Annotated in this window: 60 protein-coding genes; 9 read left to right on the forward strand and 51 right to left on the reverse strand. The window is 34.9% G+C overall.

Annotation, left to right across the window (positions count from 1 at the left end):
* The 12 genes from IJL02_RS01605 to IJL02_RS01660 all read right to left on the reverse strand — a co-directional run.
* Positions 1–5,206 (reverse strand): right-handed parallel beta-helix repeat-containing protein (locus IJL02_RS01605; RefSeq protein WP_292808330.1); only part of this gene is annotated, 5,206 nt, incomplete at its 3' end.
* A 284-nt stretch (positions 5,207–5,490) separates the two neighbouring features.
* Entirely contained in the window at positions 5,491–6,471 is a 981-nt protein-coding gene (gene bsh, locus IJL02_RS01610) for a choloylglycine hydrolase (protein ID WP_292808332.1), read from the reverse strand.
* Between the two features lie 8 nt (positions 6,472–6,479).
* Positions 6,480–7,889: a nicotinate phosphoribosyltransferase gene (locus IJL02_RS01615; RefSeq protein ID WP_292808334.1), complete on the reverse strand. Its 1,410-nt coding sequence runs from the start codon at positions 7,887–7,889 to the stop codon at positions 6,480–6,482.
* 73 nt (positions 7,890–7,962) lie between these two features.
* Entirely contained in the window at positions 7,963–8,508 is a 546-nt protein-coding gene (gene rbr, locus IJL02_RS01620) for a rubrerythrin (protein ID WP_292808336.1), read from the reverse strand.
* A gap of 96 nt (positions 8,509–8,604) precedes the next feature.
* Positions 8,605–9,150, reverse strand: coding sequence for a rubrerythrin (gene rbr, locus IJL02_RS01625; RefSeq protein ID WP_292808338.1), 546 nt, complete (start codon positions 9,148–9,150; stop codon positions 8,605–8,607).
* 100 nt (positions 9,151–9,250) lie between these two features.
* Positions 9,251–10,081: a DUF4013 domain-containing protein gene (locus tag IJL02_RS01630; RefSeq protein WP_292808340.1), complete on the reverse strand. Its 831-nt coding sequence runs from the start codon at positions 10,079–10,081 to the stop codon at positions 9,251–9,253.
* A 136-nt stretch (positions 10,082–10,217) separates the two neighbouring features.
* Complete coding sequence (mch, locus tag IJL02_RS01635) at positions 10,218–11,189, reverse strand: methenyltetrahydromethanopterin cyclohydrolase (protein ID WP_292808342.1); 972 nt, start codon at positions 11,187–11,189, stop codon at positions 10,218–10,220.
* A 137-nt stretch (positions 11,190–11,326) separates the two neighbouring features.
* Positions 11,327–13,603, reverse strand: a complete 2,277-nt coding sequence (locus IJL02_RS01640; RefSeq protein WP_292808344.1) for a BspA family leucine-rich repeat surface protein — start codon at positions 13,601–13,603, stop codon at positions 11,327–11,329.
* A 106-nt stretch (positions 13,604–13,709) separates the two neighbouring features.
* Positions 13,710–15,665: a HEAT repeat domain-containing protein gene (locus tag IJL02_RS01645; protein ID WP_292808346.1), complete on the reverse strand. Its 1,956-nt coding sequence runs from the start codon at positions 15,663–15,665 to the stop codon at positions 13,710–13,712.
* 13 nt (positions 15,666–15,678) lie between these two features.
* Complete coding sequence (locus IJL02_RS01650) at positions 15,679–16,179, reverse strand: nitroreductase family protein (RefSeq protein ID WP_292808348.1); 501 nt, start codon at positions 16,177–16,179, stop codon at positions 15,679–15,681.
* Positions 16,180–17,736, reverse strand: a complete 1,557-nt coding sequence (locus IJL02_RS01655) for a ClC family H(+)/Cl(-) exchange transporter (RefSeq protein WP_292808350.1) — start codon at positions 17,734–17,736, stop codon at positions 16,180–16,182.
* Between the two features lie 11 nt (positions 17,737–17,747).
* A complete protein-coding gene (locus IJL02_RS01660; protein WP_292808352.1) occupies positions 17,748–18,218 on the reverse strand; it encodes an MGMT family protein in 471 nt (156 codons plus the stop codon).
* Positions 18,219–18,332: 114 nt separating this feature from the next.
* On the opposite strand from IJL02_RS01660, the gene IJL02_RS01665 reads away from it, so the two are divergent.
* Together IJL02_RS01665 and IJL02_RS01670 are read left to right on the forward strand one after the other, a co-directional pair.
* Positions 18,333–19,391, forward strand: coding sequence for a LytS/YhcK type 5TM receptor domain-containing protein (locus IJL02_RS01665; RefSeq protein ID WP_292808355.1), 1,059 nt, complete (start codon positions 18,333–18,335; stop codon positions 19,389–19,391).
* 177 nt (positions 19,392–19,568) lie between these two features.
* Positions 19,569–20,096, forward strand: coding sequence for a hypothetical protein (locus tag IJL02_RS01670; protein WP_292808357.1), 528 nt, complete (start codon positions 19,569–19,571; stop codon positions 20,094–20,096).
* 98 nt (positions 20,097–20,194) lie between these two features.
* Here IJL02_RS01670 and IJL02_RS01675 read toward each other — a convergent pair whose 3' ends face one another.
* From IJL02_RS01675 to IJL02_RS01715, 9 genes are all read right to left on the reverse strand, one after another.
* The gene (locus tag IJL02_RS01675; RefSeq protein WP_292808359.1) at positions 20,195–20,332 is read right to left on the reverse strand and encodes a hypothetical protein; all 138 of its coding nucleotides are present in this window, start codon (positions 20,330–20,332) and stop codon (positions 20,195–20,197) included.
* A gap of 56 nt (positions 20,333–20,388) precedes the next feature.
* On the reverse strand, positions 20,389–20,925 hold the full coding sequence (locus IJL02_RS01680) for a hypothetical protein (RefSeq protein ID WP_292808361.1): 537 nt from the start codon (positions 20,923–20,925) through the stop codon (positions 20,389–20,391).
* Positions 20,926–21,342: 417 nt separating this feature from the next.
* Positions 21,343–21,699, reverse strand: coding sequence for a zinc ribbon domain-containing protein (locus tag IJL02_RS01685; RefSeq protein ID WP_292808363.1), 357 nt, complete (start codon positions 21,697–21,699; stop codon positions 21,343–21,345).
* Between the two features lie 189 nt (positions 21,700–21,888).
* A complete protein-coding gene (locus IJL02_RS01690) occupies positions 21,889–22,206 on the reverse strand; it encodes a transcription factor S (RefSeq protein WP_292808365.1) in 318 nt (105 codons plus the stop codon).
* A gap of 70 nt (positions 22,207–22,276) precedes the next feature.
* The gene (locus tag IJL02_RS01695) at positions 22,277–22,669 is read right to left on the reverse strand and encodes a hypothetical protein (protein ID WP_292808367.1); all 393 of its coding nucleotides are present in this window, start codon (positions 22,667–22,669) and stop codon (positions 22,277–22,279) included.
* Entirely contained in the window at positions 22,670–23,107 is a 438-nt protein-coding gene (locus IJL02_RS01700) for a hypothetical protein (protein WP_292808368.1), read from the reverse strand.
* A 109-nt stretch (positions 23,108–23,216) separates the two neighbouring features.
* Entirely contained in the window at positions 23,217–23,540 is a 324-nt protein-coding gene (locus tag IJL02_RS01705; RefSeq protein ID WP_292808369.1) for a DUF2149 domain-containing protein, read from the reverse strand.
* A gap of 7 nt (positions 23,541–23,547) precedes the next feature.
* Positions 23,548–24,192 carry a MotA/TolQ/ExbB proton channel family protein gene (locus IJL02_RS01710; RefSeq protein WP_292808371.1) on the reverse strand — a complete coding sequence of 215 codons (645 nt, stop codon included), beginning with the start codon at positions 24,190–24,192 and terminating at the stop codon, positions 23,548–23,550.
* 13 nt (positions 24,193–24,205) lie between these two features.
* Positions 24,206–24,913 (reverse strand): DUF2162 domain-containing protein, encoded by a 708-nt coding sequence (locus IJL02_RS01715; protein ID WP_292808373.1) that lies wholly within the window; start codon positions 24,911–24,913, stop codon positions 24,206–24,208.
* A gap of 212 nt (positions 24,914–25,125) precedes the next feature.
* Here IJL02_RS01715 and IJL02_RS01720 point away from each other — a divergent pair, with 212 nt between their 5' ends.
* Positions 25,126–26,427 carry a phenylacetate--CoA ligase family protein gene (locus tag IJL02_RS01720; protein WP_292808375.1) on the forward strand — a complete coding sequence of 434 codons (1,302 nt, stop codon included), beginning with the start codon at positions 25,126–25,128 and terminating at the stop codon, positions 26,425–26,427.
* A gap of 8 nt (positions 26,428–26,435) precedes the next feature.
* Positions 26,436–26,867 carry an acetolactate synthase gene (locus IJL02_RS01725; RefSeq protein ID WP_292808377.1) on the forward strand — a complete coding sequence of 144 codons (432 nt, stop codon included), beginning with the start codon at positions 26,436–26,438 and terminating at the stop codon, positions 26,865–26,867.
* Positions 26,868–26,894: 27 nt separating this feature from the next.
* Here the strand turns inward: IJL02_RS01725 and IJL02_RS01730 are convergent, their stop codons facing one another.
* The 4 genes from IJL02_RS01730 to IJL02_RS01745 form a co-directional block, all read right to left on the reverse strand.
* Complete coding sequence (locus IJL02_RS01730) at positions 26,895–27,599, reverse strand: alpha/beta hydrolase (RefSeq protein ID WP_292808379.1); 705 nt, start codon at positions 27,597–27,599, stop codon at positions 26,895–26,897.
* A gap of 120 nt (positions 27,600–27,719) precedes the next feature.
* Positions 27,720–28,703: a beta-ribofuranosylaminobenzene 5'-phosphate synthase gene (locus IJL02_RS01735; RefSeq protein WP_292808381.1), complete on the reverse strand. Its 984-nt coding sequence runs from the start codon at positions 28,701–28,703 to the stop codon at positions 27,720–27,722.
* 94 nt (positions 28,704–28,797) lie between these two features.
* Positions 28,798–29,451 (reverse strand): adhesin, encoded by a 654-nt coding sequence (locus tag IJL02_RS01740; protein WP_292808383.1) that lies wholly within the window; start codon positions 29,449–29,451, stop codon positions 28,798–28,800.
* 39 nt (positions 29,452–29,490) lie between these two features.
* Positions 29,491–29,991 carry a ferritin gene (locus tag IJL02_RS01745; RefSeq protein WP_292808385.1) on the reverse strand — a complete coding sequence of 167 codons (501 nt, stop codon included), beginning with the start codon at positions 29,989–29,991 and terminating at the stop codon, positions 29,491–29,493.
* A gap of 83 nt (positions 29,992–30,074) precedes the next feature.
* On the opposite strand from IJL02_RS01745, the gene nudC reads away from it, so the two are divergent.
* Positions 30,075–30,866, forward strand: a complete 792-nt coding sequence (gene nudC / locus IJL02_RS01750) for an NAD(+) diphosphatase (RefSeq protein WP_292808387.1) — start codon at positions 30,075–30,077, stop codon at positions 30,864–30,866.
* On the opposite strand, the gene IJL02_RS01755 is transcribed toward nudC, so the two are convergent.
* Both IJL02_RS01755 and IJL02_RS01760 read right to left on the reverse strand, forming a co-directional pair.
* Positions 30,837–32,015, reverse strand: coding sequence for a MalY/PatB family protein (locus IJL02_RS01755; RefSeq protein ID WP_292808389.1), 1,179 nt, complete (start codon positions 32,013–32,015; stop codon positions 30,837–30,839). The two genes, nudC and IJL02_RS01755, sit on opposite strands and share 30 nt — an antisense overlap.
* Positions 32,002–32,517, reverse strand: a complete 516-nt coding sequence (locus IJL02_RS01760) for a nitroreductase family protein (protein WP_292808391.1) — start codon at positions 32,515–32,517, stop codon at positions 32,002–32,004. Before IJL02_RS01760 ends, IJL02_RS01755 begins: the two co-directional genes overlap by 14 nt.
* Before the next feature lie 93 nt (positions 32,518–32,610).
* Between IJL02_RS01760 and IJL02_RS01765 the strand changes: the two genes are divergently transcribed.
* A complete protein-coding gene (locus IJL02_RS01765; RefSeq protein ID WP_292808393.1) occupies positions 32,611–33,093 on the forward strand; it encodes a DUF308 domain-containing protein in 483 nt (160 codons plus the stop codon).
* Positions 33,094–33,423: 330 nt separating this feature from the next.
* Here IJL02_RS01765 and IJL02_RS01770 read toward each other — a convergent pair whose 3' ends face one another.
* From IJL02_RS01770 to IJL02_RS01795, 6 genes are all read right to left on the reverse strand, one after another.
* Complete coding sequence (locus IJL02_RS01770; RefSeq protein WP_292808395.1) at positions 33,424–34,218, reverse strand: hypothetical protein; 795 nt, start codon at positions 34,216–34,218, stop codon at positions 33,424–33,426.
* A 131-nt stretch (positions 34,219–34,349) separates the two neighbouring features.
* On the reverse strand, positions 34,350–34,964 hold the full coding sequence (locus IJL02_RS01775; RefSeq protein ID WP_292808397.1) for an NAD(P)H-dependent oxidoreductase: 615 nt from the start codon (positions 34,962–34,964) through the stop codon (positions 34,350–34,352).
* Between the two features lie 4 nt (positions 34,965–34,968).
* On the reverse strand, positions 34,969–35,604 hold the full coding sequence (locus IJL02_RS01780; protein WP_292808399.1) for a flavodoxin family protein: 636 nt from the start codon (positions 35,602–35,604) through the stop codon (positions 34,969–34,971).
* 48 nt (positions 35,605–35,652) lie between these two features.
* On the reverse strand, positions 35,653–36,039 hold the full coding sequence (locus tag IJL02_RS01785; protein WP_292808401.1) for a hypothetical protein: 387 nt from the start codon (positions 36,037–36,039) through the stop codon (positions 35,653–35,655).
* A 170-nt stretch (positions 36,040–36,209) separates the two neighbouring features.
* The gene (gene serS, locus IJL02_RS01790; protein WP_292808403.1) at positions 36,210–37,487 is read right to left on the reverse strand and encodes a serine--tRNA ligase; all 1,278 of its coding nucleotides are present in this window, start codon (positions 37,485–37,487) and stop codon (positions 36,210–36,212) included.
* Between the two features lie 133 nt (positions 37,488–37,620).
* On the reverse strand, positions 37,621–37,992 hold the full coding sequence (locus IJL02_RS01795) for a helix-turn-helix domain-containing protein (protein ID WP_292808405.1): 372 nt from the start codon (positions 37,990–37,992) through the stop codon (positions 37,621–37,623).
* 552 nt (positions 37,993–38,544) lie between these two features.
* Between IJL02_RS01795 and IJL02_RS01800 the strand changes: the two genes are divergently transcribed.
* Entirely contained in the window at positions 38,545–38,871 is a 327-nt protein-coding gene (locus IJL02_RS01800) for a hypothetical protein (protein WP_292808407.1), read from the forward strand.
* 53 nt (positions 38,872–38,924) lie between these two features.
* Here IJL02_RS01800 and IJL02_RS01805 read toward each other — a convergent pair whose 3' ends face one another.
* Genes IJL02_RS01805 through IJL02_RS01825 form a run of 5 tightly spaced genes read right to left on the reverse strand, consistent with a single transcriptional unit; the run spans position 38,925 to position 42,373 of the window.
* Entirely contained in the window at positions 38,925–39,575 is a 651-nt protein-coding gene (locus tag IJL02_RS01805; protein WP_292808409.1) for a HEAT repeat domain-containing protein, read from the reverse strand.
* Between the two features lie 22 nt (positions 39,576–39,597).
* Positions 39,598–39,948: an arsenate reductase family protein gene (locus IJL02_RS01810; protein ID WP_292808411.1), complete on the reverse strand. Its 351-nt coding sequence runs from the start codon at positions 39,946–39,948 to the stop codon at positions 39,598–39,600.
* Positions 39,949–39,979: 31 nt separating this feature from the next.
* Positions 39,980–40,489, reverse strand: a complete 510-nt coding sequence (locus IJL02_RS01815) for a YgjV family protein (RefSeq protein ID WP_292808413.1) — start codon at positions 40,487–40,489, stop codon at positions 39,980–39,982.
* A 36-nt stretch (positions 40,490–40,525) separates the two neighbouring features.
* The gene (locus IJL02_RS01820; protein WP_292808416.1) at positions 40,526–41,173 is read right to left on the reverse strand and encodes an HAD family hydrolase; all 648 of its coding nucleotides are present in this window, start codon (positions 41,171–41,173) and stop codon (positions 40,526–40,528) included.
* Positions 41,174–41,194: 21 nt separating this feature from the next.
* On the reverse strand, positions 41,195–42,373 hold the full coding sequence (locus tag IJL02_RS01825) for an MFS transporter (protein ID WP_292808418.1): 1,179 nt from the start codon (positions 42,371–42,373) through the stop codon (positions 41,195–41,197).
* A gap of 112 nt (positions 42,374–42,485) precedes the next feature.
* Between IJL02_RS01825 and IJL02_RS01830 the strand changes: the two genes are divergently transcribed.
* A complete protein-coding gene (locus IJL02_RS01830) occupies positions 42,486–42,893 on the forward strand; it encodes a pyridoxamine 5'-phosphate oxidase family protein (protein WP_292808420.1) in 408 nt (135 codons plus the stop codon).
* Between the two features lie 152 nt (positions 42,894–43,045).
* On the opposite strand, the gene IJL02_RS01835 is transcribed toward IJL02_RS01830, so the two are convergent.
* From IJL02_RS01835 to IJL02_RS01880, 10 genes are all read right to left on the reverse strand, one after another.
* On the reverse strand, positions 43,046–43,540 hold the full coding sequence (locus IJL02_RS01835; protein ID WP_292808422.1) for a methylated-DNA--[protein]-cysteine S-methyltransferase: 495 nt from the start codon (positions 43,538–43,540) through the stop codon (positions 43,046–43,048).
* Between the two features lie 6 nt (positions 43,541–43,546).
* Entirely contained in the window at positions 43,547–44,341 is a 795-nt protein-coding gene (gene cfbC, locus IJL02_RS01840; RefSeq protein ID WP_292808424.1) for a Ni-sirohydrochlorin a,c-diamide reductive cyclase ATP-dependent reductase subunit, read from the reverse strand.
* Positions 44,334–45,581 (reverse strand): U32 family peptidase, encoded by a 1,248-nt coding sequence (locus IJL02_RS01845; RefSeq protein WP_292808426.1) that lies wholly within the window; start codon positions 45,579–45,581, stop codon positions 44,334–44,336. The genes cfbC and IJL02_RS01845 overlap by 8 nt, the downstream gene beginning before the upstream one ends.
* Positions 45,582–45,587: 6 nt before the next feature.
* Positions 45,588–47,009 (reverse strand): amidophosphoribosyltransferase, encoded by a 1,422-nt coding sequence (gene purF, locus IJL02_RS01850; protein WP_292808428.1) that lies wholly within the window; start codon positions 47,007–47,009, stop codon positions 45,588–45,590.
* Between the two features lie 73 nt (positions 47,010–47,082).
* Complete coding sequence (locus IJL02_RS01855) at positions 47,083–47,979, reverse strand: hypothetical protein (protein WP_292808430.1); 897 nt, start codon at positions 47,977–47,979, stop codon at positions 47,083–47,085.
* Between the two features lie 9 nt (positions 47,980–47,988).
* A complete protein-coding gene (gene galE / locus IJL02_RS01860) occupies positions 47,989–48,957 on the reverse strand; it encodes a UDP-glucose 4-epimerase GalE (protein WP_292808432.1) in 969 nt (322 codons plus the stop codon).
* A 9-nt stretch (positions 48,958–48,966) separates the two neighbouring features.
* Entirely contained in the window at positions 48,967–50,145 is a 1,179-nt protein-coding gene (locus IJL02_RS01865) for an NAD(P)/FAD-dependent oxidoreductase (protein ID WP_292808434.1), read from the reverse strand.
* 4 nt (positions 50,146–50,149) lie between these two features.
* A complete protein-coding gene (locus tag IJL02_RS01870) occupies positions 50,150–50,317 on the reverse strand; it encodes a 4Fe-4S binding protein (RefSeq protein ID WP_292609466.1) in 168 nt (55 codons plus the stop codon).
* A 122-nt stretch (positions 50,318–50,439) separates the two neighbouring features.
* Entirely contained in the window at positions 50,440–50,865 is a 426-nt protein-coding gene (locus IJL02_RS01875) for a universal stress protein (RefSeq protein ID WP_292808436.1), read from the reverse strand.
* On the reverse strand, positions 50,865–52,571 hold the full coding sequence (locus IJL02_RS01880; protein ID WP_292808438.1) for an ATP-binding cassette domain-containing protein: 1,707 nt from the start codon (positions 52,569–52,571) through the stop codon (positions 50,865–50,867). The genes IJL02_RS01875 and IJL02_RS01880 overlap by 1 nt, the downstream gene beginning before the upstream one ends.
* 86 nt (positions 52,572–52,657) lie before the next feature.
* Between IJL02_RS01880 and IJL02_RS01885 the strand changes: the two genes are divergently transcribed.
* Entirely contained in the window at positions 52,658–52,951 is a 294-nt protein-coding gene (locus tag IJL02_RS01885; protein WP_292808440.1) for a hypothetical protein, read from the forward strand.
* Here the strand turns inward: IJL02_RS01885 and IJL02_RS01890 are convergent.
* The 3 genes from IJL02_RS01890 to IJL02_RS01900 form a co-directional block, all read right to left on the reverse strand.
* Complete coding sequence (locus tag IJL02_RS01890; RefSeq protein WP_292808442.1) at positions 52,948–53,487, reverse strand: zinc ribbon domain-containing protein; 540 nt, start codon at positions 53,485–53,487, stop codon at positions 52,948–52,950. The two genes, IJL02_RS01885 and IJL02_RS01890, sit on opposite strands and share 4 nt — an antisense overlap.
* Before the next feature lie 100 nt (positions 53,488–53,587).
* The gene (uvrC, locus tag IJL02_RS01895; RefSeq protein ID WP_292808444.1) at positions 53,588–55,339 is read right to left on the reverse strand and encodes an excinuclease ABC subunit UvrC; all 1,752 of its coding nucleotides are present in this window, start codon (positions 55,337–55,339) and stop codon (positions 53,588–53,590) included.
* 8 nt (positions 55,340–55,347) lie between these two features.
* Positions 55,348–57,322: DUF3320 domain-containing protein (locus IJL02_RS01900; protein WP_292808446.1), on the reverse strand; the 1,975-nt coding region annotated here is incomplete at its 5' end.

A 57,322-nucleotide genomic window follows, 5' to 3' on the forward strand; every position in this document is an offset into this window, starting at 1 on the left:
CTAAATAAACAGCACCACCATTATTGAAAGCAGTGTTGTTTATGAAGTTACAATCATCAACAATACCATTGGAACCAGTCCAAATAACAGCACCACCTTCACCAGAACGACCATAAGTACCAGTTTCAGTACCTAAAGCACAATTATTAGTGAAATTGGAACCTTCAATAGTACCATTAGTACCATACCAGAACACAGCACCACCATTAGCCTTAGCAGAGTTATTTTCAAATGTAGAATTCAAAATAGCCCCATTAGTAGCACCTTCATGCCAGTCAATAGCACCACCATTAACACCAGCAGTATTATTCTCAAAGTGAGAATTACTAAATGTAGTATTATCACAGTTACCGGCAGTTATACAATCTAAATAAACAGCACCACCGTTATTTTTAGCAGAATTATTGATAAAGTTACAATCATCAACAATACCATTGGAACCAGTCCAAATAACAGCACCACCTTCACCAGAACGACCATAAGTACTAGTTTCAGTACCTAAAGCACGATTATTAGTGAAATTGGAACCTTCAATAGTACCATTAGTACCATACCAGAACACAGCACCACCATTAGCTAAAGCAGAGTTATTTTCAAATGTAGAATTCAAAATAGCCCCATTAGTAGCACCTTCATGCCAATCGATAGCACCACCATTAACACCAGCAGTATTATTCTCAAAGTGAGAATTACTGAAAGTAGTATTATCACAACCGTTGGCAGTCAAATTACGTAAAAAAACAGCACCACCGTTTGCGGCAGCAGTATTATTCACAAAGATACAATCATCAACAATACCATTGGAACCAGTCCAAATAACAGCACCACCTTCACCAGAACGACCATAAGTACCAGTTTCAGTACCTAAAGCACAATTATTAGTAAAGTTAGATCCTTCAATAGTACCATTAGTACCATACCAGAACACAGCACCACCATTAGCTTTTGCAGTGTTATTCTCAAATGTAGTGTTTTCAATTTTACCATTGGTTGCACCATTTTCCCATGTGATTGCACCACCGTTAACACCAGCAGAGTTATTCTCAAAGTGGCTGTTTATAAATGAATTGTTATTACAATCTGCACGTCCTGGGACACCACGTAAGTATATTGCACCACCATTGTCAGTACATGTATTGTCTATAAATTCACAATCATCTATTACACCATTTGAACCTGTCCACATGATAGCTCCTCCGTCTCCAGAGTTGCCCATCATACAAGCAACAGTTCCGTTAGCTGTATTGTTTGTGAAATTGGAACCTTTTATGATACCTCCAGTACCAAACCAGAACACAGCACCACCATTAGCACCTGCAGTGTTGTTGGTAAATGTACAATCCAAGATTTGACCGTCAGTTGCACCTTCATGCCAATCGATAGCACCACCGTTTATGGAAGCTGAGTTGTTTTCGAAATTACATCGAGTGAAATCACTGTCATGTGAACTTTCCAAGTATACCGCTCCTCCGAAACCTTCCATAACTGTGAAATTGGTTACGGAATTACGTGTGAAATTACTGTCATATATCATGGTTACATTACCTGTGACATATACCGCACCACCTTTCAAAGCGGTGTTTTCTTCAAACTTGGAATCTGTAATGTTAACCTTGTTTCCTTCAATGTAAAATGCACCACCACCTATGCTGCTTGTTTGATTTTCAGCATTGGCAGAGTTATGTGTGAAATTACTTGAAGTCACGTTAACGTCACGACCTATGATGTAAACCGCTCCACCAGCAGTGGCTGAATTCTTCAATGCATCTGATAGATTGAATTTCAAGTCATGGGTTGCGTTATTGTCTTCAAAGAGAGAATTTTTAATAACACTGTTTTTCCCGTCAATATAACCTGATCCGCCTTTTATTGCATAATTGTATGTGAAATTGGATTCCTCAATTACGGTGGATCCGCCTTCAAGGTAGAAAGCACCACCTTTGATAGCTTCATTATCTTCAAATAATGAATTATATATCCAAATGTCTGTACCGTTTACAGCAACTGCACCACCCAATCCACCGTCTTCATATATTCCGACAGCAGCATTGTTAGTGAAAGTGGAATTGATTATGTTAACGTCATTTCCCTGAATTGCAATACCTCCACCAATGGATGTAAGCTTATTCAATTCATCATTGACTGCAAATCTTAAGTCATGAGTTGCTGTATTGTTGTCAAAGTCACAACCTAAAATTGTAGTATTGAATGCAGTAATGAACACTGCTCCACCGCGAATTGCACTGTTTGATGTGAAATTTGTATAGTTAAGAGCATTTAAAGTACCATTAACATATATTGCACCACCTTCGATAGCTTGATTTGCATCGAAAGTGACATCTACAATTATTGTATCGTAACCGTTTACTGCAACTGCACCTCCATGACCACCATCAGGATTAACCCCAATAGCATTGTTTTCAGAGAATAATAAATTATCCAATAAGGTGTTGTTACCTACAATATCAATAGCACCACCTTCAGTAGGTACACTATCAAATATAGGATTTAAGTTGTAAGTTAGGTTATGTGTAGCATTATTGTACATGAATTGTGAATTTTCAACAGTTGTGTTAATACCCTTAATATAAGCTGCACCACCTTTAATAGCTCTATTATATGTAAAGTTAGTATTGTAAATAGTGGTATTAGTACCAGTTACATATAGTGCACCACCCATGATAGCTTCATTATCATCAAATATATTATCAGTAATATTTGTGTGATAACCATCAACAGCAATAGCACCACCAAGACCATCATTAGTATTAACACCTATAGCAGCATTATATGTAAAGTTATTATTAGTTATAGTAGAATAATCACCACTAACAGAAATAGCACCACCTATAGTAGGTAAGCTAATTACTGAACTAGCATTAAAAGATAAATTATGTGTTGCATTATTATCATAGAATGTATTACCAGTAATGTTAGTATTAGCACCGTTAATGAATATTGAACCGCCTTGAACAGCATTGTTTGTTGTGAAGTGCATATCCTTTACAGTAGCATTAGCACCATCAATATATATAGCACCACCACTAACTGCTTCATTCAAAGTAAATTGGCCATCATCAATTGTAGTATTATCACCTTCTACAGCAATAGCACCACCAAGACCACCATTAATATAAAAACCTGAAGCAATATTTCTTCTGAAAGTATTATTACCTGCCACTGCTACATTATTACCATCGATATAGATAGCGCCACCCATAGTCAAAAGGGTTTCAGCACCAGGTTTAATTGAATCAATATCACGAGTAACAAGGTTGTTCTCGAATGTTGAATTAGCCACCTCAGTGTTGTGACCTTGAATATAAACAGCACCACCTTGAATAGCCTTGTTTTCTTTTGCAGTGATCTTATCAAGAGTTATATCATTACCATCAATATAAACAGCACCACCTTGAACAGCAGTGTTATTGTACAAGTTTATGTTTGAAGCGTCGATATTTCTACCCTCAATATAAACACCAGCACCAAATGTAGCATCGTTTTGTGTGAAATTAACATTGTCAAAATTTGGATTTTGACCTATGAGGTATAAACCTCCACCCAAACCAGTATTTACAGAATAATTACCTTCAGCAACATTACTTTCAAATGAAGTGTCTTTAATGGATACATCATTACTTTGAATAAACATAGCCCCACCGGAAGTAACTTTAGAAGGATCATCAACAATTCCACTTCCCAAATTATGAGTTGCAGTGTTATTTGCAAATGTTGAATTGCATACAGTTGCAGCATTACCATCAATATAAACAGCACCACCTTGAATAGCACCATTTTCAACGAATTTTGAATCAAAGATGCTCGCATTGGAACCTACAATTTGTATTGCTCCTCCAATAGGTGCGAAATTATTCGTAAGGTTGCAGTTTGTAATGTTTGCAAAGTCACCTTGAATAAATATAGCTCCACCGTAGTCACTTTCAGCAAAGTTATTTTCAAATCTAGAGTCTACAACTACAGTGTTATCAGCCCTTTCCGTACCAACTGTATGAATATCCATCGCTCCACCAAATTTTTCAGCACTGTTATTGATGAATGTACAATTTTCAATGTAGTTATTTGGTCCAATAAAAGCAATAGCACCACCACCCCCACTTCTAGCAGGGTTCATGACATTAGGTCCATAAGCTTGATTGCCTATGAAAGTTGTGTTATAAACTTTCATTGTACCCTTGTGACATTCAATACCTGCACCATATGATGCGGAGTTATTTTCAATGTGATTGTTGGATATAATAACATTTTCGGCATTTACACAATAAGCTGCACCGTGTACTGCATTTGTGTTATTGATAAATGTATTATTGTCAAAAACAGCACCCTCAGACTGAACTTTAAAACATAATCCTAAAGAATTTGTATTAGCTTTTGGGTCAAGACTAATAGTTCCCTTATTGTTTTTGAATAAATTATTATTAGCTTTGAAATTAGTGTTTGTGTTTGCAATATTTACTATAAGTGAAGCAGTATTATTGTAGAATTCGCAATTGTCAATAATAGCTCCGCTTCCACTACCATCATATTGTATAATACATGACTTCTGATAAACAGTGTTGTTTTCAAAAGTACAATTATAAAATGAAACAGCTCCATTACAAGTAATCAAATGCCCCCTTCCAGGTGGACTCCCAGTAGTTACAGGAGACTCAAAATAATGATTTGCAAAATTAACTCCAGTAATTTTAGTATTAGTACCAAATGTAATTCTAGTCTTAGTAGGATGAGTTATAATTCCAGAAAAGTCAAGTGTAGCCTTTGCAGTATCAGTAGTAGAGCTACCTCCATAAATATTAATACCCTGACATACAGTAAAGTAAACAAAATCACCAGAATATGTCCAACCATTTAGGAAAACATTATCTCCCGGCTTTAGATTTGTATTAATGAGTAGACTTCTCAACGCGCTCATAGTATTAGTAGATGGAGTCCAATCCCTACCTAAAATATCATCCTCATTGGAAACACCTAAAACATTACTTTTAGAGCTTACGCTAACACTATCAGTAATATTATCTGAACTAACTGAGAGTTCATTTTCTACATCATCAATTTGAACATTAACAGTATTAACATGATTTGTTTGCGTTAAATTAAAGTCATTATCAGATTCAAGCGCGCATGACGCCTGAATAGTAAATATAAGAATAACTATAGCCATTATCACGATTAACTTTTTGCCTTTCATTTTGCGTTTTCACCCCCTGGTCCAGTCAATTAAAGAAAATAAATAACCTTACGGCAAATATAAGATTATTCTTTATTATTTATATTATTGAAAATATATAAACATTACCAATTCACCAATATTATTACAAAAATTTATTAAAATAAAAGTAAATTATTTAGTTTTTTACAAACAAAAAGCAATATTAAAACAGATTTATTAAACAAAATTTAGTTGGTAAAAATAAAAACTATTCAAAAAATATTATCAATATTATAATATTAGAAAAAATAAGAAAAAAAGAATTAATTGATGAACTTAATCTGTTCATCATTAACCAAGAGATAATTAATCAAATCTGTTGAATCCAAATCCTCATTAGACAAAGTGACTGCAGAAATCTGAAAATTATTATATGTATTATAATATAAGACGCCGTCCTGAGTATTATAGCATGATGTATAAATGGTATACTCATACAGGTCAGGATCATCAATAAATGTGCATCCGTTCTGCTGTTCTACTGATTTTAATATATGGAAAAACTGACCGACACTGCTTGACTCATCAGAGCCGCTGAATGAGTTTGCACGTGTGAATGCAACCTTTGCAAATCTTGAAGCTGATGACAAGTCGCCCGGAAGGCCTATACCACCCATTCCTCTTGAATATTCATCCAAATCAATATCTGCTCCAAATGTGTTTTCAGGATTTTTATTGGACAGGTTTCTGTAATTGTTGAGATAGAACAGCTGTTTGTCAAAAGGAGGATTGTTTGTCAAAACTCCAACAGGATTATCGTATATTTTAAGTCCGCCAGCCAATGGCTCAATTACAATAGCTTCACCTGAATTATCTGACATCATCCAGTGAAGAGGTGATAACGGCAGCTCATCAGCAAAGTTAATGTTTACAAGATTGATTTGCTCAAGCAGTTTTCTTGCCTCACTTACGCTGGATGCAACGCCCAGTATATATGGGATAAACTCAAAAGGAGTAATATTAATCATGTCTTCATTTACTTCATTATAGACTGCATTTCCTGCAAAGTTAAGGCCGGCCATTGCCAATCCTTTTTCATTGCATGCATCATAATAAAGAGGGTATGAATCAATACCTGCTGCAATTCCTATCATTGCATAATGGGTTTTCATATCATCAATTTTTCTGAATTTGAATTCATAGTTTCTCGGAGTGATTGTCACCCTTTCATTGTATGAAATTTCATAGTCAAAATTACGTCCGAAATAGTGTTTGTCTGTAATATAATTGCTTGCAGTGCACATATTATCACCTATAAGAAATTTGAATAGTTTAAAGCTCTTGTTTTAATATCACTGAATTTATCATCAACTAAAAGTTCACCATTTCTGAATACTGTCCTAAGATAGTCTTCACCATCTTCTTCAATTGAAACTGTTTTAAATGAATTGTCCTGAGTGACCAGTTTGAATCGTCCAGTTTTGGATTTTTTACTTGGGTCAAGGGGATTTTTGAATATGTCATGCCATTTTCCATCACGAAGCTGTGCTGAACATTTAAATGCGTTTCTTTGGGTGTCCCTGTTGACTGCGGTGTGGAGTCCGCCACCCATACCGAAGATAATGTTTTCGGCAGCCCATCCATTGGATTTCATTGCAAATAAAATGTCACGAATCTTTTGATAGTTTAGACCGTCTCCCCACAAAAGACCGATATTCAAGTCAAAAACCTTATACCCTTCATCAGTTAAATGAGAACCGAAACCGTCTGAAAGCAGATTCAAACAGTCTATTGTTGTGGATACAGGTTCTCCGCTGTCAGGTCTGAATACAATCTTATTTGTCTCACCATCCAAAAAGTTCAGGATAGCTTCATTAAGCTCACCACCGGACCTTCCGGCTTCAATTAAAAAGTTTCTGTAATCATATGAATCAATGACTATAGATAAAATGCCTTCTTTAGCCTTTTCAATAACATTCAATATTTGTTCGAGTTCACCTTCAGGTCCTAAGGATGTCATTACGCTGTGTTCTGTTGCCTGAACTGAAAAACCGTATAACTGTGAGTCATTGTAGTAGTTTTCAGGAATTGTTAATGCAGGAATTGTATCGGTTCCTGAAAAACTAAGCAGATGTGCAGAACCTGAAAGCATTGATGATTCTGTTGAAGATGCTCCTCGATATCCGAAATCATGCAGCATAAAGTCAAGATTGTCCTTTTGAGATCCTGTCACTTCCAGATAAAAATTGGCAAGTTTTCTTACCTCAGCAGACAATGTTGCAACTGTTGACGGATACCAGACCTGTAAAAGTAAAGACTCCAGATAATTTGGAAGCCAATATGATTTGTCATCTGTATTTTCAACAGTCATTAAAACGTTACTTACATCAACGGGAGTTCCTTCAGCAACTGCTTTTATTTCAATAGGGAGTTTTCCGTCGTGTTCATCTAAAATATACTCCCATCCTTCTCTGTTGAATATCCCTTCGCCGATGTGATTGGCTATTAAATCATCAGCCTGGTTTATTTTTTCTTCAGTCACTACTTGGCCTTCGAGATACTTTTTAATTATGTATTGTAGCCCATAAAAAATAGTTTTGTTAAACTCAGCACCAACTCTACTCTCCAAATAAGAATAAATTTTTTCAGTGCCTTTTGGATAGAAATAGTGATGAGTTACCTTATAACTATCAGTTAAAAGACAAATATTATTTTCAATCATAGTACCACTTACTATATAGTTAGTAAGTTGATACTAATAAAAATTATCAAAAAAAGAAAATGAAAAAAAGAATTTAGATATAACTTTCATCTTTTTTTCTGAAATGTGCTTGCGGGTGGTCACATAATGGACATACTTCAGGAGCGTCTGTTCCATAGTGGATGTAACCGCAGTTATTGCATTTCCATGCAATTTCTTCATCTTTCTTAAAGACTTTTCCAGCATTGATTTTGTCAGTCAATGCATTATATCTGTCTTCGTGTGCTTTTTCAGTAGCACCAGCAGCATCGAATAATTCTGCAATATCATCGAAACCTTCTTCACGTGCAGTTTCAGCAAATTCTTTGTACATTGAAGTCCATTCTTCATGTTCACCTGCTGCAGCGTCTGCAAGATTGGTTAATGTGTCAGGTACTTTACCACCATTTAAAAGTTTGAACCAAATTTTTGCATGTTCTTTTTCATTGTCTGATGATTCCTGGAAAATATCCTTAATTTCCACATAACCATCTTTTTTAGCCTGAGATGCGTAGAATTCATATTTTACACGAGCTTGGGATTCGCCAGCAAGTGCTGCTTTTAAGTTTTCTTCTGTTTTTGTGCCTTTTAAATCAGCCATAATATCAACCTCTAAAGTTAAATTGAATTAATATGATATTTAAATATTTGGTGAATAGTCAGTAACTGTAAAAAAAAAAGAAAAGAAAAATAGAGCTTATTTAAAGTTAGTAGCTCTTTCTTCGAAGTGTGCTTTTGGAAGTCCGCATACAGGACATTTTTCAGGTGCGTTAGGACCTGAGAATACAAATCCGCAGTTTTCACATTTCCATTCAATGTCTGCTTCTTTGTTAAATACAGCATCATTTTCAACATTTGCAAGTAATGTTCTGTATCTTTCTTCGTGTTCTTTTTCGATTGCACCCACTTTTTCAAACAGGAATGCAATCATTGGGAAACCTTCTTCTTTAGCGGTTTCTGCGAATTCCTTATACATTGAAGTCCATTCTTCGTTTTCACCGTCTGCTGCTGCATTAAGGTTAGCTATTGTGTCTGGAATATCCTCATCGTGTAAAAGTTTAAACCAGATTTTAGCGTGTTCTCTTTCGTTTTTGGAAGTTTCCATGAAAATATCATGGATTTGAACATAGCCTTCTTCTTTTGCTTTTGCAGCAAAGTATTGGTATTTAGTATGTGCCTGGGACTCACCAGCAAAAGCTGCTTGTAAGTTTGCTTCAGTTTTTGTACCTTTCAAATCAGTCATAATATACATCTCCAATATTTATATATTTAATATTATTCAATAAAAAGTTTGTTAAAAATTTTTGAAAAATGATAAAAAAAGAAAAAAAATATAGCTTCATTTAAGCTACATCTGAATATAACAATCCGGTTGCCCTTGCAGCGAAGAAAGCCAAGTATGGAGATATTATAATGGAAAGAATACTGATTCCATTAATAAAATTATTCAATCCTGACAAAACCAAATTGATAACCACAATAATTATGAATACCAAAAGTATAACTGCAATAACTTTTCCATAACCTATTCTTCCGATATCCTTAAACGCTTCAATGATGTTTAATGAATCGCCAAGGCTGTCAGTATTTGCAAGTCTTGACTGACCCATAGTTTGGATAATAGAAAAGATTACAAACAGTACAAATGCAATAATACATGTAAACATCAAAGCAGTTCCGAAACTAACAATTAATGACCGTGGAACAACATCAGTAACAATTACAGTGGTGTTTGCTGGAGCACTGGCTGAAGCAATCATCATTCTGTTAACCATATTTAGAGCCATACCGAATACGTTAGTAGCCCATCCAACAATTAAGACTATTATTGTCGGAATAATGAAGTAAACAATATTTAAAACCAAATATTTGATACCGGTTATTAGGTTTCCTTTCCAATCAAATTCCGGTGCGCTTTCAGCATGATCAATTCCGGACTTAATAACAGTAACATGATAGCCCATAACGATAAATCCTACAGCCAAACCGACAATGAATAAAATTATACCCAAAATAAGCCATAAAAATTCCCTGGCAAATCCCAAGGACATAAATGCCATACCAATACCTGCCACAAATATAGCAACAACTGTCAATACGATATAGATTGCAAGTTTTGCCAGATCATTTGAAGGAAATACAATAGCTTCCTTAATAATTTCCATAATTTCCATATTATCACCATGTTAATTAATACACTCAATTGAGTAAGTGAATATTTTTAAAAATCTTAGTATATTAATGTTTTTGAAAATATAAGCAAAAAAAATAATTTTATAAAAAAAGAAAAGAAAAGGAATAGATTAAAATCTATTCATCTACACCAAAGGATTTTTTAAGTAACTCTGCGTTTACAAATCCTTCTTTGTAAATTTTACCAGTAGTTAAATCATTGATTACTACTTCTGCAGGAGCAAACATTCCTTTGTCGATTTGGTAGAAGTCAAATCCTGCTTCTTTAAATACATCGAAGAATGGTTTACCGTATCCGTCAGCAGCTGAAGATGGTAATTGAGCTGCTACATTAGCGATGTCATCGTCTTCTTCAGATTCTACATAGTAGTAGGTTCTTCCACCGAATAATACTGCATCGTTGGTTTTACCCATAGCTTTAAGGCCATCCGGGTCAACAGGTGCGATAGGTGCAATACCTGCAGCATGTTTAACTTTGGTTACGTCAAATTTAATGAATTCTAACATTTTGTAGGTTCCGTTTTCAACAACCCTTCCGGAAATTTGAATAGATCCGACAAGGGATGAAGTAGGAGCTACAAGTAAGTATACGTTTTCAACATCAACGTCACATTCATCAGCAATGTATTGAGCTACATCTTCGCCAGGCAATACATCAGCTTCCAATGTTAAAATTGCCAAATCAGCTTCAGTGTCTTTATAATCAATTTCTTCATAAGTTTCAGCTGGTTTTAAAGCAATAGCTCTAGCAGGTCCTGAACCTAATGCAAAGAAGTCGCCTACAGATACAGACCAACCTGCTTTTTGAGAACCTAATGTTGAAATAGAAGGTGAATCAGTTTTAATCTTTACTGAAGGAAGTGCGAATTTTTCAGATAAATCTCCAGGAATGGAAATTCCCACATCAGCAAGCCCACCAAGACAAACTTTAGTATAAAGTTCTCCTGCTTTAAAACTTCCATCTACGTTTACACCACAATCTAAAACAGTAGCACCATTTTCTAAAGTTTCTACAGCGATGTTTAATTCATCTGCTTTTTCAATCATTACATCTACGGTTTTTTTAGCTTCTATGTTTACACTTACCATAGTTTAACCTCATATATAATTCTAACTTATAACTTTTAAGTTACTGGTTAAAAATTTATATTTTGTATTATTTAAAATTGTCTAAATGAATTCAAATTTGTACTATGTTTAATATGAAAAAATAATTGAAAAATAAGTTATGCATACCAGCTTGGCGGATAATTTAGAGAGTCACAATCCTTAAATATATATTCCATATGCTTTACGCCTGACACATCCCATGAACTCAGATAGGAAGCATCGATTAGGCTGATGCATTTTTCAAACATTCCTGCCAAAACAGTAACGTTGGCAATATTCCAATTTTTCAGGGAAGCTATATCAACCAAAGATACGCATCCCAAAAACATTGCATTCATATTTTCCACATTGGAAACATTCCAGTTATGCAAGAATGCTCCAACAAGAGAACTGCAGTTCCAGAACATTCCCCTTAGAGATTTTACATTGCCCACATTCCAGTTATCCAAAGGAGAGATATCAACCAATGACTCGCAGCCAAAAAACATCCCGGCCATATCATCTACATTAGATACATCCCAGTCTTTCATGACATTTAAATCCTTTATGGATTTGCATTCATGGAATGTGAATTTCATTTTGGAAACATTTGACACATCCATGGATTTTAATGTGGAAATTTCAACAAGAGAATGGCATTTAGAAAACATTCCATTCATGTTTTCTATCTGGTTTGCTCCGGATAGAATAATAGCTTTAAGGGAAGTCAGACCGGCGTATTTTTCGCTTAAATCAACAGTGTCAGATAAATCTTCACTTACATATATTACATCCTGCCTGTTTTTCACATCATCCCAGCTGGTCAGGTTAGTTCCATCTTTTAGAATGATTAATACCTTAAAATCGCCTAAATTATTAATGCTTTCAGTTGTTTTGTTCAGTCTGTCGAATTCGTGCAGATAAAGGTTTCCTGCAGTTACATGACCATTGCGGTACCACATTGGATATTCAGCTAAAGCTTCGCAGTTTTCAAAGACGTTTTCGTCCTGCTCCACTTTAATGAAAACCCATACATTAAGTTCATTTAGACTTTCAAGGGCTTTGCAGTCCTTAAACATGCAGTTAATGTTTTCCGCATTTTCAATTTTCCAGTCCTTCAAATCGTTTATGCTGGTAATTAAGCAGCATCCTTCAAACAAAGACGCCATGTTTGAAACGTTTTTTACATTCCACTTTTTCAGGGCTGATAACGAATCCAGATTCAGACATCTGCCGAATGAAAACTCCAAAGAAGACACTTTACCGACATCCCAATTCGCTATAGCTGAAATATCAGACAATGCCTCACAGCTTCCAAAGATTCCATCCATTTTTTCCACATTGCTTACGTCCCAGTTTTCCAATGCTGAAATATTTTCCAATGACTCACAGCCGTTAAAAAGCTCAGTCATTGATTTGACGTTGGAAACATCCCAATTTTTCAAAGCGGATACATTTACAAGAGAACTACATCCTTCAAAAAGGCTGTCGATTCTTGATATGTTTGACAGATTCCATGATTTTAAAGGAGAAATATCCGAAAGTGAGCTGCAGTCAGCAAAAAATGACAATAATCCTGAATTATGAGTCATTTTTGACAGGTCCCATTTTTTCAATGGTGAAATGTTTTTTAAGGACTCACATCCTCTAAACATTGCAGTAATATTGAATACGTTTGACAAGTCCCAGTTTGAGAGCCCTGATATGTTTTCAAGAGAAGAACAGAAATCGAATATGCATCCCATATCCCCTACATTTCCGACATCCCATTTTTTTAGAGCTGAAACATTTTTTAGGTTAATACAGTCTGAAAAAATATAGTGCATGTCCTTTACACTGCTTACATCCCATTTAGACAGTCCGGAAATGTCTTCAAGTGAAGCGCAACCCCAAAACATTTCAGAAATGTCCCGGACATTAGAAACATTCCAATCAGAAAGGTCAGATAAATCCTCAATGAGGCCACAGCCGCAAAACATCATATTCATATAAGCGACATTGCTAACGTCCCATGATTGCAATGCGGAAATGTCTGATAATGATTCACATCCATAAAACATGGAACTCATATTATAAACATTACTGACATCCCATTTGCTTAGGGAAGATATGTCCACTAATGATTCGCATCCGCAAAACATCTTCTCCATGTTTTCAACATCACCAAATCCTCCTGCAACGATAGCTCTGAGATTTGTCAGACCTTCATATCTTCCGGCGATGTCTGTTTTACCGAATAAGTCTTCACTGACGTAGATGATTTCTTCTTTGTCTTGTACTTCGCGCCAGCTAGTTAAATTAGATCCGTTTTCGAGAATTATCAGAACGTCCAGTTCATCCAATTCATAAATACTTTGGGTGGTAGTATTCAATAGTTCAAATTCCCTTAACTGCTTGCTAATCATGATTCTCATTTCCGAATTTAGATATTAATAATATATTTAATTCAATATATAAAATTTATATCAAAAACTGTCTTTTTTAATCCAATTGAAACTTTTCAGTGCCAAAATGCATTTTTTAGAAATCATCACCGAGTAATGTGAATGCCTGATTGACAATACCAATGTCCATATCATTATTGTAAATGAAGCGTAAAAATTCCTTATCAGTTATATTGTCTACAATCGCTCTTCTGACATGTCCTTCTGGAGTGTCACGATAGAGCTTTTGTAAAAATTCCTCATTATGTATTTTTTCAATTACTTTTACTCTTAGTTCATATAAATCCTTGTCATATGCAAGCATTCTTAAAAGCTTTTCATCAACAATATCGTCAACGTAGATTGAACGTTCAAATTCCGAGAGAGTATTGTCGGTTATCTTTCTGTATAATTCGTTTTGACGGGCTTGTTCAATGTCAATTTCATCCAGTTGCGCTTCGATGTCACTTCGAACGTTACTATCCCCTATTCTGCTTGCAGCCTGGTGGCGAACCCAAGGATGAGAATCGTTTTTTGCAATGTCTTTCAATAATTCCTCATTATCAATCCTTTTAACTGCTTCAAGACGTACATAATAATTTTTATCTTCAACAGCGGCAGTTTCCAATAGTTTGTCATCATCTATGTTTTTGAGAGCTTCAAGGCGAACCCAAGGGTCCCTGTCATATAGAAGAATATCCTCCAAAACTGCATTGTTAGTGACACCGCCAACAGCACCTTCCCTTATCCAGGAATCGTCTGAATCCTGTGCGATGTCCATCAGCAGATCTTCACGGTTGATTCTTTCTTCGGCTTCAAAGCGAACATTGAAGTTTTCATCGTTTTTTGCAATTTCCGATAGAATTATTTCATCATCAATACGTTTTACAGCGTCCCACCGTACAAAATAATTCTTATCCTGGCGTGCAACATCCTCAATTATAATTTCATTTTTGATGCCTTTTAAGGCTTCACGGCGAACCCATGCGTCTCTATCGTTATTAACAATATCTACTAAAACGCTTTCATTTTCAACTGCTTTTGCTGCTTCAACACGGACCCATGAATCAATGGAGAGCAATGCAATGTCCTCAAGCAGATTCTTATCGCTGACACGTTTTACAGCCTCCATGCGAACATATTCATCTTCACCGTCTTTAGCGATTTCAGCCAGGAGATTTTCATCGCTTACCCTCATAAGTGCCTCTTCACGCACAAATGTATCGTCGTCTGTTTTTGCAATATCTGCCAGAAATGTTTCATCTGTGACTTTTTTAACAGCTTCAAGGCGCACCCATGAGTCTTCGTCATTTTCTACAATACTCTTTAAAACAGATTCATCTGAGATTTTTTCAACCGCTTTAAGACGAATCATATAATCATTTGCATTTTTTCCAATGTCTTCAATAAACTTAATATTATTTACTTTTTTCAGGGCTTCAAATCTTACCTTTTCATTTGTGTCTGCTTTTGCAACATAAGCCAAAACATCCTCATCACTTAAACCATAAACGGCTTCCAGACGAACAGCTGCATTTTCATCATTTTTAACAATTTCAGACAATACCTCATTATCGGTTATTCCCTTTACGGATTCCAGACGGATTCTTGCATTGTCATCATTTCTTGCAACATCACTCAACAAGACCAAATCACCGGTTGTTTCGACATCTTTAAGTCTGTCTGCGGATAATTCATCAGTTATTGAAAATTCAGCAAGCATCAATTCGTTGGTAATGTTGTTTACTGCTTTTTGAGATACATCCCCATCAGAATCATTGCTTTTTGCAATTCTGGCTAAAGCATCATTATCTGTAATTCGCTCAATAGCTGCAAAGCGCACATCAATATCAGAAGTGCTTTTAACAATCTCTTCTAAAGTCTTATCATTTCTAATTCGCTTTACTGCCTGCAAACGTACTTCACCATCCAAATCGTTGATGGCAATATCGGACAAAATATTCTGATCATCTAACTTTTTTACGGCCTGAAGCCTTACTTTCGGATCTTTATGTTTGTATTTCGGTTTAAAAATTCTATCAATAATCCCCATTTATAATCACCCATCAGAATCTGTCAAAATGAACTTTAGACTCATCATATCTAAGCTTGATTTCACTTTCCTGTGCAGGATATCCGACACATATCACAGAAAACGGAATGCAATAATCCGGAATTTCAAGATACTCCTTTAGCTTTAGTGTTCTGTCCTCAATCGGGTGAAAGCCCATCCACACTGCACCGAGACCTTCATGAGTTGCCTGAAGAAGAATATTTTCATTGCATGCTCCAAGGTCCTGCTCAATCATCCCTATAACCTTTGCACGATTCAGATTTCCCAATGTCACTATAAGATGAGATGCACCTGCTGCTGGTTTTGCGAATTTGTGCATTTGAGAAATAGCTTTCTTATCTTCACCACTGGAGACAACAATAAATTCCCACGGCTGTGCATTGCAGGAAGAAGGCGCCTGCATGCCCGCTTTAAGTAAATTTTCTATCATCTCATCACTTACCTTTTCATCTCTAAATTTACGCACTGAATGTCTTTTGAAAATAATGCTCATTTAACCACCAAATAGATCTTCGATTTCCTGTCTGACAAAGGGATAATCATTAACATCGGTTAAAATATTGATCTGGTCTGAATACTGGATGTTAAAGTCTTCAGTCGGAATGATATATTTGCCGTTTCTGATTACTGATACGACAATAGCATTTTTTGGAAATGGAATATCCTTTATTTTGAAATTAATGTAATTGCAGTCTAGAGGTACAACATATTCACTTAAAACATGCTTTGAAGGCTTTTTAACATATTCCCTGTTTTTGGTTAAAAGCAATCTGTCGTATAATGATTCATAAATCGGTTCGTTTCCTAAAAGTGTAGGCACCACATAAGCTATTAATGACACTATAATCATTGCCACAAGGGATTCAGTTGAACCTGACATCTCAGCAAGCAACACTACACCTGTAATAGGTGACCTGACAGTTGCTGCAAAAAATCCCGCCATTGAAATTATTATAAACTTATAAATCAGAGCCTGCTCAAGGCCCAATGCAGGAACAAAAACGCTTCCAAATACTGCGCCGATATATGCTCCAAGAACTAAAATAGGAAGGAATATGCCTCCCGGAGCTCCTGATGAGAATGAAAACATTGAAAAGAGATACTTTAAAACCAGCAATAGCACCAATACGCCCAAAGACGGAATAGCTACATCCAGCATGTCCATCATGAAGTGTCCTCCGTCACTGATTTCAGGAATGGTTAATGCCACAACACCTGATACCATGAAAACCAATACGAATTTAAGCCATGAAGGCATTTTAAGCTTTGAGACAAAATCAGATGATTTTATCATACCTATATTGTAGACATATCCTAAAATACCGATAAATATTCCCAGAACAATTAAAATCCAGTATGATTCAAGGGGAATATTCAAAACAGGGAAATTCAATATTGTGGACTGGCCGAATATGACCTTTGATATGAAATCAGACACGATTGCAGATACCAGTGCAATGAAAACCAATGTTTTGTCAAATCCATGGTTTATTTCTTCAAAAACAAATATTACTCCTGCCAACGGTGCATTGAATGCTGCAGTTATACCTACTGCTGAGCCCACCAGAATCAGTCTCAGCTCATCGGTTTTGGATCCTTTGAAAAGTTTTGCAATACCTTTTCCTGCCATACCACCAATCTGAACTGAAGGACCTTCAGGACCTAATGATAAACCGCCCAAAGCTGTTAGAACTCCGGCAACGATTTTTGAAAATAAAACTTTAGCCCAATTGGCTTCCATGTGCCCTTTAACCTCGGCATATACCTGAGGTATTCCGCTCCCGGCAGAGTCAACTTCCCATTTGGTTAAAAAGTCTATTAAAAAACCCATAACAGCCAAGGCTATAAAAAACAGAATAATATAAAGGAAATTCCCTTTAATAACAGTCAAATAATCTCTTAAAACATGTTCTGAGCCATATAGCAGAAATCTGTATAAACAGACCATCAGTCCTGCAAATATACCAACCATAACTCCCTGAACGGTGAGTTTAAAAATATATTTTGGATTTTCAGCCACAGACTTTAATGTTTTTTCAAGATTTTTCATTAATTACTATTTTATTTTAAATCATATAATAAATTTTCATAGTTTTCAACGAAATATCTGATATTTTTTCTCCCCTTAGTTACAAAAGTATGGCCTTCACAAGCCAATTTCTCTTTTTGATATCCGATACCGCCGGGATATTTCGGATTCAATTCACCATCCTTTTTAAGAGTTCTCCAAAAGGGAATTCTCTCATCATCCCTTTCACAGCTAGCCTGAGCTGAAAGGGAAATGAATATTCCTGCTGTCATCGGACAGGTAAACTCGGCATCGTATTTTTGAGCTAGAAACTGTCTAATTTCACTGACAGTAATTACCTTACCTTCAGGAATTTGAGCCATGATGCCATTATACTCCAATGGAGGAGCTATCAGCATCTGAGAGCCACCATATCTTTTTATTGACTTTTCATCTGCAATTTCAATAATCTTAGGCATGTCTTTTGAATCGTTTAACTTTTCATTGAAGGATTTTCTTGCCATAGTATCACTTTAAATTAATTACAATCCATCCTATAAATAGATTTTCATTACCTAAAAGATTAATATAACTTAAAAAAATAAATTATACATACCAAAAAAAATAATGTGAAAAAAATGCTAAAAAAAGATAAGATAATTGCCAAACATGACAATGTGAAAATTAACATCATTTTCCTATTGCTAATATTTGCAAACTTAATCTTATTTGGCTATCTAATCAAATATCTGATATTCAATCCACACCCTATTCAAATAGAATTTGAAACCGTCAATTCCATCTTTACAATCATATCCGGAATTATAATTCTTGGTTTTATTTCTACAAGACTGCCTCAGTTTAGGAAATTGGGCGACAGCGCAATTTATGAAATAGGATATCTCGTCATTCTTGGAATTTTCAGTATACTGCTTTCATACTTTAACGAAAGTACACATTCCAAACCAATAATAGCTCCATTTTTGGACATGTTCAAAGTTTTATCAGTCATTCTGATTTTCACAATTATTGCAACCAGAACAAGACCATTTAAAGAAATGATAAAGGGTAAAATTACTAAAAAAAATATTTTCATTTGTTTTTGTGTATTTACAATTTTAGGAATTCTCGCCACACATTACCATGTATATATCATGGACACTCCTGCAAACGTCAGAAACCTGATAATTATGATCGGCGGTTTGTTTGGAGGACCATATGTAGGAATTCCTTCAGCAATAATATCAGGAGTCTATAGATTTTTACAGGGAGGCCCTACCGCAACCCCATGCAGCATTTCGACAGTCATCAGCGGAGTCGTCGGAAGTTTAATATATTTATGGAACGGCAAAAAATTCCCAAGAACAATACCTGTAATTCTTTTGATGGTTTTATATACTGGATTTGACATGCTGTTAATTCTCGTATTAACACCTGAGAGAATATCTATCCCTTATGTTGCACATATATATCCATTAGTGCTGTTTGCATCAGTTATTGGAATAATATTATTTAAAATGATTATTAAGGAAACCCATAAGGAAAGCAACCCTAAAGAAATAAGTTACGAAGAGCTGAAAATCAGGGAACTTGAAAATATTATTGATGAACATGATGAAAAAATCGAAGAGCTGGAAAATAAACTCAAAGAGCTGAAAAAAGAGAAAAGCAATTATGAATCTCAAGAGGAAGAATAGTTTCTAATAAAACATATAATGCAAAATGTTAAATATAACCTGAATCTATTTGTAATCTATGACCATCATTAGAAAAATTGAAAAGAAATGTTCTGTCTGTGGCCAAACAAGCCTACAGCCAGTTATGACAAGTACAAACACTTGTGACTACCCCGATCTTGACTTGAGACTGCTGAAATGCAGAGAAGCACCATGTTTGCGTGGCTTCAGGAATGTCCTCATTGCGGATACGTGGCAAGCAAACTTGAAAATGAGCTTGAAGTGCCTGCAGACCTTTTAAAGACTGACGAATATCTGACCTGTGAAGGCAATGATTTTAAATCTGAATTATCCAAAAGATTTTACAGGCATTACATGATATCCAAAGCAGAAAAGGATTACGGCTCAGAATTTCTATCACTATTGCATTGCGCCTGGACATGTGATAATTCAGACGATGAGCTCGCAGTTAAAATGAGAAAAATGGCCTTACCTCCATTGGATAAAATTGTTCCTCAAAGTGATGAAGAAAAGAATTCTTTACTACTTATTAAAGTAGATTTGCTGAGGAGATCACTGCAGTTTAATAATGTAATCAGCGAATTTAAGGATGTTATTCTGGAAGACAAGATTCAAAATGACATTATCACCTTCCAAATCGAATTGGCTTTAAAAAAAGACAGTGACTGTCACACCATCCGTGAAGTTGTCAACAAACAGCAATGAAAAGAATTAATGGTTAATCTAAAAATCTCCAGCTTCTTTAAGCTGGAGAGGTCAATCTCCTTGAAATATTCTTTACCCCACTTCAATTAATGACCCAATCATTTCTTTCGTATGTCAACAAGCTTTGGCCTGTCACCGGACTTGTCCCAGTACTTTACCAGTTCAAGTCCGCAGTTGATGCACCGTGTGGCACTGTCTTTGTTTGGATAGCTGCAAAAAAAGCATTGTTTTGTCATATTAACACCTAATTATTATATCTTTATCTCAACGTATAATTCATTCACATGAAAAATTAATACAAATCAGAGTTGTCAACAATAAGGCTTTTGTCTTTAATGCTTTTGATAACAGTATCTTTATATTTTATTTCAACAGCTATTAAAGTGGCACCTTTTGTTTTTGGAAGAAATGTGATTGAATACCTATTTAAAATAATCCATTGCATATCAGTGAAGTTTAATCTGAACTGTTCATCTCCAATGTGCATTTCAACATAATCATCTTCGATTATCAGTTTTTTATCCGAATTATTGTTTTTAAGCCTTGAAATCCTTCTGCGGATTAGAATAATATATATTATGCCCAAAAACAGTGCAACCAGAAATATGATAATAACATATAAGAATGAAGTATAATTTGGGTCTAACAGATACAGAGCTGTGAAAATCATTAAAAACACCGCTGCAATACCTGTCAATGCAATAGCCTGAAAGTTCAATCCCCTTATTTTACGTTTTGGGTTTTCTGCAAGCTTTTGATAATTAGACATTACAGCCAGAACTTCTCCGAAATAATTATTAGATTCAGTTTTGTCAATTTCTATTTCCATGGATAATAATTTAATAATAATATACTATAAATTTAATGAACTGAAAAATAAATCAAAAATTATTTTTATAACTCCATTAATCTTGTGCTGCACTTTTTTCTTGGAAAAATTGTTTTAGCGAGAAATAATACCTTTAGTCCTTAAATAGTCGATTCATTAAATTGTGTTTAAAATTAGTCTTTGATATGTACATGTCAGCAGGAATACCCCGCGAAACCTTTTAACATCACTATTTTGGCCTGAAGTAGGAGTATTTGTGGTAGAGAGTTGTATGGCTGATGGTGCATATTATAATTTTACTTTGTTGGCCGGAGGAGATTAAAAACTAATTGGAAAGAAAATCAAAAGATTAAAAAAAATATGATATTAATTTATTTATTCATTTTTTCAATTGTGAAAAACTAGTTGAAGACACCATTAGCTATCAAAAAAATTGTATACCTTGATAAATACCACAGCAATAATTATCAGCATGACAAATGGCAAAAAATTATCAATTACAAGAGAAACAATGTCCCAGTGATACAAATCAAGAGACACAAAAACACCAACTACTATAACACCCAATAATAATAAACCCACAATCATATCTAAAGCATCATCTCCTGAATTTTCTGGAGATTTAATGTGTTCTCCATGAATATATGGTTTATTTGAAGATCTATAACCTCCATAGTTCCAGTTTCCCATGTCAAAATCTGGATCAAAACCACAATTCTCACAGTAAGGTTCATTATCAGCAAGTATTGAACCGCAATTCGGGCAAGTTTTCATAAGCATCCTCCAATTTCATTAATCATTTCTTCCAGTTATCAAGCAAACCCATATCAATCAATTATAATGTATGTTTCACAAAGATAATATAAATTGTGTTTAAAATTAGTGTTTGATATAAATCAATTTAATAGAATAAAGCTCAATTCAATCCAATTAACTATTAATCAAAAAATCGACATTACACAGTTAATTGGAACTTCTCCATGTGTTTCCGCATTTTGCACAGCGAATAAAATTGGTCGGTGCCTCATCGGCTGATCTGGTCTGCACTGTCCACCAGTAACCTTTTGTCCCGCCGCATTTATAGCATGTGATGGTAGTGGTCGGCAGGGCAACATTGTTTCTGTCAGTTACGATTACCTTGGCCTCGGGATTTTTTTCACCCTCAAATGAGTATTGCTCTTCAATATCTTCATCCGTTAAGGATTTTTCATAACCGCATCTACATTTAATCTTGCCATTTTTAGGCATTAACATCTTACCGCAATCAGGACAGAATTCCATATTATTAAACACCATTAAAAATTAGTAAGTATTATTTTAATCAAACATGTTTATAAAATAATCGATTGAATTATTTGTAGTCAAAGTAGTTCAACACCAAAACGATTACCCCACAGATTGCCAAAATCAATTTGGTATCCAAAACTATGCTTGAACTTAACTCAAGGCCAGCCGGGAAAACGCCCGCACCGAAAATCACAGGCATCACATATAAAAAAGCGACAGCATAAATTATGATGCAGAAAATAGCCAAAATAAATCGGGAATAATCATTTGGAATTATTTCATCATCAATTATGCGGTCAACTCCAAAGCAGGCAAAAATATACATTCCGACCAACGCCGCAAGATATGGAAGGTATTCATTTCCCATCGTACCTATAAAAAACCACAGCATTACAGTTACAATGAATGCCCCTACAAGATTTAAAATCATTGATTTAATCAGACCGCCGACATTCATCTAATCACGCACGTAATTTTTGTATTTTCTGTAAATTAGGAAATTGAATATCAGCATCACTACTGCAAAAAGAGCCAGATAGAATTCCTTACTTAAAGCAATGTTGAATAAAGCGCCACTATAGTTCATGGCCAAATATTCTGTTGGTGGAAATGCATTCGGACCGAATAAAAACGGTATGATTAAAACAAATGCAATATCGAAAAGTAAGATATATAATATTGCAACAATAAATCTGAGATAATTGTTTGGAAGCTTATGGGCTTCAACAAGGTTGTTTACGCCATAAACAACTAAAAAGTATAATCCGAAGAGATTACCCAAATACATTCCTCCTTTAAGATGAAACGCATTCAGGATATCTGAAGTAACAATAGCAATTATCAGTGAGGATATAAAATTCAATATCAGTACTCTAATCAAATTACCATGTTCCACGATTATCACCAAAAAAATTATTCGAAATAAAATCAGTTAATATGTTTGTATCTTAAAACATATAAATTTTTAAAAAAAAATAGTTGAAAAAAAGTTTGACGTGAAAGGATTAACCTTCCACCATTATCAGCTTACCCGTCGCAGGGTCTTTGTAAACCTTACCCATTTCGGTATAGCCCTGACCGGAACTGTTTGAAGTGTCCGGAGTCTCGTTTAACTGTTGGCCCTGGTCTACTTCAGTCATTTTCTGCTGCTGCATCTGCTCCTGAATGTTGTTGTCCGGGTCAATCATAGCCTGCATGTTCCAGCTTATGATAACGAAAACCAAAAAACCGACAGCAATAACAAGCATCGCATCCACAAGGTTGGATGTACCTGCCATCGGATCTTCTTCAACACGTTTAGACCTTCGTCTTCCACCTTTTCTTACCATAAAATCACTATTTACCCATCTTATCAAGAACAGCGTCAATTAAAGCATCCAAATCAGATAAATATCTGTCATACCACGCAGATCTGACTTTACCGATAACATAACATAATGCACCGGAACCGATACCTACAATAGTAGTGTTGAATGCAACTGTAAGAGAACTTGCAAGGGTGTTAATGTCACCTGCACCTAATGCGGCAAGTCCAGGACCCATTGGGATTAAAGTACCCATCAGACCTAATGTCGGTCCGATTTTGGTAATTATATCGGTTTTCTGTAAAGTAGATTCTGTCTTTTCTTCTTCAAATTCAAATAATTTACGAGCCAATGCTTCTCTTGAAGAGTCACCTAAACTTTCAGAAGATGCAATTTCATCTAAAACTTTCTTTTGAGATTTTGGAATTTTAGCAGAAGATATTACACTTTTTAACTTTTCCTGAGATTCAGCGGCATTAATATCATAAATCAAATCCCTTATAGTTCCAACCGGAACCTTACGTCTTGAAGTGTATTCTGCAATTACACCTCCCAATGTAACAATGGTAATAATAACAATTACAAGCAGGATAATAAGTACCGGAATTGTTAAACTTTGTGAAATTACATCAAGAGATCCTGTTAAAAATTCTCCACCAGGAATATTTAAAGCCATATTTTTCACCTAATTAATCTAAAATACTACCCCTTCTATTTAAAAGGACACCACCGACCACTAAAATAGCGAACGCTACAATAATCATCAGTATATCTTGAGGAGAACCAATAGTTATCGGAGTTAAAGTTTTTGACATAACACCTGCAATGTTTGGAATCACGATAGCTGAAAGCAGGAAGTATGCACCTAAAAGCAGCATGAAATTGCCTAAAACAACCGGATAAGGTTTTTTGATAAACCTGATAATTGTATTTGATGCAAGATAAGTCACAACCATTACGCCAACCAAAGCAGCTGCAGCATACCAGCTTAAGTTAAGTGAACTGACACCGATTGTTGGAGCGACAACCAAAACACTGGCGATAATAGATCCAAAACAACAAGGACAAGGTGCTATAATAGCAAGAGAAGTTGCAGTAGAAGTATTCTTATCATGTATTTTCCATTCTCTTATAGTGAATAAACCTGCAATAATCATGATTGAAGCCATAATGATATAAAATATTGTATTATAGCTGTAGATAGCCTGAATCAGCTGTTCAGCAAACAGTGAAGCAATAGCAGAAATTACAATAACTCCACCACCATATGCTATACATATTATTGCAAACAATTTTTTTGACAAATTAGCCAGACCTGATGCAAGCCCTATTTTTATACCGAAAACAAGGACAGAAGCAAAGATACCGACTTGCCATAAAACACTCATCATATCCATATTAAATTCCCCATTATCAATTTGAGTTTAATAATTTACAATTTATTATTACTTTAATAAACTATATAAATCTTATAAAATTAACGATGTGTATCTAAAACATCATCACTGAATATATTTAATTTAATAATTTAAAAAGATTTTTAATACAAAAGAAAATTTTATAGTAATTAAAAACAATATATAAAATATTAAATTTAATGAGGCAAAATATGTTTTGGAACGAAGAAATTGAAACTATGCCAAGGCAAGACCTTGAGGAATTACAGTTAAAGAAACTTCAAAAAACTGTAAAAAGAGCTTTTGACAAGATTCCATATTATAACAAAAGATATACAGAAGCTGAAGTTTTTCCTGAAGATATTGAAACTTTAAAAGATATTGAAAAACTTCCATTCATCACTAAAGATGACTTAAGAGAAAGCTATCCGTTCGGACTTTTCGCAGTTGATATCAAAGAAATTAAAGAACTTCACTCATCATCAGGTACCACAGGAAAACCTGTTGTATCCGGATATACCGAAAAAGACCTTGATACCTGGGCAGAAACTACTGCACGTGGTCTTACCATGATGGGAATCGGTGAAGACGATATTCTCCAAAATACCCACGGTTACGGAATGTTTACAGGCGGATTCGGCGTTCACTACGGTTCACATAAGGTAGGTGCGGCAATCATTCCGATTTCAACAGGACAAACCCGAAGACAAATCGAAATCATGAGCGACTTTGGAACAACCGGACTTATTTTTACCCCTTCATACGGAATACACCTGGGAGAAGTGGCCTTGGAAGAGGGAATTGACCCTAAAGATTTAGGCATTAAGGCCATCGGTTTTGGTGCTGAAGGATGGACTGAAGAGATCAGACAAAGAGTGGAAGAACTCTTCGGATGCAAAGCATATAACATTTACGGACTGACTGAACTAATGGGACCTGGTGTTGGAGTTGAATGTGAAGCGCAAAACGGTCTTCACATTGCAGAAGACATTTATTATCCGGAAATCATTGACCCTAATACCGGCAAAGTCATAGGTGCCGACAAGCCTGGAGAACTGGTGCTGACAAATATTGACAGGGAAGGAATGCCAGTTATCAGATTCAGAACAAAAGATTTAACCAAACTCACTTATGAAAAATGTGAGTGCGGAAGGACACATGCAAGAATGAGCAGAATCACAGGAAGATCCGATGACATGATTAAAGTTAAAGGAGTAGCTATTTTCCCATCACAAATCGAAAAAGCCCTGCTTAAGGCCGGTGATGTAGAGCCTCATTATATGATTATAGTTACAAGACCTGGAACTTTAGATGAAATCGAAGTCAAAGTTGAAGCATCCAAAGACATTTTCTTTGACGGTGTAAAAGAAATGATGGCAGTTCAAACTAAAATCGGAAAATACATTGAAAATGAAACAGGCATACGTGTTAAAGTAACACTTGTTGAACCAAAAACACTGCCTAGATTTGAAGGAAAAGCAAAAAGAGTAATCGATAAGAGAAACCTGCACTAGGTGATAAAATGAAAATAAAACAGTTATCAATATTTTTACAGAATAAAATGGGAAGCCTATCAAAACCATTGGAAGTGCTCAGCGATGCTGATGTCAACATAAGAGCAATGTGCATGGCAGATACTTCCGAATTCGGTATTTTAAGACTTGTTGTTGATAATCCTCTAAAAGGAAAAGAAGTTTTAGAAGAAAGCAACTTTTTAGTTAAAATTACCGAAATCATCGGAGTTGAAATGAATGATGCCCCGGGCGGACTGACACATGTTTTAAAAGTCATTAAAGATAGCGGAATTGATTTGGAATATCTTTATGCATTTACTCATGATAAAGCGGGAAAAGCAATATTGCTGCTGCATGCAGACGATATTGACCGTCTAATCACCGCCTTAGAAAAAAACAATATAACTATTGTATCTTCTAAAGAAGTTTATAATTTATAACTTCTTTTCTCTATTTTTTAAAAAAAATTATTGTAAACTGTTAATGAAGTTAAAAATTTCATTAACCGCTTGTTTTTGCTGGTCTTCAGCAGAAATGGTTGCTTTTCCATCACCTTCCTGAGGACCGTAGTAAGCAAACTGTTCGTGGTTTCCGCCTTCAATGACAAATTCAGTTAAATTGCTCATCAAAGGTTTGGATTCATTGTATGATTTCATGTTTAAAATTCCATCTTCGGAGCCATAGATAGACAATACCGGTTTGGAAATTTTTTCTGTAGGATAACCTGCAATCAGTATCAATCCGTCACTTTTATTGGTGGAATTGATATATGACGCTGCAACCAGACCTCCAAGTGAATGACCTGACATATAATAATGTGAATGGTTTCCTCTGTCAATTATCGGATCTGCACTTTTTTCTGCGAAAAATGCAAAGTTAAAAGGCATTTCAAGTACATATGAATCTACACCACGGCCTGCCAAATCCATAAACATCGGCAGATATGAAGTATATTCATTTTTAGCCCCAGGATAGAATATCACTGCACTGTCATTACCTGGACCGTCCAGGAATAATCCATTGTCAATTTTAACAACAGAAATATTTTCGGTTCCATTAAGACAATCGGTTGCGATTTTTTCGGCATGATGATACTCTGTGAAATAGAATACGGTATAACCGACCGCCAATAAAACAATTATTATCAATGCAATCTTTATTTTCTTATTCATAAAAACCAACTTACAATATTAAATTAAACAATTTAATATATATAATTAACTAAGAATCATTATTTTATAGAAATTAATAAAAAAATTGTTTCAAATTGAAACAATTTAAGAAAAACAGAATTATTTTTCAATGACAAAACCATGATTTTGTGCTTTGGTTACAAATACAGTACCATTATCACCGATAATCTCTTTGGTTTTCTCAACGATATCTGCATTTGATTCATCAAATACAGTATATAAAACCGGTCCGAATGATGAAATACCTACACCATATGCTCCGGCATTCTCAATAGCTTTCATTGTTGGCAGATAACTTGCATCAAGAGAATGTTCAAGTTTATTGAATCCAACTTTTTGAAGCTCGCTTACAGCCCATCCGAAGTTTTTAATATCTTTTTCAAGCATGAAAGGAACAAGATTCATCAATATCAAATGAGATACCTGTTCAACCTCTTCTTTCGGAATAGGACAATATGTCTGGAAGACATCCACTTCATCATCGCCTTCAACATGAACTTCAATTTCAGGAATTGCTATTAAAATATTCCATTCTTCAGGAAAATCATACCTTGCAATTAATGTTGCAGGTTTCGCTTTTGAAGCTCCTGAAGGTAAAAATAAAGGTTTTTCCTCTTTGCTGTGTCCCCCATCCAATATGAATCCACCCAAATCATGAGTATATGTTCCGATTCCAGAGGTTCCTCCTCTTCCAACAATACTGCTTAATTCTCTGCTTTCAATTTCAATACCCATTGTTTCTGTAATTAAATGAGCAGTTGAAACTGCGATTTGTGTTCCGCTTCCAAATCCGGAATGAGGCGGATAAGTTTGGTGAACAGTAAAATGAAAACCTGAATCAATGTCAAAATGTTCCATAGTTTTTTTGGCTGCATCAGGGATTTTTTCCCTGCATTCTTCGATAGCTTCCTCATCGCTTACAGTGTCGGCGAAATCTAATGTAATTCCACTTTCAGTTTGCTCAACTTCCAATACAAATTGCGGATCAGCTAATGCTAAACCAATACCTCCATCCACTCTTCTATATGACCCGTTCAAATCAATAAGAGACATATGAATTCTTGAAGGTGCTTTAATAATCATCTTTTCACTTCCATATAAATATATAAACAATTAATTTTTTATTTGAAGAATATATAATGTTTTCTATATTAATCAAGTAATATAATGAAAATAATTATTCAAAATCCAAATCGTCAACACTTTCTACTAATTTTTCAGCCAAAGCGCAAGTCACATCCATCGATTCTGAAGAATAACACTCATAAACAATGGTTGGAATACCTGCTTTTGATGTGGGCTCTGTAATAAACGGAGGACTTGAGCGGAATTCAGGAGCATAGTATTGAAGTTCTGGAATATCCTTTAAAATCAAATTCAAAAATTTTTCTGAATCTTCATCAAATCCCGGAGCAAAGACAAAATTGGTTATCTGATAATCACCCGGCCCATCTGGACCTCTATTTGAGTGAATGTCCAAAAACAAGTCAAATTTTTTATCGATAATGTCATCTCGGATAAATTCCTGGGCCAATAGCTGGCCTTCAAGACGTCCCTCAGTTTGTGAGTTTGAATCACAGACATTAATATTATAAAGATAATAACAGTATTTTAAGTCTTTTTTGGAAGTCAGTTTTTCAAATAGTGCTCTGTGAGATTTGCTCTCTAAAGGATGCATTCCAATTACATAAGCTATTTTGACTTTAGAATCAGAGTTACCCAATGGACCATGAACATGAACACTGCCTAAATCGTTTTTACCAAGTAAACGAGCATCATACCTACTTGAATCAACTTGTGCAGCATCGGTAGGGCATTTAGGAAAACTCACATTAACACCTAAAAAAATAAGTTATGACTAGAAATTAATCTAGTCTTCGGATGGTGCACGTGCACCTAATTCTTTGTTTAATTCGTAAATTAATCTGTTGTCGCCGTCAGCGAGTTTTATTTTAGCAACCAATTCCATTGCATTTTCTTCTTCTTCAACTTGTTCTTCAACAAACCATTGCAAGAAATTGTTGGTTGCGTGATCTTTTTCTTCGATAGCTAAATTAACTAAATCGTTAATAAGGCCAGTAACCATTTTTTCATGTTCAAGCACATGTTCAAATGCAGCTACAGGAGAATCCCATTCAGTTTGAGGACCGTCAATTGCAGTTAAAGTTACAGAAGCTCCTCTTCTAATGATGTAATCATAGAATTTCATTCCATGTTCCAATTCTTCTTCTGCCTGTACTCTCATCCAGTTTGCAAATCCTGCTAAATCTTCATCTTCAAAGTAAGCTGCCATGGATAAGTATAAATATCCAGAGTAAATTTCAGCGTTTAATTGTCCGTTTAAAGCTTTTTCCATATTTTCGGATACCATTATATCACCAATATACATTTTGTACTTGATTTCTTATATAGTTTAAGTGACCATTTAATTACCTTGATAACATAATAATTAATATGATAGAAAAATCCGTTTATGAAAATTATGAGATTGATTTTAGTGATTCATACACCAGTGATGATGCATATTACTTTATTTTCAACGATGAAAGAGAGTTATATTTAACTGATGATAAAACATTACCTTCATCCTTTGAAAATACCAATACCGATTTTAAATTATATATCGGAAAATACAAAAATAAGGACACTTTTATAATCAACACCAATAGTGACAAATCCTTCTTTTCCCTTAAGGAAGTTTATGATATTGACAAGGACATCTATCTGATGGCAACCAGAGCCGTTTTGGTTCGTGACTGGTATATCCAGCATCAGTTTTGCGGCAGGTGCGCAACTGCAACCGTATTAGATGAAAAGGACATGATGTTAAAGTGCCCTTCATGCGGTCAGATGCACTATCCGAGAATCGCTCCTGCAATTATTGTGGCCATAAGAAAAGGTGATGAACTGCTTATGGCGAAACACAGCTATCACGAAAATATAAGATATGCATTAATAGCAGGTTTTGTTGAGCCCGGCGAAAGCATAGAAGAAGCCGTGCACAGAGAAGTTTTAGAGGAAATCGGAATAAAAATCAAAAATCTGAAATATCAAAAAAGCCAGTCCTGGCCATTTCCGAATTCCCTGATGCTTGGATTTACTGCAGAATATGACTCAGGCGAGATAAAGGTAGATGGTGATGAGATTCTTAAGGCAAAATGGTTTAAAAAAGATGAAATCATCAGATATGACTCTGACATTAGCATTTCCGACTGGCTAATACAGTCCTTTATTGATGACTGTTAGTGCAGTCACTCCTGCCTTCAATCTCCCCAGACCTTCCATCAATAACTCTTTGGGACATGCTATATTCATCCTCAAGAAATTATCGCCGCATTCTCCAAAATCACTTCCGGCAGATAAAAACAGCCCCTGATTTGTCCTTAAAAATTCAGACATGACTTTTGAGTGAACATTTAAAGCAGAACAGTCCAGCCACAACAGGTAGGTTGCATCGCATTCAACCAGTTTAATTATAGGCAGTTCATTAGCCAGATATTCCTTGACGGCAAGCTTATTTTCATATAACACTTCTTTTAGCTTCTCAAGCCATTCTTCACTTTCATTATAAGCTGACATTACTGCAGCCGTTGCAAAAACGTTGCATGAATCTGAATTGTCAACGTGCAGTTGAGTTTTAATTTTACTGAACAGCTCTTCATTTTTAGTATGGACGATTGAACTTTGAAAACCTGCAATATTGAATGATTTTGAAGGAGATAGACAAGTAATTACCCTATCATAATCACTTGAAACTTCAAAGGGATTGTATTTTAAACCAGGATCTGTCAAATCACAGTGAATCTCATCGCTGATTAGTATGACGTCATGTTTTCTGCACAAATCACCAATCTTTGATAAATCCTCCTGTGACCAGATTTTACCGATAGGATTTTGAGGATTGCACAAAATAAACATCTCAACATCAGCCAATTTTTTATCCAAATCATCAAAGTCAATATAATAATTTCCATTTTCATAAATTAACTGGTTTTCTGTGACATTTCTGTTGTTATCTTCGATTACATAGAAAAATACATGATAAACCGGTGTCTGGATTAGGATATTGTCTCCGACATCAGTTAAACATCTAATCATTGATGATATTGATGGCATCACTCCTGTTGAGTACATCATATCATCTTTAGACATTTTAAAGTTGTATCTTCTATCCCACCAGCTGATATATGATTCAAAAAGCTCATCGGGAACAATTGTATAGCCGAAAATCGGATGATTTGCTCTTTTTTGAATTGCTTTTTGAATTACCGGAGCAACCTTAAAGTCCATATCAGCCACCCACATCGGAATATCATCTTCAAATAAATCCCATTTAAGGCAGTTGGTGTCTTTTCTATCGACTAGACTTTCAAAATCATATTTAGTATTTTTCATAGTGAATCCTTGTTTCATCAAATTTGTCCATGAACTTGTTTTCCCAGCCTTCGGCAGGATATCCTAAAGTTATTATGCAAAACGGAATCTGGTTTTCATTATCCAAACCAAACAGCTCAGCAACCGCATCCATTATTTCGGGAGTCGGTGCAACACCGTTCCAGAGGCCTCCTAAACCAAGATTGACTGCTTCAAGCAGCATGTTTTCAGCTGCTGCAGACATGTCCTGTTGCCAGTGAAGCTTATAGAATGCCCTTTCAATATTTGCAACAAGCAAGATTGCAACCGGTGCGGTTTTAACTCTGGGTTTGATTTCAGAGAGTTTGTTTAAGGTATCCTTATTTTTGATTACGACAAACTCCCATGGTTCGGCTCCAAGTCTTGAACCCGGTGCCTGCATTCCTGCTTTTAGGATTTTCATGATATCTTCATCAGAAACTTCTTTAGATTCATATTCACGGATGCTTCTTCTAATATTAATAATTTCTTCAAAATCTGACATGATTAAAAATTAATTGTTATTCTTATAAATAATTATAGATTTATATAGTTTCAGTTCTAAATTTTTAATTATCTTTAAAAAGGAGGTGACATAATGATTAACAAAAATGCCGGAATTTTATCAATCATTTTGGGATTAGTATTCATATTGTTCCCAATGTTTTCATCTGGATTAGTTTCAATGATAGTTGGTTTAAGTCTATTGTTCTTTGGTATTTCAGCAGCCGTAATGGGCTGGAACATGAAACGTGATTTTGACACATTTTCAATAGCAACAATCATTATCGGAATAATAGCAATAATATTCGGATTCCTGTTTATTTTCTACATTGATGCATTATCATTCCTCATAGGCATTCAATTCTATATTGTAGGATTCATAATGATTATTTTTGGTATTACTGGAATATTATCCAAATCAGAACACATATCAAATTTCTCATCAATTCTTGTTTTAATAATGGGAATTATTGCAATTGCTTTGGCTGCATTTGCGCTAAACGAACCAATCTATATTGCAATCATTATTGGAATCGTTTTAATTATTGAAGGAGTAACCTTAATATTATCCGATTAAGATTACCCCCTTATTTTTTTTATTTTTTTGTGCCCGGTTAAAAATTTGAAAAAAGAAAATATTTTTACACCGAAAAAATATACGAATCTAACCATTGCCATCATGAAATCAAATAATTAACCCGGCATCATTTAGATTTCGCGAAATCTTTTGAGGTATTCATTTTTCACAAAAACTGAATTGACAACAATACATGCAGGACATGCTGATTTAACTTGGCTTTCGTCAAATCAACAAATCCAAACATGTAATTAGTTTTATGACGTTTAAAATTAATAAAAATAGCTGAAGTGCGAAAATGTGCTTTTTCACACTTCCGAAAAGTTTAAATTATTCTTCAAAGCAGGAATGTTCAACCACATTAAACTCAATTTCATGCTCTTTGGAGAACTCTTCAATGCTGTTTAAAATCTCTTCTACATCATCATCCGCATATTCATTTTTAAAGTAATATACAACAGGTTGAGCATTTGTAAATACTCCAATTGTTAAAAATTCATTATTGAAGACACGTATGATTAAAGTGTTGTACATTTGAATATCAGCAATGATATCATTTTGGGCTTTTCCTGTTGAGGTTTCATTTCCGATTACTTTGATTTGTGAGTTTTTATAGACTCTTTTCAATTGAAGTATCTTATCCTCATCGGTTAAGACATCCCTTTCAGGTTCCATTTCACTTAATTTATCTTTAAACAGTTTTGCATTGTGTAATTTTTCCTGAACTTCATTAAGCTCTTTTTGAAGATTTTTTTCATCCTCTATTAAAGAATTGATGAATGCTTCAGAACCGTTGTTAAAGTTTTCATACATTTCCAGCACATCTCTCGGAGATAAGATAGAGTGTTTTTTGTAAAATTCCTTAGTGTGGGGTTTTACGCGTATGCTCAGCGGTTTAAGTTTTTCCTTTTTAGATTTTCCATCAAAATCAAAGAATTCTTCGGCAAATTCATTGCCCCTTCTGTGAAGAGCATTCATTTTTCTTGTAAACATCTGTTCAAACTCTTCACGAGTCATGTCTTCAGGGAAGTTGAATTCAAATTCCCCCGGAGAATATGACCCTCCGAATCTTTCATTTCCGAATACAAATTTTCTTGGGTTTTCAGTTCTTTTTTGGTTTGACATTTTATCACCCTACTAATTGTATTACAAAATTGATTTTTGTATACAATTAAATATTGGGTCGAGGTAGTATATAAATGTATTCATTTTTGAAAAATGTATACGCAAAAAAATTAAAAAAAATAAAAGCAAAATTATTTGCTTAATTCAGCTGAAATCTCAAATATCTTATCCAAATCTTTGGAAAGCTGTTTTTCCTTTAAATTTAAGGATTTGATTCCCTCTTCAGATGAATCAGACTTATTGGTTTTAGTAATTGTAGAAAAAGCATCAATTACTACTTGCCCGTTTAAAACTCGAAGCAAATCCTCTGATTGTTTAAGGTGCGGACGGATGTCTTTTTCAAAAGTATCCAAAGGATACTCCACAGTATAGAACAGACCCACATCCACTTTTCCATCAAAAACAATCCCCTTTTCAATGGAAACAATGCAAAATATCAAGCGTTCAAGCAAAGCCATATAATGGCTTGAAGGGCTTGAGAAAAATATCGGAACGCCAATTAAAAGAGTATCGCAATTCAAAATTTTTTCAATGATTGGAGAAAGTTCATCCCTCCAGTAACATTTGCAATGATTGCCTTGCTTTTTACAAATCAGACAAACCCTGCATCCGGATATGCTGAATTTGTACAAATCAATGTATTCAACATCTGCCCCCACAGATTCTGCACCTTCGGCTGCTCGTTTCATAAGCTGTGCTGTTGTTTCTTTTCGTTTTGGATGGGCATTGATTACAACTGTCTTCAAACCATCACCCCCCGGACAGCTCAGCGGAAATCTTAAAGACTTCTTCCAAATCTTTCGGATATTGAAGCACCAGTTGTTTTTCCTTAAGTTCCTGTGAAAAACCTGCCATGTTATATTTTGAGTAATCTCCAACCTGAAGTGTGTCACATATTGGATATGATTTTATCTCACCATTCAGATAACTGAATAAAAACTCAATTGAAGATAAACTGTCCTTCATTGACTCTTCATAGAATTTCCTTGGAGCGTTCATAGTATAGAAAAGTCCGATATTGACTTTACCTGTATAATAGCTGGATCCGTCATCATATGACATCAAACAAAAAATAAGTCTTTCAAGAAGTGCTCGAAACTGGCTGGTCGGTTCTCCGAAATAAATCGGTGAGCCTATTAATAACGCATCGGCATCAAGGATTTTTTCAATCAGAGGTGACAAATCATCATTATAGTAACATTTTCCTTTGGTTCGCTCTTTTTCCTTGCAGATTAGACAACTTCTGCATCCTTTGAAAACCAAATCATAGAGGTTAATGTATTCTGTTTCGGCACCTACGGATTCTGCTCCCTTTTGAGCCGCCTGCATGACTTCAGCAGTGTTCCACTTCTTTCGAGGACTGGCATTGATAATAATCGTTTTCATTTAAATCCCAACAGCAACTTCTAAAACATGACAAATTAAGGAAAAATATTATATTCTTCCGCTTTTCTGCAATATGACCATTGCAGCACTGTTTCTATACCAGTCGGTACCGTCATCCCACATTGGTTTAAATGATTCAGCCTTCTCTGAAATTGCTGCCAACTCATCAAAGGAATTGTTTGTACGGCCACCCAGAATTATAAGTGCATAATAGAAGTTTGCATCTTCAGGATATGCTTCCATCCATGGCTTTATAAGACCGTCTGCAAGACCGATTTCTCCCATTTCAATATAAGTCTTGAATTCCTGAGCAAAATCTTTTGCTGATTTATTATTTCCTGCTGGTTTTGTGTTTGTTTCTGTTTTAATTTCTTTTGATTCTGTTTTTACTTCTTCTTTAGGTTTATCTTTTTTGAATCTGTCGAAAAATCCCATAATGACCACATCATATAAATTTAGATATTAATATATATGGCTAAACTAATATTTAAGTTAAAAAAAAGAATTAAATTTGATATTTCCAAAAAAAATATACAGTTAAATATCCGATTTAATATTAAAAATAGTTAAAGTGTGTGAATACACACTTAAAAATTAAAAATAAGTTATTTTTTAGCTTCAATGACAGTTTTTCCATTCATGTAAGGGACCAACACTTCAGGAACTTTAACGCTGCCGTCCGGCTGCTGATAATTTTCCAAAATACAGCACATTGTTCTTTCAGTTGCAATTGCAGTACTGTTTAAAGTGTGCAGGATTTGAGCATCTCCGGAACCTGCTCTTCCAAAACGTGTTTTGGTTTTACGGGCCTGATAATCTTTACAATTAGTACATGAAACCAATTCCCTGAATGCACCGGAACCCGGGAACCATGCTTCAAGGTCATATTTAATGGCAGCATTGTCATTTAACGCTGATGATACAATAGCTATAATCTGATATGGAAGACCCAGTTTCTGATAAATCCTCTCGGTTACTTCCATAAGGTGATCGTGCTGATTTCTTGAATCTTCAGGAGTGGAATAAATAAACTGTTCAATCTTTTCGAATTGGTGAACTCTGAATATGCCTAATGTATCTTTACCGTGAGAACCTGCCTCTTTTCTAAAGCAGGTTGAAAGGGCACAGTATCTTAAAGGCAAATCTTCAGGAGATATGATTTCATCTCTGTGAAGAGCTGCGAGAGTCTGTTCAGCAGTTGCAATCAGATACATGTCCTCATTTTCCACTTTGTATAAAGTTTCTTTAAATTCACCCAGTTCAGAAGTTTCTGCTGCAACTTCACCTTTTACAAAAAATGGTGTTTGCATTGGAATGTAACCTTCTGCTTCAAGTTCTGATAAAGCAAACTGAATCAGTGCCAGGTTTAAGTGAAGAATATCTCTTTTCAGGTAGTAAAAACGGGCCCCTGCGATACTTGCAGCGGTTTCAAGGTCTGCACCATCGATTTTATTAATCAAATCAACATGATTTAATAGCTCAAAGTCATATTCAGGAATTTCACCGTAGGTTCTAACAACCACGTTATCATCTTCGGTATCTGAAATCGGAACATCATCATCAATGATGTTTCCCACTTTGTATCTGTAATCCTCTCTGAGTTTTAAACATTCGGCATTTTTGGCAGTTAAATCTTTGATTTCTGCTGCCACTTCTTTAGATCTGGCAATTACCTCATCCAAATTGCCTTCTTCTTTTGCTTTTTTAAATGATTTGGATAATTTGTTTTTCTCGGATCTTAAAGAATTAAGTTTTCTTTCACCTTCTCTCCATAAGGTGTCGTATTCAATTACTTTTTCAACATTTTCAGTATCTCTGAATCTCTTTTTTTCAGAGTCAATAATTATTTCCGGATTTTCTCTGAACAGTTTTATATCTAACAATTTTTGTCCCCTAAAATATTTTATTCATTATAAGATATGATTGTCTTGTTTTTTAAAGTTAATGTTATTAATCTCTAAAAAATCAAAATTTTAAAAAAAATAGAAAATAATATGGTATATCAACCATATTTTTTTAGAGCAAAGTTTGTCTAAATGATGCCTTTACATCATTTTTAATTTTATCAGAATATGTTTCACCATCAACGCTTACCATAGCTATTTCATACAGTATCTTGTTTAATGATTTTCCTTTTTCAGTTAATCTGTATTTAACATTTTTCCTATCATATTTATCGGCGATACGGTCAATAAGACCGTTTTTCTCCATATCTTTAAGACAATTGCTCAATACCTTATTTGAAAGCTCTGGTTTGTCTTCTTTAAATTCATGAAAACGGGTTTTACCTAAAAATAAATCACGAATGATTTGAATTACCCATTTTTTACTTATTAAGTTAACAACTAATTCTATAGGACATGATTTAATATGATTAATAGTTTCCATGAGTATACCTCCTAAAATTGATAGGTTTATAATGACTTGTTTTTTAAGCATATAAACCTTTCGTTTAAAGTGACCAAATGGTTACAAAAAACATTTATATGCCCTTTGCCTAATTCTAATTGAAAGTTACAGAGATGTGCTTTCAAAAACCAGGAGATAGCATAAGTACACCTAAAGGAATGAAAATGAATAATTTTTCCTAAAACTAGTTAAATCAACGAATTTGAAATCTGTTGTTAGTGAAATGATCTTCAGATTTCAAATCCGGCACATATTGTAATAACAATAATTGCCTAATGATTGCGTCAAAGTTATTTAACCTCCAAATATTCCCTATTGATATTCATTGGATTTCCAGATGGAATTTTTTGAAGATGCATTGAGCATCGCTAAAATCCTAATTTCAAAAATCACACTTTCCCAAAAAAAGGTAAAAATCAAAAAATTCCCGCTGTCTCACTTTTTTTAATGCAAAATGTTATTTTTAATGAGATACATAGATATAAATGTAAATTTAAAATTTACTTTAAAATTCTAATGGAGGGACAATATATGGAAATTAAATATAACCAAAGGTCTTACAATTACCCTAGTATCATTAAAGGATTACTGCACGAAATTTCAAAAAAAGACTTTGATCACTTCCACATTGTATACAGCAACGACAATTACGGAAATTTCTATAAAAATGAAGACAAACTAATTGAATTCAGGGACGACCATCTTAAAGAAACTTGCGAAAACGGCGATGTAATCTACTGGGATTACGAAAACATCTGCAAGATAAAAGTAACCAAAAATCATGAAATACAAGCTGAAGAAGAAAAAGACGTATTTGATGATAACGACCTGTGGACAGGTAACAGAATTCAATTCTAAAATTAAAAATTTGTACAGATTATATTCTGTACAAAAAACTTATTTTTATTAATTTATATTCTTATACGACGTGAAATAGTGCTTCTAACATCACTAACTTTAACATCCTCATAAATTTTTCTTAAAAGTTTTTCATCATCGATATTTTCAACGGCAGCAACAATTATATCGCTGTAAGGGTCATTATCATAGGGACCGTTAAGGGCAACCTCTGCCAAGAACGAATCATCATTAATATTTTGAACTGCCCTCAAACGAGTTCTATAATCCGTCCTTTTTCGATAAATATCCTTAAAGACAGAATCATCATTAATTTTACGGGCGGCTTCTTTTCGAACATCCTCACTTCCATCTTCCATAGCAATATCCATTAAAACGTCACGGTCATCAATCTTTTTAACGGTTTGTCGGCGAACACCACTATCAGAATCATTTTTAGCAATGTCAATTAAAACTGCCCCATCACCAATCAGATTAACAGCTTCCAGGCGAACACCACCGTTAGAATCATTTTTGGCCAAATCAATTAAAACCGCCTCGTCACTAATATATTTAACGGCTTCCCGACGAACGCCATCATCAGGGTCATTTTTAGCCAAATCGATTAATATTTCAGGATCGTCAATTTTACTTAGTGCTTTTTTTCTAACTTCAGGGTCATCATTTTCCCATTTCGGTTTAGTGAATCTGTCAAATAATCCCATAATATCACAATTAACATTAAAATTATAATAATTTGTCTTCCCATTCCTTAACTTTAAAACCGACCAGTACAAAGTCATCACCTACAAGAATTGGGCGTTTAACCAACATCCCATTAGTTGCAAGCAAATCAAACTGTTCGGATTCTGACATGTCCGGAAGTTTATCTTTTAGTTTGTTTTCCCTGTAAACCATTCCGCTTGTGTTGAAAAACCTTTTAAGAGGTAAACCTGATTTATTATACCATGCTTCAATTTCACAAGCAGTAGGATTGTCATCTACAATGTGTCTTGATTCATATTCTATATTATGTTCATCGAGCCAGTTTTTAGCTTTTCTGCAAGTGGAACATTTCGGATAGTGAACGAATAACATAATTAATAATTGATTTTTAAGTTAAAAAAAGTTATTTGTTATAAATTAATCTCACCAGAGCAACCACACCAATCAGTGCAGTGATTGTTTCGATTACAGCAGATGAAAAATCAAGTATTGCAAGGAAATATACAATATAAATTGCGCTGTTTACAATAAAACCTGTTTTAATTGATTTGATTGTCTTTAAATAGTAATTGCACAATGTAATCTGAACGATAGCTATTATCGGCAACCAACCGACAATTCCCATAGTGTTTATTAAAAAACCCAATACAACAGAGATTACTATGAAAAATATTGTCAGTTTAAAAGTTAATTTGTCCTTATAGACAAGTGCATTACGGGCAGCAGCAATTGCCATTGTAGTCACTCCGGTCCATGATAGGAAAAAAACAGATGAAATCATTAAGATAAAGGCATTTAAAAACTGGTATTTGTAAGCCTGCTTTTCATCATTAACCCACATGCTTAAAATGATGAAAATACCTGCAATAAGAGATATAAAATTACCAATGATAATATTTAATGCCAAATCCATACTAAATAATTTGTAAAAATTATTAAATATAGTTCACTATGAAACATAGTCGAATAGCTCTTCATAGCTGTCAATGGCTTTTAGAATATAATCATCTTCGTAGTCATTCTGATTGCCGTATCCCCATTTAACAACTATACAGTCTATTCCTGCATTTTTGGCTGTTTGAATATCTGTTTTGGAATCTCCAATGTATACTGCTTCACTCTTATCAACGCCGGCTTTCCTGATAATCTTTTCAACACCGTAAGGATTCGGTTTTGAAGGATTTATCTCATCATGGCCTTCAATTTCTAAAAAATCAATGTCTGAGAAAAACTTTTCAACAAACTCATTAAGCGAATAATTCAATCTGTTTGAATTTATGGCCAGCAATATTCCCCTGTCCTGGAGTTTTTTTAATGTTTGACTAGCCTTTGGAAATGGAACGGTGTTTTCTTTTTTGCAGGAATCGTGAATGTTTAGATAAGTGTTTTTTACGGTTTTCACATTTTCATCAGTTGAATTTTCTCCAAGCACCAATGAAACAATGCCGTCAATGTTTCCTCCTAAACATTCCAGATATTCCTCTCGGGTCAATGTCGGGAAATTATGAATTTCCAAAGTCTCGTTAAAACAGATTACAACATCAGCTACCGAATCAAATAATGTTCCGTCAAAATCAAATATAAAAAGTTTTTTCATAATGATAAATAGGTTATCAAGCTATTTATTTTTTCTCAACGAGTACAGACATATCGGAAGTGCCATCAATGTTATTACTGATGATATAAGATACACTGGAGCATAACTTCCTGTCTGCGATACAAAGCTTCCAAGCAGTGCAGGTCCAAAGCCCATTGTAGCGTCGCAGAATATGAAAAATGTGGAAATGGCATATGATCTGCGGTGCTGTGATGCATTTCTTGTAACGATTGCAGTACAGGCGGAATTGAGCGTACCAAAACCGAGTGCTGCACAAATCGCACAGACAAATACAGTCAGATTTGAAGGATAGACTGCAATTAAAAACAGTCCAATAGATTGTGCAATAATTCCTGTAACACATACAATAAGGTCCCCATGCTTGTCCTGAATCCTACCTGCAACAGGTCTTGATAAAACCAGAACAACCGAATATATTATAAAAAACCATGAAAATGCCGCTGCCAGATTAACCTGAGATGCATAAAGCCTGTAAAATGATAAAATTGAAACATAACCGAGACTTGTCAGGGCTGTGAAAAGTGAAACAGGAACTGCACCGATTTCTAAAATCTTTTGAATACCATGATATTCACTCTCGACTTTTTTAACCTCATGATTTGCAGGGTCATACTTTTTAACATCAACAAAATTAATAAAAATCAGGGCAAGGGCTGAAAAGACACTTGCTGCTATAAAGCAACCTGATGAGCCCATATAATCATATAAAAATCCTCCGATATATGGGCCAAGTCCGACAGCTATTGTGGTTCCAAGCATAAAATATCCGAATGCTTCTGCGAAACGTTTTTTGGGAAGGACTGCTGAGGCTATTGTGACTATTGCATTGGCTGTTGCTCCAAAACCTATTCCGTGAATGAAACGAACAATCAAAAGCAGAGTGACATCATTTACAATGAAATACAAAAGACAAGAGAGAAAATGAATGCTCATAAAAATCAATGCTGTTTTTCTCCATCCTATACGCTCCAAGGCATTTCCAGAATATATTCTAGAACAGAGCCCACCAAAAATATATATTCCAGAAACAAGACCTGCAACAGTGGCGGTACTGCCCATGGAAGTTGCATATTCGGTTACTGTAGACATCAACACATACATTACAAGCGCTGAAAACAGCAAAGCCCCAAATACCAGAAAGAACTGTTTTGTAAATATCCTATCTTCTTGACCATTCATTGATATTAGTTTTGTAACTGAGATATTTTAAATTTTTTTCAAAAGATTTTTCATTATCTAAGTACATAAGAGTAAATATAATATTTTTTAAACAATTTTGAGAGATGTTAAAATGTCAGATATAGCAAAAATAGATGAATTACTAACAAAAGCAGAAGTGTTTTTCCTTGCGACTATTGACGGTGATAAACCAAAAAACAGACCATTGGGTTTTCATATGCTGGACGGGGACAAAATCTACTTTGGAGTCGGAACCTTTAAAGAGGTTTACAGACAAATCGAAGCAAATCCAAACGTTGAAATTTCAGCATGGGACGGAGAACATATTTTAAGATATTACGGTGAAGTCAAAATTGAGAAAAATGATGAACTTGTCGATAAAGCCTTTGAATTGATGCCTGAACTTGGTGAAATGTATAAAGCAAACGGCTGGGAAATGGGAATTTTCTATATTGACAAAGCTACAGCCGAAATAAGAAATATGTTTGAAATCGAAGAATCATATACATTTGAATATTAGGGATAATCCCTAATACATCTATTTTTTTAAATCCCTATTTTGGATTTGAACCTGCATCACGTGAACCATATATGTGTGATTTGTGCCATACACCACCCAATCTTGACGATATTAATTAAGATTTAGTTAATATATAAGTCAATGAATATGCTTTAAAATGTATAATCATCAATTTTTTCTATTTCCAATAGCTTAATTTTTCTATCAATTCCACCAGCATAACCTGTGAGTTTTCCTCCTGTGCCCAAAACTCTGTGGCATGGAATCAATATGGAAATGGGATTGTGGCCCACCGCTCCGCCAACTGCCTGGGCAGACATTGAATCAGACAGTTTGGAAGCAATTTCACCGTATGTTAATGTTTCACCATATGGAATTTCAGAAAGTATTTTCCAGACTTTTTTTCTAAATTCAGACCCCCCCGGATTAAGTTTAAAATTAATTTTTGGATTTAGACCGTTGAAATAATCGTCCAGCCATTTTTTAACTTCTGTAAAAATAGTCAAATCGTCATTGACAATGATATCTCCATCAACTGACGATAAGAAATGTTTTTGGCCGTAAAACCAAAGCCCACAAATGGCTTCACCATCACTTAAAATCAGCATCTCACCGATTGGAGATGAATAATCAGTTGAAAAGTACATTTTAATCTACATGTAAGATTTGAAAAATTCTTCAAAATCTTCATCACTCATAGGTTCAGGAGTTGATATGTTTTCATTAGCCATAATGCTTGAAGCAAGGTTCATGTATTCTTGTGCTTCATCACTTTCAGGGTATTTTTCTACGACGGTTTTTGCATCTAATTCAGCTTCCTGAATTAAATTACTTCTATGAATAGTACCAATAACATGTGTTCCTATCTTTTTTGCAAAGTCGTTAACAATTTGCTCCTCATTGTCGACATTTCTGCAGTTGCATACAATACCGCTTAAGTTACCTTTAAGTTTTTTAACACCCCGAACAATATTGTTTGCAGCATAAAGTGACATATATTCTCCAGATGTCACAATCAACACCTCATCAGCGTATTTTTCACGCAAAGGCACTGAAAAACCACCACAGACAACATCACCCAACACATCATATACGACAACATCCAAATCCTCATCAAAGATGCCAAGGTTTTCAAGTCTTTTCATAGCGACAATTACACCACGCCCCGCACAGCCAACACCGGGTTCGGGACCTCCGCTTTCAACACATAATATATCCTTAAATCCCTTAAAGACCAAGTCATCACGTGAAGGTTTTCTGTTATCCTTTAAAGTATTAACTACAGTTGGAATTCTTTTTCCATATAAAGTACGTGTAGTGTCCGCTTTCGGATCACAACCTATAACCAGACAGTTAAGATTTTCACTGCCCCACACTGCAGACAAATTAGCCACAGTTGTACTTTTTCCAATTCCTCCTTTTCCATAAATAGCTATCTTTTTAATCATCAATATTCCTCTCAACTAGTTTATATACGAAATCATTCTGCCTTACTTTCTTATCAATAGCTATTGCTACATTACATCCTTTTTTGACTTCACTTACACTTTCACCGTCAATTTGCATTGAATCGATTGTGTGGGTAATTGATCCTGTAGTCGGACCCTGAATCATAATCCTATCGCCTAAAGCCAAATCATCCCATATCCTAATTTCGGCAGCTTTAACTTTATTGTAGTAATTTACAATCTGACCTATGTCCTTTTTAATATATTTTGACTGGTTATCCTCACTTGTCTCAAATGGAGTTGTAAAATAAAAGTTAGTGTCAAATCCACGATTAAATACACCTGTTAACTCTTCCATCCACTCATCTTTAACCTTGTACTCTGACGGATTTTCAAGATAATTATCGATTGCCTGTCTGTACACGCCGGTAACCATTGCCCCATAATCCGGACTTCTTGCCCTTCCCTCTATTTTAAAAGATGCAACGCCGCTTTTAATCAGTTCAGGTATATGTTCAATCATGCACATATCTTTTGGAGAAAAGAAATTTGTTCTATAGCTTCCATCATCACTTCCGGTAATAATGAATCTTTCATCCTCGACATCTGAGAAATTGACAACATTGTCTTCACCTTCCTCATATGTTAATGTCCAGTTTTTACGGCAAGGCTGCAAACAGTCCCCACAGTTAGCGCTTCGACCATATAATCCATAGCTTAAAAAACAGCGCCCGGAAATAGCCATGCATATTGCGCCATGAATGAAAATTTCGGTTTCAATCGGGGATTTTTCAGTTATTTCAGTAATTTCTCTTAATGACAACTCACGGGATAAAATTGCCCTTTTAGCGCCTAGCTTTTTAAGGGTTTTTAAAGTATAAGAATTAGTAACATTTTCCTGAACGCTGATATGGGCTTCAAGACCATGAGAAACAGTATCTTCTATCAATCCGATATCAGATAAAATAAGTCCGTCTATTTGTGATGATGAAATTGTCTCAAGATTCTTTTCAAGCTCACAGGCAAGACGTTCATTTAAAATAATATTTGTGCACAGGTAAGTTTTAGCCCCATATTCTTCAGCTATTTTAGAGACTTCAGTCAAATCACTTAAAGAAAAGTTTTTTGCATTGGCCCTCATGTTATAATCATCAAGGCCAAAGTAAACTGCATCTGCCCCATTTTCCAAAACGGCACGCAGTGAAATGAAATTTCCGGCAGGAGCCAATAATTCTACCATATAAATCTAAGGTTTGTAGTAGGTTTCAGCTTCAAGACCTTCAGGAATTTCTGTAGGATATTCCTCATTCAGACAGCCTAAACACAAATCCTTTTCATCCATTCCAATGGCCTGCACCAATGCAGGAAGGGTTATGTATCCTAAAGAGTCAATGTCGAGCTGTTTTTGGATTTCATCAACAGAATAGTTAGCTGCAATCAATTCCTTTTTGGTTGCCATTGCAACACCATAGTAACATGGCGCAATTACAGGAGGGCATCCCACTAAAAAGTGAATTTCGGCAGGTTCCGCTTCTTTTACAAGGTCAAGCAACTGTTTTGAGGTTGTTCCTCTGACAATACTGTCATCAATTAAAATTATCTTTTTACCTTTAATTGCCTCTTTTATAGGGTTTAATTTTACTCTTACTGCAAGTTCTCTTTCCTCTTGAGTCGGCATGATGAATGTCCTTCCGACATATCTGTTTTTTATTAAACCTTCACCATATGGAATTCCGGAAGCTCTGGAATATCCGATTGCTGCCGGGATTGAAGAATCAGGTACTGGAATTACCAAATCAGCATCAATAGGATACAATTCATGCAACTGGCGACCGATATTCATTCTGGTTTCATAAACGTTAATGCCGTCAATTGTACTGTCAGGTCTTGCAAAGTAAACATATTCGAACATACAGTGGGAAAGTTTACATTTTCCTGCACTTTCAAGCATGTGAGAACATATTTCATCGTTTTTAAAGTAAACAACTTCACCAGGAACTATATCTCTGATGTATTCCGCATTGATTACATCAAAAGCAACAGTTTCTGATGCTAAAATAAACTCATCATCCCTTTTAGCAATAGCAAGAGGTTTTATTCCCATAGGATCTCTTACACCGTACAGCTCACCATCAACCAGAATAGTTAATGCATATGATCCTACAAGCTTTTTACAGACAGACTCAATAGCCTCCAAAACATCTTTATTATTGTCATGATGTGCTTTTTTAATCATGTAACAGATTACTTCAGAATCTGAATCTGATTTGAAATAAAAACCTTCCTCAATAAGTTCTTTTCTTAACTCTTCAGAGTTGACAATGTCTCCATTATGAGCCATTGCAATAAATCCATCTCCAAAATCAGTTACAAAAGGTTGTGAATTTTCCAATTTTGACTGGCCAGTTGTTGAATATCTTACATGACCAATTGCTTTGTTTCCTTTAAGATTTTGGATTTCATAATCTCTAAATACGTCAGTTATCAAACCCATTCCGCAGTAACAGTTTAAACCTTTTTTAGTATCAAAAGCGGCTATACCTGCTGATTCCTGACCTCTGTGCTGTAAAGCATACAAACAATAATAAACAAAAGATGCAATATTCTTAGAATCATCACTGCAGTGAATTCCAACAATACCACACTTATCTTCCATCTCACCTTGCATTTATAAACTCCCTATAAAATAGTATAATTATAATTATCTAAAAACTAGTATAAAATAATAATGTTTCATTCAACTAATCCCAAAAATTTTCAAAAGTGTTCGGAATTTCATATTCATCACGAACTTCAGGAACTTTTTTATCAGAATCATTGTCTTTCAATTCTCTTTTTAACTCTTCAGAATTATCATCAACAAATATTAATGCTGTCCTAACTATATTTAACCATTCAATAGCTTTAGATTTGGATTCTGCTGCAATATAATTCTGACCAACAATTATATTTTCCGGTTTGAATTTGTTGGTGGCTATTACAATTCTTTCCTCATCAGCCAAATCCTGTCTGAATGTGTCCTGCCAAAGTTCTTCAAGATTGAAAATTTCTAGAATCTCTTTTGAATAGATGTCTTCGTAGCGCAGTTTGAAGGCTGAAAAATCTGATTTTATCTCATCAATATCTTCAATCAGTTCCTTATTTTCCTGAGATAAAACTTCATTTTCCTTTATAAGCTGATTATAATCGTCCAATAAATTGTTGTAGTTGTGAGTTACTTTCATCAATTTATTTTCCAAAGTGTGGATGTTGATTAAATTTAAAGAATAAGATAATGTAGATTTAATTATTGAGTTTAGGATTTCCTTTTCAGCCAGGTGAAAATCAATTGACTCATCTTCAATAATTATATTGTTATAGTCAAACAGTCCGATATGATTAAAATCAGTCTTTAATTCATTAAAAAGAATATTATATGTTTCATCATGACCGTATCCACCCACCAGTAAAATATCAGCGCCGCTGGCTACTTTCTTAACAATGCTTAACTCTACAGTAGGGATAATAGATGAAACTATTATATTATAATCATTTTCAAGCTGGATATTGTTAACCGCTTTTGAGACAAGCTGTGCTATATCCAATCCGGAAACGATTATACGAACATCAATTTTTGATTCGTGGTTAACATTTTCCATGAAAATTACCTATATTATATTCATTTTTTCATGCCACTTCCAGGCAGACTCTACAATTTGCTCGAGGTCATATTGTGGAGCCCATCCAAGTTTTTCTTTAATTTTAGTTGAATCAGCTATTAAGATTGCAGGATCTCCTTCACGGCGCTTATCCATTTTAACTTCAAAGTCCCTGCCTGTGACCTTTTTACACATGTCAATTACTTCGCGAACTGAATATCCTTCACCATTACCTAAGTTGAAGATATTTGATTCGGCATCGTTGCATAAATATTCATATGCTTTGATATGCGCATCAGCCAGGTCATTTACATGGATATAATCACGAATACATGTTCCGTCAGGAGTATCGTAATCGTCACCAAAAATGGAAATGCTGTCCCTTTTGCCGATAGCCGCATCTAAAACTAAAGGAATCAAGTGAGTTTCAGGGTCGTGCAATTCCCCTATCTCACAGTCAAAATCAGCTCCTGCTGCATTGAAATATCTTAAAGATACATAGTTGAAATTACCTTTATCGGCTTCTCTTTGAAGAGCCTTTTCAGTGATGAATTTGGAGTGTCCGTAAGGGTTGATTGGTTTTAAATCTGTATCTTCTGTAATTGGAATTTGTTCAGGATTACCGTATACAGCAGCAGTTGATGACAAAATAAATTTATCAACACCAAATTCTCTCATGACTTTTAAGAGATTTAAAGTGTTTTTATAGTTGTTTTTAAAGTATTTTTGAGGAAGTTCAACAGATTCCGCTACTGATGAAAAAGCGGCAAAGTGGATTACTCCGTCAATGTCATATTTTTCAAATACTTCTCTTATATCATCACTACCGAAGTCGTAGTTTTCAAAATTTCCCCATTTTACAAAATTTTCATAACCTTTACAGAGATTATCTACAACTACAGTATCATAACCGGCATTGTGTAATGCCTTATTTGTATGAGAACCTATATAACCTGCTCCACCAGTAACTAAAATCAATTTAAACACCTACATGAATTTACCTAATTTAAGTAAAGCTTTTGGAGATATTTTTACTAATTTTTTAACAATTTCGGTTGTTGAAATTTTATCAAAGCTTTCGCCTTGGAATGCATGGCCGATACTGTCCAATTCTTCATCAGATAATGTAAGCAAGTATTCCTGTACTTTTTTATATCTTTTGATTTCATGGTCTAATTCTTCATGAGCCATTTTGTCGTATAATTTTAAGTACTTTTTAGAGCAGTCTTCTTTAATAGCTTGAGCTGCCACTTTACCTGCACACATTCCACCGGTCATACCGGAGATAATTCCTCCACCGGTTAACGGGTTAACTTGACCTGCAGCATCTCCAACAACCATAATATTATCATCATAAAGTTTTTTGGTCATTCCACCAACAGGGTCTCCACCTACATTCATCTCAACTGCCTGAGCGTTTTTCAAGTAAGGAGAATTAGCAACAAAATCATCCAAGTATTCTTTTGCGGTTTTATCTGCTTTGTGAGGTAAAATTGCTAAACCTACATTTGCAATGTCATCTCCTTTAGGGAAAATCCATACATAACCGCCAGGTGCGCATGAACCTAAGTAAAATTCGATTACTCCAGGTTTTTCAAATTCAACGTTACACATTTCGTATTGTACACCTGATTCCATTTCTTTTGCTTTTGCAGCCGGTCTTAAACCTGCCCATCTTGCAACGTGGCCTTCAGGACCGTCAGCGGCAATCAATATTTTACATTTGTAATCTATTTTTTCGCCCATGGATTCTGTGTTAACAATATAACCGTCTTCAATTTTTTCTATGCCTGTAACTAAAGTTTTGATTCTGATTTCTGCACCTGCTCTTGCTGCATCCATTGCCATGTGCTTATCAAAAACTTTTCTTTCTAAGATATAACCTGCTTCAGGTATTTTTACCTGATCTTCGGTTAACCATACGTCAGTTCCGTCAGGGGTCTGAATTCTTACGCCTTCAATTTTTTTGGTGACCCAACGAGGGGATGGTTCAATTCCTAATTTTTCAAGTCCTTGAATTGAAACTCCTTCAGCACATCTTTTTGGTGCTCCAATTTCAGATTTTTTATCCATTAAAATAACTTTTGCCCCACCTAATGCAGCGTGTTTTGCTGCAGATGAACCTGCAGGTCCTGAACCTACTACTATTACATCAGTTTCTATCATAAAATCAATCCTCTTTTTCTAAAGCATCAATTGGACATGCTTTAATACATGTATCACAATCTTTACAGTCATCATCGTTAAAGACTAAAGCATACTCTCTAACTTGAATCAAATTTCTCGGACAAACTCCAGCACATTCTCCACAGAATGAGCACCAATCTTTAACTATCATAAAATATCTCCTTTAATATTAACAGTTTATGTTATAAATACTAAGTTCTTTATAATATATAAAAGTTTAGTAAAAATAGGCATTTTCAATGAATTTAAAAGAAAAAAATAAGTTTTAAAGCATTATTTTATCAATAATACTGGAACTTCAGAAGTTCTTAGAAGTCTTTCTGAAACTGAACCGATTTGAGTATCAGAAACACTGTTATCCTCAAAGGATACAAACCTGTTGTTATTTGCTCCATGAGCATGAATAACAACTAAATTAGCCCTAGTTTGCTCAACAATGAATTTCATGTCTCTTAAAGGGTCGGCCGTAAGCAGATGCTCTACAACATCAACACCGACATCACTAGCTTTTTTAGTGATTTTTGCTAAAATCTCATCACCTGAATCCTCTTCAGAATCATAGCTGTTAAATGAAAATTCCTCCAAAACATGAACTGCAGCTATTTTTGAGCCAAATTTTTGAGCGATTTCAATAGCTACATCCGCTGCCTTATATCCGTAATCAGATCCGTCAACAGGAACGCAAATAACATCAAACACTAGCAATCACCTTTCAAGTAATCAGCATGGCAGAAATCAATGAAGTTATCAACAATCTCCTCGATATTGTCGCTGTCATCAATGATTTTTCCATCATCCATAAAGATTGCTCTGTTACTTAATTCCTTAATGAAGTCAGTGTTGTGTGAAATCATAACAATAGTAATTCCATACTCTTTTGAAATCTTTTTAAGTGAATTGGTAACGTCTCTTAAGGTGACAGGGTCCAAATCACCGAACGGTTCATCTAAAAGCAGGAATTTAGGTCTTGAAATTAAAATCAATGCAAGCATTACACGCACTTTCTGACCGCCTGACAGTTCATAAGACCTTCTGTGCAATATATCCAAGTCCAAATCCAGACTTTCAAATATGTCTGCCACAGCTTCTTTGGTGGCTGTTTCAGGAAATCTTGGGAACAAATCATTTAAAATTTCAGCATCCAGACCAATTTGTTCCAGACGGTGTTTTGCTTCAGTTTCAGGCAAATCAGTTAACTGATAAAATGAATCCAAAAGCTCATCACCAATACCTATTTTTTTAGCCCTTTCCTGAGCCTCTTTTACTACATCCTGGTTTTTATAACCTAATCTTGTAGCTAACTGACTCAATACTGTTGCATAATGAGTTAAAGCAAATTCCTGGTGCATGAAACCCAATTTGGAACGTATTTTCATACGGTCAATTCCCGGAACTTCAATGTCTCTCCATTCCCCATCGACATAGTATAAAACATCCCCTTCATCAGGATAGTCAAGTCCGCCAAGCATTCTTAAAAGAACAGTTTTACCAGCACCGCTTGGTCCGATAATGCTTAATATATTTTCATTTTGAACTTTGAAGTTAATGTCTTCCATCTGAAGAACTTCACCACCAGTCAGGAGGTAGAATCTTTTATAGATATTTTTTGCTTCGATTAAATCCTCATCGGTTGCGACATTTTTAATATCGACAATAGGTTCCATATCCTCCATGAATTTATCGCAGATTTCATCTGCAGAACCTTCATCAGCAATTTCACCATCTTCAAGCAGAATTACTCTGTCCGCCAAGTATTTTTGTACATCAGGCAAGTGAGAGACAAGAATAACGGTAATGTTTAACTCTTCATTGATTTTTTTAACTGCATCCAATATTTCTTGTTTTGTTTTAGGGCATGCCATTGTAGCAGGTTCATCAAGAAGTAAAGCTTTTGGTTGTTTTGCAAGCTGACGGGCCATGATAAGTCTCTGTTTTTCACCGCCACTGAGAACTGATGCATAATGATCCTTTTTATGAGTTAGTGAAACCAATTCAAGAAGTTCATCTGCCTCCTGGCCAAATTCACTTTCGGCAGTTTCAAAATTAGTATCCCCTTCATCAAAGTATCTTCTGGCGTATAATTTTCTCAATACATTTTCACGCACAGTATCCGGCCAAAGACCGAAAGACCTTTGAAGATGGATTGCTGTTTCTTTTTTAAGCTTATTGTAATAGTATTGGGAAGACTTCTCATCGATGCTGACATCACCAACAGTGATTTTACCTGCATCAATGTGTTCAACACCTCTCAAAGCTCTTAAAAGTGTTGTTTTACCTGAACCACTTTTTCCCATGATTCCAAGGATTTCACCTTCCTTTACTTCAAAACTGACATCTTTAAGTGCCTTGACTTTAGTTCCATCATCCAGTTCATAATCTTTACTTACATTTTCAACTTTTATCATTCTCATGCCCCATTTTATAATACATTATCTATATTTCTGAAACTATTTATATTTTATAGAACAATATTAAAAAATAAGTGATAAAAATGGCTAGCGACAATAAAATTAAAGAATATAGGGACAGTTTGGAACAGGAAAAGATTATGATTGAAACTCATTTTGCAAACATGGAAAGAATCCTTAAAGACAATCCAAAACTAGACCAGCAAAAAGCATTTGCACTACTGACTAACTTTAACACATTAAACGTTCAATACGAACAGTTATGCAATGACCTAATAACATTTATCAGGATATTTAATGAAGATGAAAAAGAAATCAGACTCTACAAAACCGATGAGTTAGTAGAGATTTTAGAAGAGAAAATCAGTCAATTTTAACTGTCATAAAAAATTGACACACTTCCGTAACCATTTGCAGTTGAATTTTCAGCTACAACCTTACCATTTCTTAAAAGCTGAATGGTAAGCTCACCTTCTCCACCATATTTTTCAGCCTCTATTTTAACATCATCCCAGGCAGCACAATCCAGGGAAACTGAAGTTGATCCGGAACCTGATTTTTCTATTAAGTAGTTTGGATCTCCCATTTTGGCATACCAGCTGCCATTGTATAAAATTGAAGCTTTATAAGGATAAGAAGATGACTGATGTTGACTTCCATCATCATAAATAACATTTAATGTTTCATCTTTTGAAGGTTGGGAATTATTATAAATAAAAGAAAATAATAACAAAGCAACGACAATAATACCCAAAACAATAATCACTTTTTTACCGAAACCTACATTCCAACCTTTACTACGTTTAGTTTTATTCGCCTTTTTTAAATTTTGATTAGAAAGAAGGTAGGCACAGTTATCACAATATGTAGATGAGGATGCATTTTCATATCCACATCTTGGACATTTTACCATAAATTTAAAACCTTTTACATTTCTTATGAAAACTTTATAAAAATACTTATATTTAAAGTTAATGGAAAATCAGTATTTTTTACTAATACTTGATTAAAAATTAGTGGTAATAATTATAGACATTTTCAGCCGTTTTTTGATTCATGCCCTCTATTTTAGCCAATTCCTCAACTGATGCATTTTTAATGTTATCAATTGTGCCAAATTCTTTTAAAAGATTCATCTTTCTTTTTTTACCGATTCCAGCGATATCATCAAGTGAAGAGGCTGATATGTTCTTGCTGCGAAGTTTTCTGTGATAGGTAATTGCAAAACGGTGAGATTCATCACGCACTTGCTGAAGCAGATGCAGAGCATTATTGTTTTTAGGAATTATGATTGGTCTAGAGGAGTTAGGGATAAATATTTCTTCAAATTCCTTTGCAAGACCAATAATAGGTATATGAGTAAGATTCAATTTTTCCAATACTCCACAAGCCATACCCAACTGTCCTTTACCTCCATCAATGACTATCAGGTCAGGTTCGGGGTCTCTGTCTACCATTTTTAATCTGCGGGTCAAAAGTTCCTCCATCATTGCAAAATCGTTAGGTCCGGGAGTTTCCATTTTGAAATGTTTATACATTTTTTTGTTGGGTTTTCCATCCTTAAATGATACTTTAGATCCAACTGCAAACTTACCTGAAATATTACTTATATCATATCCTTCAATGACATGAGGCAGTTTTTCAAGTTTCAGATACTTCTTAAGTTCAATCAGTGCGGATTCCATTTTTTTCTTCTGGTGTTTTATAATCTCGGCATTCTTACGGGCCATCTTTACAAGACGCAGTTTGACTCCTTTTTGAGGAACCTTGATATGAACCTTGTTTCCTCTCAAATCACTTAACCAGTCCTGCAATAACTCCTTATCTTCAATGTCCTCATCCAAAAGAATCTGTTTTGGAACGTGCCTGTTGTATCCGTAATACTGCTGGATAAATGCAAACATAATCTCTGAAGATGAATCATACTGGGATGCGCTCATCAAAAAGTCGTCTCGTCCAACGATTTTACCGTTTCTTATCGGCATTATAATAACTACAACTTCATCGTCGCCCGGAGCAATAGCTATTACATCCTGGTCCAAATCATCATCCACCAAATCAACAAACTGCTTTTCCATAATCTCTTCGATTGATGCAATCTGGTCTCTTAAAACAGCTGCCTTTTCAAACTCTTCATTTTCAGCTGCCTCCATCATTTCCTTTTTAAGGTTTTTTACTATAGCAGAATATTTGCCCTGAAAAAACAAATCAATTTTATTGATTATTTCTGAGTATTCCTTCTCTGAAATATTACCTGCGCATGGAGCGTAACATAAATCTATCTGGGAATTCAGACATGGTCCGTCCATATTGCGGCAGGTTCTAATCTTAAATAATGATTTTAAAAATTTGACAGTTTGCTTAACTGATCCGACATCGGTAAAAGGTCCGAAATAAACTCCATTTTTAGTCACATTTCTGGTAATCACCAAACGTGGAAACTTTTCATCAGTAATTTTAACGTAAGGATATCTCTTATCATCCTTAAGCTGAACATTATATCTTGGGCGATGCTTTTTTATCAGAGTGGCTTCCAAAATCAGCGCTTCCTTTTCAGAGTTGGTGATAATGTATTCCAAACTGTGGAAATGACTCATCAGTATCTGAGTTTTTGGCCTGTCCAGTTTTTCTCTAAAATAAGATTTGACTCTTTTAATGAGGTTTTTAGCCTTACCAATATAGATGATGGTATCGTTTTCATCCCTCATTATGTAGACACCGGGTTTATTGGGCAAATTATCAGGCGATTTAACTTTTGTAGACATTATATCACCTAATTTAGTTCAACATAATCATCAACAATTTTAACACGATTATTTGCAATCATCAAATCCAAGACACCATTGATTCTGGTAGCGGTCTTTTTGGAAGTGGATTTGAATCCGAAATTACGTGAAGTCTCTTTGGCAATTTGTCCTGTAGTTATGTTTGATTTATGTAAAAGTACAAGTTCGATGCTCTTTGCTATTTCCTCATCAGATATAAGTTCAATATTAGGTTTGTTTCTTTTTCTGATTATTACATTATTATTTGAAGCATCATATAAGAAATCACCAATTCTTATAATATCTCCTGAGTTTTCTGCATTTTCAATAGCTAAATTCACAGTCTTTTTCAAATTGGAACCTGCTCTTTTAATATTGCAGCTATCCTTAACACGGTTGGTTACTTCCTTAATGTGGATTGGTCCTTCAATGTCGACTATATTTTTAATTGACTTTGAAACATCAGAAATCGGTTTTGAGTACAATTCATCCTGGGAGGTTAAACCAATATCTGTAGCCTGAACATAGTCAATGATTTCATCTTCAAGTTTTCTTTTGCCCGGAAGCTTTTTATCATCAAACGCTTTTAAAGTATTGTCTTTTTGATGTCTTTTCTTTTCAATTTCTTTATAATCATCATTAGCTGATTGGATGATGTCTTCTAAAGCCTGATCTTTTAAGTCTTCTCTTCTGTGCTGTTCATTGACAGTAACAATAACATTATCATCACTGGCTATTTCTTTTTCAAGCTCTTCCATCATCATTTCCTGTTTAATTCTTTTTTCCTCTTTTTCGGCAAATGATAATTCCTCTTCCATTTGGATAATTTTATCGGAATCATCATCGCTAGGTCTTGAAAGGTAATCATTAGGGTCATATTCCTCAGTTCTGTCAACAACTGAAACATAATCTATTTGAGTAGGATTTTCAATTTCGTTTAGTGATTTGTTGATGTATTGCATGTCCTTTTTAAATCCTTTAATGGAATCTTTAATGGAGCGGCTTTTATGCTCCTTGTAATAAACATTGTTTTTCCTTAAAGGATTTGTAACATCATTAGCTCCTTTATAATAAGCTTCATCACCGGATTCAACTGGATTCTCTTCAGTAAGTTCATCACTGAGCTCTTCACTTTCAGCATTATCTTCCTGTTTGAAATCAGGAGTTTCAATCTCCTCATCAACATAACGGTCCTGAATATCCCTTTCTTCAAATTCTTCATTAATACCCAGAGTTTCAATCTCCTCATCAACATAATGGTCTTGAATGTCTTCTTCGTTGACGCTACTTTCTGGAGTTTTATCAAATACCTCATCCATAAATTCACTCATGGCTTCATCTATAACACGTGTAGCTTCCCTGTGAATGTCATCATCATAATCATCATTGTCCAAATCCGGCAAATTATCATTGAAAATATTTAATTCTTCATCTTCTTCAAAGAAATCATCTTTAGGGGTTGGTCTTTCAAGCGGAATGTCATTAACTTTTCCGTCTATGATAACTTCTGCTTCCACAACATCATCATCACTTGGAGCAGGTTTGAACATTTTCATATCTTCATCATCAATGATTTCGCCTCTAAGGGTTTCGATTTCTTCACTCTCCAATCTAGACTCCCCTGCAACCACTTCAGAAATTATTGATTTGACAAAGCTGCCTCTTCCGGATTTATGTTTGGTCTGGTTGATTTGGTCAACTTCAAAATTATCATCATTATCAGTCTCTTCATCGTAAATGTGTTCAGTTTCATCACCGCTGTGGTCAACGTAAATGTAATCATCATCAGAGCCCAAATCAACTTTTTTATCTTCAGCATCATTGGAATCAATATTATCTTCTACATTAACATCACGAGAATCAAAATCATCATCTACATTAACATTAACATCACGAGAATCAAAATCATCATCTACATTAACATTAACATCACGAGAATCAAAATCATCATCTACATTAACATTAACATCACGAGAATCAAAA

Source organism: Methanobrevibacter sp. (assembly GCF_017427765.1).
In the GTDB taxonomy this organism is placed as follows: domain Archaea; phylum Methanobacteriota; class Methanobacteria; order Methanobacteriales; family Methanobacteriaceae; genus Methanocatella.

Bases quoted from the DNA above. Each gene is read 5' to 3' on its own strand.
- bsh (WP_292808332.1), bottom strand. From the start codon at position 6,471: ATGTGCACTGCAAGCAATTATATTACAGACAAACACTATTTCGGACGT.
- IJL02_RS01615 (WP_292808334.1), bottom strand. From the start codon at position 7,889: ATGATTGAAAATAATATTTGTCTTTTAACTGATAGTTATAAGGTAACT.
- rbr (WP_292808336.1), bottom strand. From the start codon at position 8,508: ATGGCTGATTTAAAAGGCACAAAAACAGAAGAAAACTTAAAAGCAGCA.
- rbr (WP_292808338.1), bottom strand. From the start codon at position 9,150: ATGACTGATTTGAAAGGTACAAAAACTGAAGCAAACTTACAAGCAGCT.
- IJL02_RS01630 (WP_292808340.1), bottom strand. From the start codon at position 10,081: ATGGAAATTATGGAAATTATTAAGGAAGCTATTGTATTTCCTTCAAAT.
- mch (WP_292808342.1), bottom strand. From the start codon at position 11,189: ATGGTAAGTGTAAACATAGAAGCTAAAAAAACCGTAGATGTAATGATT.
- IJL02_RS01640 (WP_292808344.1), bottom strand. From the start codon at position 13,603: ATGAGAATCATGATTAGCAAGCAGTTAAGGGAATTTGAACTATTGAAT.
- IJL02_RS01645 (WP_292808346.1), bottom strand. From the start codon at position 15,665: ATGGGGATTATTGATAGAATTTTTAAACCGAAATACAAACATAAAGAT.
- IJL02_RS01650 (WP_292808348.1), bottom strand. From the start codon at position 16,179: ATGAGCATTATTTTCAAAAGACATTCAGTGCGTAAATTTAGAGATGAA.
- IJL02_RS01655 (WP_292808350.1), bottom strand. From the start codon at position 17,736: ATGAAAAATCTTGAAAAAACATTAAAGTCTGTGGCTGAAAATCCAAAA.
- IJL02_RS01660 (WP_292808352.1), bottom strand. From the start codon at position 18,218: ATGGCAAGAAAATCCTTCAATGAAAAGTTAAACGATTCAAAAGACATG.
- IJL02_RS01665 (WP_292808355.1), top strand. From the start codon at position 18,333: ATGCTAAAAAAAGATAAGATAATTGCCAAACATGACAATGTGAAAATT.
- IJL02_RS01670 (WP_292808357.1), top strand. From the start codon at position 19,569: ATGCAGAGAAGCACCATGTTTGCGTGGCTTCAGGAATGTCCTCATTGC.
- IJL02_RS01675 (WP_292808359.1), bottom strand. From the start codon at position 20,332: ATGACAAAACAATGCTTTTTTTGCAGCTATCCAAACAAAGACAGTGCC.
- IJL02_RS01680 (WP_292808361.1), bottom strand. From the start codon at position 20,925: ATGGAAATAGAAATTGACAAAACTGAATCTAATAATTATTTCGGAGAA.
- IJL02_RS01685 (WP_292808363.1), bottom strand. From the start codon at position 21,699: ATGAAAACTTGCCCGAATTGCGGTTCAATACTTGCTGATAATGAACCT.
- IJL02_RS01690 (WP_292808365.1), bottom strand. From the start codon at position 22,206: ATGGAATTCTGTCCTGATTGCGGTAAGATGTTAATGCCTAAAAATGGC.
- IJL02_RS01695 (WP_292808367.1), bottom strand. From the start codon at position 22,669: ATGAATGTCGGCGGTCTGATTAAATCAATGATTTTAAATCTTGTAGGG.
- IJL02_RS01705 (WP_292808369.1), bottom strand. From the start codon at position 23,540: ATGGTAAGAAAAGGTGGAAGACGAAGGTCTAAACGTGTTGAAGAAGAT.
- IJL02_RS01710 (WP_292808371.1), bottom strand. From the start codon at position 24,192: ATGGCTTTAAATATTCCTGGTGGAGAATTTTTAACAGGATCTCTTGAT.
- IJL02_RS01715 (WP_292808373.1), bottom strand. From the start codon at position 24,913: ATGGATATGATGAGTGTTTTATGGCAAGTCGGTATCTTTGCTTCTGTC.
- IJL02_RS01720 (WP_292808375.1), top strand. From the start codon at position 25,126: ATGTTTTGGAACGAAGAAATTGAAACTATGCCAAGGCAAGACCTTGAG.
- IJL02_RS01725 (WP_292808377.1), top strand. From the start codon at position 26,436: ATGAAAATAAAACAGTTATCAATATTTTTACAGAATAAAATGGGAAGC.
- IJL02_RS01730 (WP_292808379.1), bottom strand. From the start codon at position 27,599: ATGAATAAGAAAATAAAGATTGCATTGATAATAATTGTTTTATTGGCG.
- IJL02_RS01735 (WP_292808381.1), bottom strand. From the start codon at position 28,703: ATGATTATTAAAGCACCTTCAAGAATTCATATGTCTCTTATTGATTTG.
- IJL02_RS01745 (WP_292808385.1), bottom strand. From the start codon at position 29,991: ATGGTATCCGAAAATATGGAAAAAGCTTTAAACGGACAATTAAACGCT.
- nudC (WP_292808387.1), top strand. From the start codon at position 30,075: ATGATAGAAAAATCCGTTTATGAAAATTATGAGATTGATTTTAGTGAT.
- IJL02_RS01755 (WP_292808389.1), bottom strand. From the start codon at position 32,015: ATGAAAAATACTAAATATGATTTTGAAAGTCTAGTCGATAGAAAAGAC.
- IJL02_RS01760 (WP_292808391.1), bottom strand. From the start codon at position 32,517: ATGTCAGATTTTGAAGAAATTATTAATATTAGAAGAAGCATCCGTGAA.
- IJL02_RS01765 (WP_292808393.1), top strand. From the start codon at position 32,611: ATGATTAACAAAAATGCCGGAATTTTATCAATCATTTTGGGATTAGTA.
- IJL02_RS01770 (WP_292808395.1), bottom strand. From the start codon at position 34,218: ATGTCAAACCAAAAAAGAACTGAAAACCCAAGAAAATTTGTATTCGGA.
- IJL02_RS01780 (WP_292808399.1), bottom strand. From the start codon at position 35,604: ATGAAAACGATTATTATCAATGCCAGTCCTCGAAAGAAGTGGAACACT.
- IJL02_RS01785 (WP_292808401.1), bottom strand. From the start codon at position 36,039: ATGGGATTTTTCGACAGATTCAAAAAAGATAAACCTAAAGAAGAAGTA.
- IJL02_RS01795 (WP_292808405.1), bottom strand. From the start codon at position 37,992: ATGGAAACTATTAATCATATTAAATCATGTCCTATAGAATTAGTTGTT.
- IJL02_RS01800 (WP_292808407.1), top strand. From the start codon at position 38,545: ATGGAAATTAAATATAACCAAAGGTCTTACAATTACCCTAGTATCATT.
- IJL02_RS01805 (WP_292808409.1), bottom strand. From the start codon at position 39,575: ATGGGATTATTTGACAGATTCACTAAACCGAAATGGGAAAATGATGAC.
- IJL02_RS01810 (WP_292808411.1), bottom strand. From the start codon at position 39,948: ATGTTATTCGTTCACTATCCGAAATGTTCCACTTGCAGAAAAGCTAAA.
- IJL02_RS01815 (WP_292808413.1), bottom strand. From the start codon at position 40,489: ATGGATTTGGCATTAAATATTATCATTGGTAATTTTATATCTCTTATT.
- IJL02_RS01820 (WP_292808416.1), bottom strand. From the start codon at position 41,173: ATGAAAAAACTTTTTATATTTGATTTTGACGGAACATTATTTGATTCG.
- IJL02_RS01825 (WP_292808418.1), bottom strand. From the start codon at position 42,373: ATGAATGGTCAAGAAGATAGGATATTTACAAAACAGTTCTTTCTGGTA.
- IJL02_RS01830 (WP_292808420.1), top strand. From the start codon at position 42,486: ATGTCAGATATAGCAAAAATAGATGAATTACTAACAAAAGCAGAAGTG.
- IJL02_RS01835 (WP_292808422.1), bottom strand. From the start codon at position 43,540: ATGTACTTTTCAACTGATTATTCATCTCCAATCGGTGAGATGCTGATT.
- cfbC (WP_292808424.1), bottom strand. From the start codon at position 44,341: ATGATTAAAAAGATAGCTATTTATGGAAAAGGAGGAATTGGAAAAAGT.
- IJL02_RS01845 (WP_292808426.1), bottom strand. From the start codon at position 45,581: ATGGTAGAATTATTGGCTCCTGCCGGAAATTTCATTTCACTGCGTGCC.
- purF (WP_292808428.1), bottom strand. From the start codon at position 47,009: ATGCAAGGTGAGATGGAAGATAAGTGTGGTATTGTTGGAATTCACTGC.
- IJL02_RS01855 (WP_292808430.1), bottom strand. From the start codon at position 47,979: ATGGAAAATGTTAACCACGAATCAAAAATTGATGTTCGTATAATCGTT.
- IJL02_RS01865 (WP_292808434.1), bottom strand. From the start codon at position 50,145: ATGATAGAAACTGATGTAATAGTAGTAGGTTCAGGACCTGCAGGTTCA.
- IJL02_RS01870 (WP_292609466.1), bottom strand. From the start codon at position 50,317: ATGATAGTTAAAGATTGGTGCTCATTCTGTGGAGAATGTGCTGGAGTT.
- IJL02_RS01880 (WP_292808438.1), bottom strand. From the start codon at position 52,571: ATGATAAAAGTTGAAAATGTAAGTAAAGATTATGAACTGGATGATGGA.
- IJL02_RS01885 (WP_292808440.1), top strand. From the start codon at position 52,658: ATGGCTAGCGACAATAAAATTAAAGAATATAGGGACAGTTTGGAACAG.
- IJL02_RS01890 (WP_292808442.1), bottom strand. From the start codon at position 53,487: ATGGTAAAATGTCCAAGATGTGGATATGAAAATGCATCCTCATCTACA.
- uvrC (WP_292808444.1), bottom strand. From the start codon at position 55,339: ATGTCTACAAAAGTTAAATCGCCTGATAATTTGCCCAATAAACCCGGT.